At 54.6% G+C, this 57,671-nt stretch carries 46 protein-coding genes and 14 pseudogenes; 33 read left to right on the top strand and 27 right to left on the bottom strand.

Features of this window, described 5'->3' with window-relative positions; all coding sequences use genetic code 11:
- Nucleotides 1–170: 170 nt before the first annotated feature.
- The 15 genes and pseudogenes from tyrS (at nucleotide 171) to JCM13995_RS01025 (ending at nucleotide 10,534) form a co-directional block, all read left to right on the top strand.
- A pseudogene (gene tyrS / locus JCM13995_RS01095) lies at nucleotides 171–1,435 on the top strand (tyrosine--tRNA ligase).
- A 111-nt stretch (nucleotides 1,436–1,546) separates the two neighbouring features.
- Nucleotides 1,547–1,903, top strand: a complete 357-nt coding sequence (locus JCM13995_RS01090; RefSeq protein ID WP_054661644.1) for a hypothetical protein — start codon at nucleotides 1,547–1,549, stop codon at nucleotides 1,901–1,903.
- Nucleotides 1,904–2,046: 143 nt separating this feature from the next.
- Nucleotides 2,047–2,238, top strand: coding sequence for a hypothetical protein (locus tag JCM13995_RS01085; RefSeq protein WP_054661641.1), 192 nt, complete (start codon nucleotides 2,047–2,049; stop codon nucleotides 2,236–2,238).
- The gene (locus JCM13995_RS01080) at nucleotides 2,235–2,594 is read left to right on the top strand and encodes a coiled-coil domain-containing protein (protein ID WP_054661638.1); all 360 of its coding nucleotides are present in this window, start codon (nucleotides 2,235–2,237) and stop codon (nucleotides 2,592–2,594) included. Before JCM13995_RS01085 ends, JCM13995_RS01080 begins: the two co-directional genes overlap by 4 nt.
- Entirely contained in the window at nucleotides 2,575–3,267 is a 693-nt protein-coding gene (locus JCM13995_RS01075) for a C40 family peptidase (RefSeq protein WP_054661635.1), read from the top strand. The genes JCM13995_RS01080 and JCM13995_RS01075 overlap by 20 nt, the downstream gene beginning before the upstream one ends.
- Nucleotides 3,268–3,521: 254 nt before the next feature.
- Complete coding sequence (locus tag JCM13995_RS01070) at nucleotides 3,522–3,761, top strand: hypothetical protein (protein WP_054661633.1); 240 nt, start codon at nucleotides 3,522–3,524, stop codon at nucleotides 3,759–3,761.
- The gene (locus JCM13995_RS01065; RefSeq protein ID WP_082397656.1) at nucleotides 3,685–4,758 is read left to right on the top strand and encodes a C40 family peptidase; all 1,074 of its coding nucleotides are present in this window, start codon (nucleotides 3,685–3,687) and stop codon (nucleotides 4,756–4,758) included. Before JCM13995_RS01070 ends, JCM13995_RS01065 begins: the two co-directional genes overlap by 77 nt.
- 97 nt (nucleotides 4,759–4,855) lie before the next feature.
- Nucleotides 4,856–5,430, top strand: a pseudogene (locus JCM13995_RS01060) (guanylate kinase).
- 72 nt (nucleotides 5,431–5,502) lie between these two features.
- Nucleotides 5,503–5,934, top strand: coding sequence for a Fur family transcriptional regulator (locus JCM13995_RS01055; RefSeq protein WP_054661627.1), 432 nt, complete (start codon nucleotides 5,503–5,505; stop codon nucleotides 5,932–5,934).
- Nucleotides 5,935–6,066: 132 nt separating this feature from the next.
- Nucleotides 6,067–6,501 (top strand): hypothetical protein, encoded by a 435-nt coding sequence (locus JCM13995_RS13560; protein WP_082397655.1) that lies wholly within the window; start codon nucleotides 6,067–6,069, stop codon nucleotides 6,499–6,501.
- 12 nt (nucleotides 6,502–6,513) lie between these two features.
- A complete protein-coding gene (locus JCM13995_RS01045) occupies nucleotides 6,514–7,341 on the top strand; it encodes a DUF6681 family protein (protein ID WP_054661621.1) in 828 nt (275 codons plus the stop codon).
- 305 nt (nucleotides 7,342–7,646) lie between these two features.
- A pseudogene (locus JCM13995_RS01040) lies at nucleotides 7,647–8,382 on the top strand (amino acid ABC transporter ATP-binding protein).
- A gap of 11 nt (nucleotides 8,383–8,393) precedes the next feature.
- Nucleotides 8,394–9,221: a transporter substrate-binding domain-containing protein gene (locus JCM13995_RS01035; protein ID WP_054661618.1), complete on the top strand. Its 828-nt coding sequence runs from the start codon at nucleotides 8,394–8,396 to the stop codon at nucleotides 9,219–9,221.
- Nucleotides 9,218–9,863: pseudogene (locus JCM13995_RS01030) on the top strand (amino acid ABC transporter permease). The gene JCM13995_RS01035 and the pseudogene JCM13995_RS01030 overlap by 4 nt, the downstream one beginning before the upstream one ends.
- A 17-nt stretch (nucleotides 9,864–9,880) precedes the next feature.
- Complete coding sequence (locus JCM13995_RS01025; protein ID WP_054661615.1) at nucleotides 9,881–10,534, top strand: amino acid ABC transporter permease; 654 nt, start codon at nucleotides 9,881–9,883, stop codon at nucleotides 10,532–10,534.
- Nucleotides 10,535–10,835: 301 nt separating this feature from the next.
- Here JCM13995_RS01025 and JCM13995_RS01020 read toward each other — a convergent pair whose 3' ends face one another.
- A complete protein-coding gene (locus JCM13995_RS01020; protein ID WP_054661612.1) occupies nucleotides 10,836–11,198 on the bottom strand; it encodes a hypothetical protein in 363 nt (120 codons plus the stop codon).
- 342 nt (nucleotides 11,199–11,540) lie between these two features.
- On the opposite strand from JCM13995_RS01020, the gene JCM13995_RS14205 reads away from it, so the two are divergent.
- The 3 genes and pseudogenes from JCM13995_RS14205 (at nucleotide 11,541) to brnQ (ending at nucleotide 16,438) form a co-directional block, all read left to right on the top strand.
- Entirely contained in the window at nucleotides 11,541–12,365 is an 825-nt protein-coding gene (locus tag JCM13995_RS14205; protein WP_054661609.1) for a hypothetical protein, read from the top strand.
- Complete coding sequence (locus tag JCM13995_RS01010) at nucleotides 12,251–14,644, top strand: alpha-mannosidase (protein WP_082397654.1); 2,394 nt, start codon at nucleotides 12,251–12,253, stop codon at nucleotides 14,642–14,644. Before JCM13995_RS14205 ends, JCM13995_RS01010 begins: the two co-directional genes overlap by 115 nt.
- A gap of 400 nt (nucleotides 14,645–15,044) precedes the next feature.
- Nucleotides 15,045–16,438, top strand: a pseudogene (gene brnQ / locus JCM13995_RS01005) (branched-chain amino acid transport system II carrier protein).
- A 105-nt stretch (nucleotides 16,439–16,543) separates the two neighbouring features.
- Here the strand turns inward: brnQ and hflX are convergent.
- The 4 genes from hflX to JCM13995_RS00985 form a co-directional block, all read right to left on the bottom strand.
- Nucleotides 16,544–17,821, bottom strand: a complete 1,278-nt coding sequence (gene hflX, locus JCM13995_RS01000; RefSeq protein ID WP_054661603.1) for a GTPase HflX — start codon at nucleotides 17,819–17,821, stop codon at nucleotides 16,544–16,546.
- Between the two features lie 199 nt (nucleotides 17,822–18,020).
- Nucleotides 18,021–18,968, bottom strand: a complete 948-nt coding sequence (locus tag JCM13995_RS00995; protein WP_054661600.1) for a diacylglycerol/lipid kinase family protein — start codon at nucleotides 18,966–18,968, stop codon at nucleotides 18,021–18,023.
- A 529-nt stretch (nucleotides 18,969–19,497) separates the two neighbouring features.
- Nucleotides 19,498–21,093 (bottom strand): APC family permease, encoded by a 1,596-nt coding sequence (locus JCM13995_RS00990; RefSeq protein WP_054661597.1) that lies wholly within the window; start codon nucleotides 21,091–21,093, stop codon nucleotides 19,498–19,500.
- 334 nt (nucleotides 21,094–21,427) lie between these two features.
- On the bottom strand, nucleotides 21,428–23,020 hold the full coding sequence (locus tag JCM13995_RS00985) for an APC family permease (RefSeq protein ID WP_054661594.1): 1,593 nt from the start codon (nucleotides 23,018–23,020) through the stop codon (nucleotides 21,428–21,430).
- 368 nt (nucleotides 23,021–23,388) lie between these two features.
- Between JCM13995_RS00985 and JCM13995_RS00980 the strand changes: the two genes are divergently transcribed.
- The 3 genes from JCM13995_RS00980 (at nucleotide 23,389) to JCM13995_RS00970 (ending at nucleotide 26,697) form a co-directional block, all read left to right on the top strand.
- Nucleotides 23,389–24,147: an ABC transporter ATP-binding protein gene (locus JCM13995_RS00980; RefSeq protein WP_054661591.1), complete on the top strand. Its 759-nt coding sequence runs from the start codon at nucleotides 23,389–23,391 to the stop codon at nucleotides 24,145–24,147.
- A gap of 12 nt (nucleotides 24,148–24,159) precedes the next feature.
- A complete protein-coding gene (locus JCM13995_RS00975; RefSeq protein WP_054661588.1) occupies nucleotides 24,160–25,968 on the top strand; it encodes an FtsX-like permease family protein in 1,809 nt (602 codons plus the stop codon).
- A gap of 204 nt (nucleotides 25,969–26,172) precedes the next feature.
- The gene (locus JCM13995_RS00970; RefSeq protein WP_054661585.1) at nucleotides 26,173–26,697 is read left to right on the top strand and encodes a hypothetical protein; all 525 of its coding nucleotides are present in this window, start codon (nucleotides 26,173–26,175) and stop codon (nucleotides 26,695–26,697) included.
- A gap of 120 nt (nucleotides 26,698–26,817) precedes the next feature.
- On the opposite strand, the gene JCM13995_RS00965 is transcribed toward JCM13995_RS00970, so the two are convergent.
- The 8 genes and pseudogenes from JCM13995_RS00965 to JCM13995_RS00935 form a co-directional block, all read right to left on the bottom strand.
- Complete coding sequence (locus JCM13995_RS00965) at nucleotides 26,818–28,548, bottom strand: oleate hydratase (protein WP_225350620.1); 1,731 nt, start codon at nucleotides 28,546–28,548, stop codon at nucleotides 26,818–26,820.
- Nucleotides 28,549–28,603: 55 nt separating this feature from the next.
- Nucleotides 28,604–28,738 (bottom strand): hypothetical protein, encoded by a 135-nt coding sequence (locus tag JCM13995_RS16570; protein WP_263849526.1) that lies wholly within the window; start codon nucleotides 28,736–28,738, stop codon nucleotides 28,604–28,606.
- A 190-nt stretch (nucleotides 28,739–28,928) separates the two neighbouring features.
- Nucleotides 28,929–29,384 carry a TetR/AcrR family transcriptional regulator C-terminal domain-containing protein gene (locus JCM13995_RS00960; RefSeq protein ID WP_054661579.1) on the bottom strand — a complete coding sequence of 152 codons (456 nt, stop codon included), beginning with the start codon at nucleotides 29,382–29,384 and terminating at the stop codon, nucleotides 28,929–28,931.
- Nucleotide 29,385: 1 nt separating this feature from the next.
- Complete coding sequence (locus JCM13995_RS00955; RefSeq protein ID WP_054661577.1) at nucleotides 29,386–30,048, bottom strand: histidine phosphatase family protein; 663 nt, start codon at nucleotides 30,046–30,048, stop codon at nucleotides 29,386–29,388.
- A gap of 97 nt (nucleotides 30,049–30,145) precedes the next feature.
- Nucleotides 30,146–30,682 carry an aminoglycoside 6-adenylyltransferase gene (locus JCM13995_RS16565; RefSeq protein WP_162230891.1) on the bottom strand — a complete coding sequence of 179 codons (537 nt, stop codon included), beginning with the start codon at nucleotides 30,680–30,682 and terminating at the stop codon, nucleotides 30,146–30,148.
- A complete protein-coding gene (locus tag JCM13995_RS16560; RefSeq protein WP_082397652.1) occupies nucleotides 30,619–31,098 on the bottom strand; it encodes an aminoglycoside 6-adenylyltransferase in 480 nt (159 codons plus the stop codon). The genes JCM13995_RS16565 and JCM13995_RS16560 overlap by 64 nt, the downstream gene beginning before the upstream one ends.
- Before the next feature lie 85 nt (nucleotides 31,099–31,183).
- Nucleotides 31,184–32,089: a proline-specific peptidase family protein gene (locus JCM13995_RS00940; RefSeq protein ID WP_054661571.1), complete on the bottom strand. Its 906-nt coding sequence runs from the start codon at nucleotides 32,087–32,089 to the stop codon at nucleotides 31,184–31,186.
- Nucleotides 32,090–32,182: 93 nt separating this feature from the next.
- Nucleotides 32,183–34,006 (bottom strand): annotated as a pseudogene (locus tag JCM13995_RS00935) (monovalent cation:proton antiporter family protein).
- Between the two features lie 514 nt (nucleotides 34,007–34,520).
- Between JCM13995_RS00935 and trpB the strand changes: the two are divergent.
- The 6 genes and pseudogenes from trpB (at nucleotide 34,521) to JCM13995_RS00900 (ending at nucleotide 41,811) form a co-directional block, all read left to right on the top strand.
- Nucleotides 34,521–35,710, top strand: a pseudogene (gene trpB, locus JCM13995_RS00925) (tryptophan synthase subunit beta).
- On the top strand, nucleotides 35,703–36,428 hold the full coding sequence (gene trpA, locus JCM13995_RS00920; RefSeq protein ID WP_054661565.1) for a tryptophan synthase subunit alpha: 726 nt from the start codon (nucleotides 35,703–35,705) through the stop codon (nucleotides 36,426–36,428). The pseudogene trpB and the gene trpA overlap by 8 nt, the downstream one beginning before the upstream one ends.
- Nucleotides 36,429–36,649: 221 nt before the next feature.
- Nucleotides 36,650–38,938, top strand: coding sequence for an RNA polymerase recycling motor HelD (gene helD, locus JCM13995_RS00915; protein ID WP_054661562.1), 2,289 nt, complete (start codon nucleotides 36,650–36,652; stop codon nucleotides 38,936–38,938).
- Nucleotides 38,939–38,944: 6 nt separating this feature from the next.
- A complete protein-coding gene (locus JCM13995_RS00910; RefSeq protein ID WP_054661559.1) occupies nucleotides 38,945–39,412 on the top strand; it encodes an acyl-CoA thioesterase in 468 nt (155 codons plus the stop codon).
- A 203-nt stretch (nucleotides 39,413–39,615) separates the two neighbouring features.
- A complete protein-coding gene (locus JCM13995_RS00905) occupies nucleotides 39,616–40,467 on the top strand; it encodes an SDR family oxidoreductase (RefSeq protein WP_054661556.1) in 852 nt (283 codons plus the stop codon).
- Nucleotides 40,468–40,782: 315 nt separating this feature from the next.
- Nucleotides 40,783–41,811, top strand: a complete 1,029-nt coding sequence (locus tag JCM13995_RS00900) for a branched-chain amino acid aminotransferase (protein ID WP_082397651.1) — start codon at nucleotides 40,783–40,785, stop codon at nucleotides 41,809–41,811.
- A 70-nt stretch (nucleotides 41,812–41,881) separates the two neighbouring features.
- Here JCM13995_RS00900 and JCM13995_RS17320 read toward each other — a convergent pair whose 3' ends face one another.
- The 5 genes and pseudogenes from JCM13995_RS17320 to JCM13995_RS00880 all read right to left on the bottom strand — a co-directional run bounded on the left by JCM13995_RS17320 (nucleotide 41,882) and on the right by JCM13995_RS00880 (nucleotide 45,501).
- The gene (locus JCM13995_RS17320; RefSeq protein ID WP_305068810.1) at nucleotides 41,882–42,172 is read right to left on the bottom strand and encodes an NAD(P)-dependent oxidoreductase; all 291 of its coding nucleotides are present in this window, start codon (nucleotides 42,170–42,172) and stop codon (nucleotides 41,882–41,884) included.
- 14 nt (nucleotides 42,173–42,186) lie between these two features.
- A complete protein-coding gene (locus JCM13995_RS17315; protein WP_305068809.1) occupies nucleotides 42,187–42,750 on the bottom strand; it encodes an NAD(P)-dependent oxidoreductase in 564 nt (187 codons plus the stop codon).
- Nucleotides 42,751–43,065: 315 nt separating this feature from the next.
- A pseudogene (locus JCM13995_RS00890) lies at nucleotides 43,066–44,051 on the bottom strand (LacI family DNA-binding transcriptional regulator).
- Nucleotides 44,052–44,062: 11 nt separating this feature from the next.
- Complete coding sequence (locus tag JCM13995_RS00885) at nucleotides 44,063–44,416, bottom strand: GH32 C-terminal domain-containing protein (RefSeq protein WP_054661550.1); 354 nt, start codon at nucleotides 44,414–44,416, stop codon at nucleotides 44,063–44,065.
- Between the two features lie 11 nt (nucleotides 44,417–44,427).
- Entirely contained in the window at nucleotides 44,428–45,501 is a 1,074-nt protein-coding gene (locus tag JCM13995_RS00880) for a glycoside hydrolase family 32 protein (protein ID WP_054661547.1), read from the bottom strand.
- Nucleotides 45,502–45,658: 157 nt separating this feature from the next.
- On the opposite strand from JCM13995_RS00880, the pseudogene JCM13995_RS00875 reads away from it, so the two are divergent.
- From JCM13995_RS00875 to guaA, 4 genes and pseudogenes are all read left to right on the top strand, one after another.
- A pseudogene (locus JCM13995_RS00875) lies at nucleotides 45,659–47,610 on the top strand (sucrose-specific PTS transporter subunit IIBC).
- A gap of 155 nt (nucleotides 47,611–47,765) precedes the next feature.
- A complete protein-coding gene (locus JCM13995_RS00870; RefSeq protein WP_054661544.1) occupies nucleotides 47,766–48,308 on the top strand; it encodes an HIT family protein in 543 nt (180 codons plus the stop codon).
- Nucleotides 48,309–48,385: 77 nt separating this feature from the next.
- Nucleotides 48,386–49,312: a type I pantothenate kinase gene (coaA, locus tag JCM13995_RS00865; RefSeq protein WP_054661541.1), complete on the top strand. Its 927-nt coding sequence runs from the start codon at nucleotides 48,386–48,388 to the stop codon at nucleotides 49,310–49,312.
- A gap of 85 nt (nucleotides 49,313–49,397) precedes the next feature.
- Nucleotides 49,398–50,946: pseudogene (gene guaA / locus JCM13995_RS00860) on the top strand (glutamine-hydrolyzing GMP synthase).
- A gap of 64 nt (nucleotides 50,947–51,010) precedes the next feature.
- Here the strand turns inward: guaA and JCM13995_RS00855 are convergent.
- The 6 genes and pseudogenes from JCM13995_RS00855 to JCM13995_RS00840 all read right to left on the bottom strand — a co-directional run bounded on the left by JCM13995_RS00855 (nucleotide 51,011) and on the right by JCM13995_RS00840 (nucleotide 54,859).
- Entirely contained in the window at nucleotides 51,011–52,204 is a 1,194-nt protein-coding gene (locus JCM13995_RS00855; RefSeq protein ID WP_054661538.1) for a site-specific integrase, read from the bottom strand.
- Between the two features lie 128 nt (nucleotides 52,205–52,332).
- A pseudogene (locus tag JCM13995_RS16555) lies at nucleotides 52,333–52,437 on the bottom strand (DUF3173 family protein); the annotation flags it as partial.
- Between the two features lie 384 nt (nucleotides 52,438–52,821).
- Nucleotides 52,822–53,067 (bottom strand): annotated as a pseudogene (locus JCM13995_RS00850) (helix-turn-helix domain-containing protein); the annotation flags it as partial.
- An 18-nt stretch (nucleotides 53,068–53,085) separates the two neighbouring features.
- Nucleotides 53,086–53,484 carry an RNA polymerase sigma factor gene (locus JCM13995_RS00845; RefSeq protein WP_054661532.1) on the bottom strand — a complete coding sequence of 133 codons (399 nt, stop codon included), beginning with the start codon at nucleotides 53,482–53,484 and terminating at the stop codon, nucleotides 53,086–53,088.
- A 218-nt stretch (nucleotides 53,485–53,702) separates the two neighbouring features.
- Nucleotides 53,703–53,933: pseudogene (locus JCM13995_RS14810) on the bottom strand (FtsX-like permease family protein); the annotation flags it as partial.
- Between the two features lie 5 nt (nucleotides 53,934–53,938).
- Nucleotides 53,939–54,859 carry an IS30 family transposase gene (locus JCM13995_RS00840; protein WP_003574021.1) on the bottom strand — a complete coding sequence of 307 codons (921 nt, stop codon included), beginning with the start codon at nucleotides 54,857–54,859 and terminating at the stop codon, nucleotides 53,939–53,941.
- Nucleotides 54,860–55,161: 302 nt separating this feature from the next.
- On the opposite strand from JCM13995_RS00840, the pseudogene JCM13995_RS00835 reads away from it, so the two are divergent.
- A pseudogene (locus JCM13995_RS00835) lies at nucleotides 55,162–55,680 on the top strand (transposase); the annotation flags it as partial.
- On the opposite strand, the gene JCM13995_RS13540 reads toward JCM13995_RS00835, so the two are convergent.
- Together JCM13995_RS13540 and JCM13995_RS15345 are read right to left on the bottom strand one after the other, a co-directional pair.
- Complete coding sequence (locus JCM13995_RS13540) at nucleotides 55,676–55,981, bottom strand: IS66 family transposase (protein ID WP_082397649.1); 306 nt, start codon at nucleotides 55,979–55,981, stop codon at nucleotides 55,676–55,678. The pseudogene JCM13995_RS00835 and the gene JCM13995_RS13540 sit on opposite strands and share 5 nt — an antisense overlap.
- Nucleotides 55,982–56,571: 590 nt before the next feature.
- Nucleotides 56,572–56,868, bottom strand: a complete 297-nt coding sequence (locus JCM13995_RS15345; protein WP_225350614.1) for a hypothetical protein — start codon at nucleotides 56,866–56,868, stop codon at nucleotides 56,572–56,574.
- A gap of 220 nt (nucleotides 56,869–57,088) precedes the next feature.
- Between JCM13995_RS15345 and JCM13995_RS15340 the strand changes: the two genes are divergently transcribed.
- Entirely contained in the window at nucleotides 57,089–57,163 is a 75-nt protein-coding gene (locus JCM13995_RS15340) for a hypothetical protein (protein ID WP_263849528.1), read from the top strand.
- A gap of 50 nt (nucleotides 57,164–57,213) precedes the next feature.
- Here JCM13995_RS15340 and JCM13995_RS00825 read toward each other — a convergent pair.
- Nucleotides 57,214–57,671, bottom strand: a 458-nt coding sequence (locus JCM13995_RS00825; protein ID WP_156314268.1) for a transposase, incomplete at its 5' end; no start/stop codon positions are given.

Genomic DNA, 57,671 nt, shown 5'->3' with positions numbered 1-57,671 from the left:
CAGCTTCGCAGTGCGGCTCACGAGTGATGGCGTTATTCATCAAGAGTGATGGCTTTAGCCATAACGTGGGTGGTACCGCGGAATTTTTCCGTCCCTGTTTGCAGATGCAAGCGGGGGCTTTTTTTTCGGTCGTGACTTTAATTTCCTGTTCAGAGTTTTTAAGGAGGAACATGATGACAGAGAATATCTTAGACGAGCTGGCGTGGCGCGGAGCTTTGAATCAGATCACCGATGAGGATGGATTGCGCAAGCTCACAACGGAAAAGCACGTTGGTATCTACGTGGGGACGGACCCGACCGGCGATTCGCTGCACGTCGGTCACCTGATCCCGTTCATGATGCTCAAGCGGTTCCAGCTGATGGGACACAAACCGGTGATCGTCATCGGCGGCGGCACCGGATCAATTGGCGACCCGTCCGGCCGCAACTCTGAGCGGGTGCTGCAGACGATGGCCACCATCGATGAGAACAAGAAAAAGCTGACCGCGCAAATGGAGCGCCTGTTTGGCACCGATAATTTTCGCATCGTCGACAACTACTCTTGGCTCAGCAAACTCAGCCTGCTGGACTTTCTGCGTGACTACGGGAAGCTGTTCCCGGTCAACCAGATGCTGAACAAGGAAGTTGTCGCCAGCCGGCTGGAAAATGGGATCTCCTACACCGAGTTCACTTACCAGATCCTGCAGTCGATCGACTTTTGAAGCTGTACCAAACCGAGGACGTGCAGGTACAGCTGGGCGGCGCCGATCAGTGGGGCAACATTACCGCTGGCATCGACCTGATCCATAAGGTCGAAGGCCCGGATGCCAAGGTGTACGGGCTCACGAACCCGTTGATGCTCAAAGCTGATGGCACCAAGTTTGGCAAATCCGCCGGCGGTGCCGTTTGGCTCGACCCGGAGAAGACTTCACCGTACGAGTTCTACCAGTTCTGGTTCAACCAGGACGACAAGGACGTGGAGAAGTTTCTGAAGTTCTTTACCTTCTTATCTAAAGACGAGATCCAGCAGCTGGTCGAAGCGACCCAGACGCACCCGGAGAAGCGGGAAGCGCAGCGCCGGCTAGCCCAAGAGGTCACCAAGTTTGTTCACGGGCAAAAAGCCGTCGACCAGGCCGAAGCCATTTCTGCCGCGCTGTTCTCTGGCGATGTCCAGGACCTGACTGCCGAAGAAATTGAGCAGGGCTTCAAGCAATTTCCAAGTAAAACGGCGCCACGGACTGCTGAAAACATTGTGACCTGGCTGGTCGATACGACTGGTATCGAGTCGTCGCGGCGCCAGGCGCGCGAGGATGTCCAAAATGGGGCCATCACTATTAACGGGACCAAGCAGCGCGACTTGGACTTCACGGTCGATCCGAGCGCTCACTTTGCTGGTGAATTTACGATCGTGCGCCGCGGGAAAAAGAAGTACTTCCTGGTGCGCATTCAGAAGTAGCCGGGGACTCAATCGATAGAAGCAAAGGTGGCCAATGTGCCGCCTTTTTCGTCGCCGAAAGGGAGCGCGCGCCGGTCAGGATGCTATACTGAATAAAAAGGGGGAAACGGCATGGCTTATTCGGTGATCGGCGCCACTTACCAACATCAATCGCTGTCAGTCTTTTATTCAGGCCAGGACAGCTTGCAACCGCTCAATTTTAAAGCGGCGTGCAAGGAGGCCTTGCGCCTGCTGAATGCAGAGCTTGCCGCCTGTCCGCTTCCGGATATTCACGAGTTGGCGGAGCAAGTCCTGAATTTTGCCATGGCCCAGTCGCCAAAGTTGCATCAGCTGGAAGAGGCGACTGGAGACTCGCTTTCAGTGAGCTGGTTTGCCGATGACCACTTTGTCATCGCAGTGATGGACCGCACCGAGGCGTTTCAGCTGCACATCGAGGTCGTACCGGTCCATCAGCCTGCAGAGCAATAACTCATTTTGGCTTCGGCGTGGTTGCCGAAGCTTTTTTTAATGGCCGTGTTCAAACTGACTTACTTTGTTAACGACTATGTAACGCCTCTGTAATCTGTGACTGCTATGGTCAAGCTAGTTAATTTCGGAGGAGTGTGTCGAGAATGAAGTTTGGGAGAGTCGTTGTTTCTTTGGGGGTTGCAGCACTGATCGGTGTGAGTGGGGTGTCGCTGAACGTGGTGTCTGCTGCTTCTTCAACGGATAATGCGAGTCAGTCATCCACAAGCTTGATTCAAAAACTGCAAGCCGCGCAAAACAAGGTCATGAAGCGTCCAATGACGCGTCCAACCTGGTGACGCAGATCGATGAGACGCAGACAGCCATTGACGCCACGCAAACTAAGATCACGGCTTACCAAAGCCAGATCAAAAAGGCTGACGCCGAGGTCAAGAGCCGGCGCGCAGTGCTGAGAAAGCAACTGATTTCCCTGCAAAAGCAGGTCGGCAATTCAGTGACTGGCAATATTTACTTTGACTTTATGCTGAACGCCAAGGACTTTTCAGATTTAATTTCGCGCGGGTTCACGGTGAACAAGCTGAACCAAGCCTCCCAGGAAGCCTTGCAGGCGGTCCAGGATGCCGAGGCCAAGGCGAAGACCTTGAGTCAGGAACTAACCGCGAAAAAAAGCGCAGTTGGTTGCCAGCAAGGCTAAACTGACCGCTTCTAAGGCCCAATTTGACGCGGCGGCCAAGCAGGCCACTGCCGATGCGGCTTCGTTGCAGAAGCAGGTCGATGCGAATAAGGCTAAATTGACTGCGCTTGCGACTTCTAATAACAAAGCCACTGCGGCAACTGCGAAGGCGCTAGTTGACTCAGCCGCACCGCAGGCCAAGAGCGTTTCTGCGGCCACCAAGAGCCAGGTTTCTAAGACAACTGGGTCAGCAAGTGTCGCAGTGCAGGTCGCGCACCGGACGCGCGCGGTTGCTGCGCCTTCCACGACTGGTTCACGCTCAGTTGCGCCATCACTTCACGGTGGGTCACTGGTAGCAAACGCACTGGCCATGCAAGGTGTGCCTTACGTTTACGGCGGCAAGACTGCTGCAGGGGTTGACTGCTCCGGGCTGGTTTATGTTGCCGGCCGCGCCGCAGGAATTCCTGCTTTCAGCACCTATCACACATCGCAGGCACTGAGCTCAATGGGTAAGATGGTTTCGCTGTCCAGCTTGCAGCCAGGCGACTTGCTTTTCTGGGGTGGCGTTGGCTCAGCTTATCACGTGGCCATTTATGTTGGTGGTGGCACCTATGTCCACGCGCCGAAGCCAGGCGATCATGTTCACACGGCCAGCATTAATGGCTGGCGGCCAAACTTCGCTCGCCGGATCTAATGCAGTGATAGAATCGGAAAAGCCCGCAAATAAATTGTGGGCTTTTTTTTGGTGGCTAGAATCTGAATATTTCCTGTTGCCTTTTCAGGCCAAATGTGGGTGTACACGGCTCCAAATTGGGGGAATGTGTCGTTTGTCACACTGCAGCCAAATCGCGCCATGACGGACTTTAATTGTTAACGCTGCTGTAACACGGCTGTAACGTTCGGTTGGTACATTAGACTACAGTTAATTCATTGAGGAGTGAATGTTTAATGAAATTTTCCAAAACCTTATCAGTTATCGCGGTGGCTGCACTGCTTAGTGCCGGCACCTTAAGTACCGGAACGATTGTTTCTGCTGATTCCGTCAGCGACGCCAAGAGTGCCGTTTCCAAGAACCAGTCGGCGACCGCAGCGCTTGTGGCTAAGTTGCAGGATGCCCAGGTCAACGTCAGCAAGATCAACAACCAGATTTCCGACAAAGTCGTCTCGATTCAAAAAAACGCAGGATAGCATCGATGCTGCCCAGGCGAAGATCGCGGATTATGACGGCCAGATTGCCAAGGCCACTGCCGAAGTCAACAGCCGCAAAGCGGTCCTGAAGAAGCAGTTGGTCTCCCTACAAAAGCAGGTCGGTGATTCTGTCACCGGTAACGTTTACTTGGACTTCATGCTGAACGCTAAAGATCTGTCTGATTTGATCTCTCGCGGCTTCACCGTCAACAAACTGAACCAGGCCAGTCAGGAAGCTCTGACGGCGGTTCAGGAGGCAAAAGCCAAGGTTGCGTCACTGAAGGCTGATCAGGAAGCCAAGAAGCAGCAGTTGGTCACCAGCAAAGCAACCTTGGTTGCCGATAAGGCTAAGCTTGACACCATGAAGACCAGCGCGACGAAGCAGGCCAATGACCTCTCCGCTCAGGTCGAGGCCAACAAAGCTAAGCTGACTGATCTGCAGAACACAGTTTCCAAGGCGACGGCTGACGCTGCTGCGGCACTGGTTGCGCAGGCCAACGCGGCGAAGGCTGCTAAGGCGGCACCGGCTCAGGCAACAACAAAGACGCAGAGCAAGACGCAGACTGCAAGCGTCGTTCAAACTAGCCATCACACTGCACCGGCCGCAACCGCGACCATTGCCTCGGCAACGCCGGCCGCTCATTACGGCAGTAACATGTCCGGCTTTGTTGCGGCGGCACTGGCGCAGCGCGGCAAGCCGTACGTCTGGGGCGCTGCTGGTCCTTCATCCTTCGACTGCTCCGGGCTTGTCGTTTACGCCGCTAAGCTTTCTGGTCTTGGCAGCTTGCCTCACCAGGCTTCGCAGCTTCAGCAGCTTGGTTCTTCTGTCTCGCTGTCCAACCTCCAACCAGGCGACCTGCTGTTCTGGGGCGCGCCAGCATACCACGTGGCCATCTACATCGGTGGCGGCACCTTCGTTCACGCGCCAAACGCTGGCCAAACCGTGACGACGCAGAGTGTTGGTTCATGGACGCCAACTAACGCACGGCGGATCTAAAGCGTTAAACATTCACTCACTGAAGTCGGCAAGTTGCCGGCTTTTTTGATTGGGTTTTTTAGGGTAAAATAGGCGTAACTATGAAGGAGGGTCATCGATGCAGCACAAGCTGATTGTGATCACCGGCGCGACGGGGACCGGCAAGACAACCGTTTCTTCCTATTTGAAAAGGCACTACGGGGTGAATCGGGTGATGACGCACACCACCAGGCCGCAGCGGCCGGGCGAGATTGACGGCGTGGATTACTATTTCGAGACGCCGGCCAGTTTTGCCGCCAAGCACTACATCGAGCATGTGACATACGCGGGCTACGAGTACGGCAGTTCCTTTGAGTCCCTCAACCAGGCCTGGGCGCAGGCGGACTTTGTGTCGATCGTGCTGGACACGAAAGGGGCGCTGACTTACGCCCGGCAGCTGGGAGATAAAATCGCGGTGCTGTACCTGACCATTGAGGACCCCAGCATTCTCAGGCAGCGCTGCTTGATCGCGGCGATCCCCAGGCAATGATTGAAAAGCGGCTGGCCTCGCCCGAGTATAAACGTGATCTGCGGCTGCCTGCAGGGTTAGCGGCGGTGGCGACGGAGATTAAAAATGATGACTGGGCGCTGGCCTGTCGCCAGATTGACGTGTTCATGGCGCAGCTTATCGATACGGCGGTGACCCCGGGTTAATTGCCGGTCGGCAGCAGTTGTGATAAGCTAGCTTTAATCGTAATCAATCCGATTTAGAAAGCGGAGGTCGTCATGTCTCAGGCAGCGATTGCAATTGAAAAAATGAAGCAAAGCGGCATGCGTGTCACTAAGCAGCGCCGCGCCCTGGTCGCTTACCTTGACCAAAGTGGCAGGTTTGTGCCGGTTACCCAGCTGGATCAGTACATGCGTGGGGAGTATCCGGGACTTTCTCACGACACGATTTATCGCAACGTGAAGGAATTTGAACGACTCGGGATTTTGGAAAGTGACGTGGAAAACGAGCAAGCCATTGTCAAACTGCAGTGTGACTTCCAGCACCCGCACCACCACCACTTCATCTGTACCAACTGTCACCGGGTCCAGGAGGTCAAGATGTGTCCTCTGGCGTACTTTGAGGACCAGTTGCCGGGGGCCAAAATTGCCAGCCACAATTTTGAACTTTACGGGTTGTGTGCGGATTGCGCCAAGAAGCTCAACAAGTGAGAATCCCGCGTTCAGGCGGGATTTTTTTAGTGCGCAAAATGGGACGATTCTGCGCTTTTCAGGTTTCTTTAGGGTCAGGCGCGGAAGTTTACGTTAGAATCAAGGTAGCAAGTTTGAAAAGGAGGACCAGCAATGGCCTATCGCACACCACCGCTGCTGTCACCGGCAGCAATCGTTTCGCTGATCGTCTTGATCAGCGGTTACAATTGGATCAATAACACCGTGAATCCGAGTAGTACGCCGAAGTCGCCGGCGGCCCAGAGCTCATTGGTGTCGAGCATGAAGGCCAAGGACAGCAGCACCGATTCGTCTAGCAGCAGCGCGGCGCCGGCTTCCAGCAGCAAACCAGCGGCTTCTTCTAGCAAGCCGGAAGCTTCCAGCAGCACGGCGTCTTCTTCTAGCCAGCCGCAGACGGAAGGCGCGGACAAGGCGACGTCATCCAGCGCGGTTAGCAGTTCGACCACCAGCAGTAAGCCGGCGGCAAGCAGCAGTAGCAGCAGTAGTGCCAGCTCGCAACCGGCGACCACGACGGATGGCAAGACTGAGACCAATGACACGAATGAATAAGGAGGTGAGCGCATGCTGACGGCGCTGGACGTGCTCAACCGGTTACTCGGTTATTTTAATATTCAGGATAAGGCGAAGGGTAAGGCCTTCACCGTAGTGGCGGGCGCAGCCAACTTTTACATTCTGTACTTGGCCATTACCTGCCTGCGCTACCCCGGTTACCGCTTAAAAGGGGTGCTGTTTCTGTTGCTGTTTGTGGTGCTCTTGTATTTTGTCGTGCTGAATGTGGTGTACTACTACACTGACAAAACAGTGCCATTTGATATTTCGCCCAGGGTCGAGAAACTGCTGGGCGGCAATCCCGAACGGATGAAGGAAGCTGAATCAGCGCTGACTCGGCAGAGTCAGTCCGGCGCCGCCAGCGGGCTGTTCGCGGACCAGCAGCTGCTGCCGACGACCGTGATCAGTTCCGATGCCCAGCAGCAGGCCCTAAAAGCACTGGTGGATGAGCTCGTCCAAACCGGCGCCTTGAGTCTGAATTATCAGGGGCTGGATGAGCGGGCGGTTCAGCGCGTGGCGCAGAAGACGCACCAGCCCGTGGCTGCGATGGGCGGCCCGTTTGACCTGCCGTACTTCCGCCTCAGCCAAGAGCGGGGTCATTTAACGGTTTATGGCGGCGTCAACGCGCTGAAGCCCGTGGCGTTGGGTGAAATCACTCAGGTCGGCCTCATGCCGGTGAAGCAAGCGGAAAAGGACTACCAGTTAGCCGCGGCGCATGTCTTTCTGCAAGGCGGTGAGTCGAAGCGGCCGGGCCGCGCCGGCTTGTTGACCGAGCACGCGCCGTATTCGATCAGCGTCCAAGTTGCATACACGCCGCGGCCTGAAGTGACGACCAGGTAGAAAGCAGTTGCGTCGCGCCTGAATATTGGTAGAATTATTTAATACATATGATAATTCTGTCAGACGGAGCGGCGTTTTTGTTTACTTTGGTTTGTTCTCAAATTACTAACAGTCGTCCACCTATCATGGCTCAAATCGGCATGATAGGTGAGCCGCTCAATATACTGATAGAGCATTATCAGCGGTACAACCGTGTCACGACACTTAGTCTGCAATTCATTTTTCTTGCAAACGGTTGCGCTGACGCGGTATTCTAGACGCAAGCACTGTGCGGTAAATTCTGTTTGCGTAAAGGGGGAATCACGATGTCAATGATCGAATTTCACGACGTCGAGAAGTACTACGGAAAGTTTCACGCGCTAAAGAATATCAACCTGACGATCGACCGTGGTGAAGTCGTCACGATTATTGGGCCTCAGGGTCGGGGAAAAGTACGCTGCTGCGGACAATCAATGGTCTTGAACGCATCACGTCGGGACAGCTGATTGTCAATGACTTCGACCTGGCAGACAAGAAGACCGACATGAACCGCATTCGTAAGAACGTCGGCATGGTGTTCCAGCACTTCAATCTCTACGCGAATAAGACCGTGCTGGAGAATATCACGTTAGGCCCCACTTTGGTGCTCAAGCAGGATAAGGAGAAGGCCAAGAAGGAGGCCATGGACCTGCTGGATATGGTCGGCTTGGCGGATCAGGCGCCCAAGTTGCCGGCCGCCTTTCCGGGGGTCAGAAGCAGCGGGTCGCCATCGCCCGGTCTTTGGCGATGAATCCCCGCGCGATCTTGTTTGACGAGCCCACCTCTGCCCTAGATCCCGAAATGATCGGCGACGTCCTGGATGTCATGCAGAAAATTGCCAAGCAAGGGATGACCATGGTCGTGGTCACCCACGAAATGGGCTTTGCCAAGCGCGTCGGCGACCGGATCGTCTTTATGGCAGACGGCCGCATTTTGGAGGATTCGTCGGATGTGACTGGTTTCTTTGATCACCCTAAGGAACCGCGCGCTCAGGAATTCATCAGTAAGATCTTGAACCACTAGGAGGGGAGATTATGGCTAAAAGAATTCGCCGCCTCGGCCTTTTGCTTGCTGCGCTCGCCATGCTCCTGGTGGTGAGCGGCTGCGGCAAGTCCGTTGCGGATAGCGATGCCTTGGCCCGCGCGAAGCGGACGGATAAAATCGTTTGGGGCGTTAAGGCCGACACCCGGCTGTTTGGACTGATGAACACGAAAACCGGTCAGATTCAAGGCTTCGAGGTCGACATGGCCAAGGCGCTGACCAAGCAGATTCTCGGCAAGAGCGGCAAGGCGGAGCTGACTCAGGTCACCTCGGACACCCGCGTGCCAATGTTGAAAGCCGGCAATGTTGACGCGGTGATCGGCACGATGTCGATCACGCCGGAGCGCCAGAAACAGCTCAATTTTTCCCACAGCTACTTTTCTGCTGGTCAGTCGCTGCTGGTGCCCAAGGGCAGCAAGATCAAGTCGGTCAAAGACCTGAAAAAGGGCACCACAGTGATTGGCGTGCAAGGGTCAAACTCGGTGGACAACGTTAAAAAAGCGGCACCGGATGCGCGCGTCTTGCAGCTGACCGATTACTCGCAGGCGTTCACGGCGCTGAAGTCCCACCAAGGTGCCGCGCTGACCACAGATAACGGCATCTTGTACGGGATGTCGCAGCAGGACCCGAATTACGTCGTCGTGGGCGGTACCTTCACCAAGGAGCCGTACGGGATCGCGATGAACAAAGGACAAACCAACATGACCCGCGCGATGAACAAGGCGCTGGCGACGCTGCAGAAAAACGGAACATACGAGCGCCTGCTCAAGAAGTGGTTCAGCGATGTGCCGGGCTTTGACATCAAGGAGGTGCAGCCATGATTGAGATTCTGACCCATAACTTTGGCACCCTGATCTCAGGGTTGGGTTACACGCTGTTGTCCTCGATCATTGCGCTGATTGCCAGCTTGATCATCGGCACCGTGTTTGCACTGCTTGAGATCTCCCACAAAAAAATGGGTGCGGTTCATCGGCAAAGCATACGTGGAGTTTATCCGCAACATTCCACTGCTGGTCATCACCATGGCGTTTTACGTCATCGTCCCGCAGTTCGTTGTGCAAATGGACGGCTTCACCGCCGGGACCATTGGGCTCACGATTTACACTTCCGCCTTCATTGCTGAGACGGTGCGCGCCGGGATCCAGGCGGTGCCGACTGGGCAAATGGAAGGGGCCCGCAGCAACGGGCTCAGTTACACGCAGGCCATGGTCCACATCGTGTTTCCCCAGGCGATCAAGATCGTCGTACCCTCGCTAGGGAACCAGTTCATCAATCTGGTCAAGAACTCCAGTATTCTGGCCTTCGTGGCGGGCTTTGACCTGATGTACCAAGGCAAGATCATCGCGGCCACCACGTTCAACACCTTTGACACCTACCTGGTAGTCGGGGTCTTGTACCTGGTGATCACCATGCCGATGTCGTACGCGATGCGGTACCTTGAAAAACACTGGTCACGGGCCTAGGAAGGGGATGAACGCTCATGCAAAACTTTATTAATGCGTATTCGGCGGTCAACCTTTCCTACTTACTGCGAGGCCTGTGGGTCACCGTGGAAGTCTCCGTGGTGTCGATTTTCTTCAGCTTTATCATCGGGACTTTGCTAGGCGTTGCCCGTTACGTCAAAATCAAGTACTTCAGCGCGATTGTTGGTTTCATCATTGACTTGATCCGGAACCTGCCGCTGCTGCTGATCCTGTTCTTCACGTACTTCGCGCTGCCAAATATTGGGATTCGGTTGTCGGTCATTCCAGCTTCGATCATCGCGATGACGGTGTTTGAGTCCGCCATGCTGGCTGAGATCATTCGTTCCGGGATCGGCGCCGTGCCTGTCGGTCAAATGGAAGCGGCCCGCAGCAATGGCATGACCTACACGCAGGCGATGACGCAGATCATTTTGCCCCAAGCTTTCAAGAAAATGATCCCGCCGATCGTGTCGCAGTTTATTTCGCTGGTCAAGGACACGAGTTTGGCAACCATCATCCTGCTGCCGGAGCTGACGCAGCACGCCCAGATCATTTACGGCCAGAACGTCAATTACACGATTCCGATGTTTGTGGCGCTGGCGCTGCTTTACTTTGTCGTCAATTACGCGTTGTCGGTGGCCTCGCATGTGATCGACCACAAGCTGAATTAACCAAAAAGAGGCTGAGCAACAAAGCGGTTTTAGCCCAAAACGCAGGCGTCCCTGCATCACGATTCGCACTACGAATCGCGATGCAGGGGCGTTTGTGTGTCTGGGCGTTGCTATGTGGAACGCGACTAGGTTGATTATGTCTGAGCCTGTTTTTCACCTGAGGCAGGAGAGTGTCGGGCCTTCAAGAGCCGCTTTGTTTGCCTCCTTTTGGGTGCGTTGAAAGCAGTGATACCTGGCAAGAAGCCGCCCGCTGGGATCGGCAAAACCGGTAGTGTGAGGGGGTGGCCCTCGCAGCAGCCGGCTAATTAAGGGCGTCGATTGCTGTCCCTAATTCGTTCAACAACTCGACCCATGACTTCTGGCCTTGATACTTGATGTCCATGCTGGCCACAAACTGCGTCAGGATGGCCTGCGTTTCCGGGGAATAATGACCCCGCGTGACGCTCAAGGCTTCATTAATGCGCAGGGCTTCCCATGCCATGTAAGTTTGGCTGTGCCATTGGTGGCCGTCATACACCAAAGCAAAGGTGTCGGGTGAAACCAAAGCAGTCAAATCGGCGGTGGGGGATAATCCAATACTGCTCAAGTCGACTGGACCGGTCGTTGGGTCCTGATTCGTTAACTTTTGCGCGGGTTGATTATAAATAATTATGGTCTTTGTCATGATGCGGATCACTCCTTAAATAGTGAGATTTTTTTAACCACTGGGAAATTGCGGCAACGACAATCTAAAATATTAATATATTTGAATCCGTTTCCAGCATATCGAGTCGGCCACGAATGTCAACCGCTTCCGGAAAAATACTCTCAACTACGGGCGCCCGCCTTGACCGTAGTTAGCCTAGTTGCTTCAGGCGAGCTGGCGGTCGCATGAGTCGGTCGGGAGGGCCCTCGGCGGCCATCGGCACGATTGCTTTGATTTGGAACAAATTAAAATAAAATGTCAATGTTTTCACCTAAATTTGGATGCGCTATACTTGCACCAATGTGAGCAAGGAGGCAAACAATGACAGAGGAATTTAATCAACGCAAGGCCAATCAGCAAGTCAGATTGTTGCATCAGGCGATTTACGCCGGGTTTACCGACATTGAGGGCATGTCGATCTGGCACGAAACGCGGGCGGATCACCGGGACGTGCCACCGGCAGACGCCGACTGGCAGCCCGTCAAGATCGGCGACAAGTGGTCGGGCCGGGACGATTACTACTGGCTGCGCTTTAAGGTGCAAGTGCACGCGAGCGAGGCCAGCCAAACCGTGTTGCGGCTGGATCTGGGCCGGACCGGCGAAGGCAATAACTCGGGATTTGAATCGCTGCTATTTTTGAACGGTAAGGCGCGTCAGGCGGTTGATTCCAATCACGAAGAGGTCTTTCTCGGCCCTGAGTACGACGGCCAGACTGTCGATATTCAGATCATGATGTGGACGGGGCTTGAAGGCGGCGGGCCCAAAAAGAGCCAGCACTACGTCTTCACCACTGCTCAGCGTGGGCCGGAGCGCCGGACCGTGCGTAAGGCCTACCGTTACCTGAGCAACATCGTGAACTTGATCCCTGAGCTCAGCGAGGACAATCCGCTGCGTTACAGCTACATTCGGTTGGTCAAGCACGCCTTTAAAGGCTTTTTCTGGGCGACGGCCACACCTGCAGAAACGGAAAAGAACGCCGAGCATGCGCTGGCTTTGATCGATGACTTCATCGCCAAGCACCAAACCAGAAGTTGGACTTTGCTGTTGACGCCATTGGTCAAACCCACATTGATGTGGCCTGGCTGTGGCGCTACCGGCACACGCGTGAAAAGGCGCGCCGCTCGTTTGCGACGGCGCTGCGCCTGATGGACCGGTACCCTGATTTCAAATTCTTCTACTCGACACCGCAGGTCCACAAATTTGTTGAGGAAGACGACCCGGAGATGTTCAAGCAGATCCAGGCGCGCGCAGCTGAGGGCCGCTGGGAACCAGACGGTGGCACCTGGCTGGAGCCGGACACCAATCTGCCAAGCGGCGAAGCCTTAGTACGTCAGTTCCTGTACGGGACGCGCTACTTTGAGGAAAAGTTCCACCACAAGCAAACCGTGATGTGGTTGCCGGATGTATTCGGCTACTCCTATGCCCTGCCGCAAATCATGCGGGGGTTTGGCATTCAACGGTTTGTGACCATTAAAATCTCCTGGAACGACACGAACCGGATGCCGCATGACCTGTTCATGTGGACCGGGCTGGATGGCAGCCGCGTGCTGACACAATTTTTGACGACGGTTGAACGTACTGAGGATTACTCGCAGTCCAAGGTCTGGAACTACACTTACAACGGTGAAATCTCGCCGCATGTGGTGATGGGGTCCTATCACGAGTACAAGGACAAGGACAAGTCGAACGTGCTGCTAATGCCTTATGGCTTCGGCGATGGCGGCGGCGGCCCGACCAAGGAAATGATCGAAAACCTGCACGTGATCGACAAACTGCCTGGCCTGCCTCACGCAAAGAACAAGACCGTGGCTGACTTCTTTAGCGACCTGGAGCAGTCAGTCAAGGACAACGAGGAGACCTACCCGGAGTGGAACGGGGAGTTGTACCTGGAGTTCCATCGTGGGACTTACACCTCGCAGGCGAAGACTAAGCGCAACAATCGCAAGCTTGAACTGGCCCTGCGTCGTGCCGAAATTTTGGCCACTACGGCCTTAGTTGAAAAAGGCACGCCTTATCCGAAGAAGGCGTTCGACCGGGCGTGGGAGATTCTGCTGCGCAACCAGTTCCACGACGTGCTGCCGGGTTCTGCCATTGGCGAGGCCTATGAGGACGTCGACAAGCTGTACGCCGAGGCCTTTGACCTCGTGGCCAAAATTATCGCCGACCGCACGACAGAAACCACTGGCATCGAACTGAGCAACCCGCTGCTGGGTGCAACAACGCAGGCCTTTGTCCCCGAAAAGCGTCAGGGTGAGTTCAAGACGGCTGACGGCACTGCGGTTGAAGCCAAGCGCCAAGGCGCCGGTTACTTGCTGCCAGACGTGACCGTTCCGGCCTTCGGAACGACGGCGCTGACCTTTACGCCAACGGGCGAAGCGCCAGCCGCAATGCAAAGTAATGCCAATCAAATCGAAACCCCGCACTACCTGGTCAAGTGGAACGCGGCAGGCCAGCTGACTTCCGTGTTTGACAAGGATAACGACCGGGAAGCCATCAAAACTGGCGGCCTGGGCAATGTCCTCACCGTTTACGAAGATCGGCCGACCTCATTTTCCAACTGGAACATCGACGCGGATTACCCGGAGAAGTCGCGCGTACTTTCGGCGGAGTCGATCACGACCTACCAGGAAGACGCTGGCTACCGCGTGGTCTTCAAGTACCAGTTTGATCAGTCGACGGTGACGCAGACCTTGATTTTGGCTAATGAGTCGCGGCGGCTGGACTTCAAGACGACGGCCGACTGGCACCAGCACGAGCTGCTGCTGCGCACCAGCTTTGACCTGAATGTCCTGACCGACCAAGCCACCTACGACATTCAGTTCGGCAACATCCAGCGGTCCGTGGCCCGTAACACGTCCTGGGAGCAAGCTAAGTTTGAGGTCGTGGGGCACCAGTGGGCCGACATGTCCCAGCGCAACTTTGGCGTGGCGCTGCTCAATGATTGCAAGTACGGGTATGCGGCGACCGACCGCGGTTTGTCGCTTTCGCTGATCAAGTGTGGGGTGTACCCGGACACCGATGCCGATCAGGGGCTGCACGAGTTTACCTATAGTCTTTTGCCGCACCGCGGTGACTTCATTGAGGGCCAAGTGGCCGAAGAGGCAGCTAAGCTCAACGATCCGGTGGTCGTGCGCCAACACGCCGCCAGTGGGTTGAAGCCGCTGTTCACCTTTGCCAATGCAGACGCAGTTCAGGTCGACGCCATCAAGGCCAGCGAAGACGGCAATGCAGTGATCCTGCGGGTGCACAACAACACACCGGGGGACACCCGGTTTACGGTCAAGCCAACCTTCGACTTTGCCAGTGCCGAGCAAGTGCAACTGGATGAATCGCCGGTGGCGGCGCTGACTGCTGGTGAGGATGAGACCTTCTCGCTGATCCTAAAGCCTTTTGAAATTAAGACAGTGGCCTTTAAGCGCAACTAGTCCAAACGGAATCTCATCTTTTTCTCACATTAGGGCTTGACACTTATCGGATTCTAATCTAATATGACTAGCAACAAAGACGAAGAGTAGCAGAGTAACTGAGGACGCCATGTCAGTGAGCCGCGGCAAGTGAGAAGTGGTGATGGTCAGTCAGCGAAAGTAGGCTATGAGTTGGTGCGGCGACTGCGGAAGTGGCACCTGGGATTGCGCCCATTACAGCAATGGCATATCGCCGAGTGATCGGCCGTACGCTTAGAGGTCTAGTTGGTGACGACTAGGCGAATTAAGGTGGTAACACGCGCAAGCGCCTTAGCAATTTTTATTGCTAGGGGCGCTTTTCCTGTCTTCAGGGCGGCCTTTAGCCTGCGACTTTTCGTCAATCTTTATTGGAGGCTTGATTATGGAAAAACGCGACACAAAGCTGACCAAGCGTCAGTACATCACCTTGGGATCGATGCTGTTCGGCCTGTTCTTTGGGGCCGGCAACCTGATTTTCCCGATTCATTTGGGTCAGCTGGCAGGGGGCAACTGGGTCCCGGCAACGGTTGGTTTTCTGCTGTCGGCGGTGCTTTTACCGTTGCTCGCTATTTTGGCCATTTCGATGACTGAGTCTGATTTGATGTTTCATTTGGCCCGGCCGGTTGGCCACGGCTTTGCACTCTTTTTCCTGATTGCGACCCATGCCAGCCTGGGCCTTTTGATCGCCACCCCGCGCACCGCGACGGTCGCGTTTGAAATGGCAGTTCAGCCGTTTATTGCCCAAGCGGATATCCGGTGGTGGCTGCTCGGCTTTTCGGCGCTGTACTTTGCCGCGGCGTACTTCTTTTCCCGCAAGCCGTCTAAAATGACCGATTACGTGGGCAAAATTCTGAACCCACTGCTGCTCCTGCTGCTTTCCAGTGCCTTCATCGCCGCCTTTGTCATCAAAGGGGACGGCGGTACACTGCTCCACGCGACACACGCCACCGCGGCCGGCAGCAACCTCACCAATGGCTTCCTGCAAGGGTACAACACCATGGACGCACTGGCCGGCCTGGGGTTTGGCGTCACCATCGTTACGGCGCTTGGTTTCTTCGGCGTGAACCAGCCGCTGCAACGTTCCAAGGACGTTGCGAAGGTCGGCGTGCTGGCGATGGGGCTGGAAGCCATTATTTACGCACTGCTGATCGCGCTGGGCGTGTTGTCGCTGAACTTCACGAAGCTGTCGGCCAACGGCGGTCCGGCATTCACCTCGATCATGACCCACTACACCGGCTTGATTGGCACCGGCCTGCTCGCGGCGATGACGCTGCTGGCATGCCTGACCTCCGCCATCGGGCTGGTCACCTCGCTGTCGCAGGACCTGGGTCACCGCTTTCCGAAGGTTGGGTTCAAGCGGTTCTTGCCACTGACCTGCACAGGTTCGTTTATCATTGCCAACTTCGGCTGAATGACATCATCACGCTCTCCACGCCGGTGCTGATGCTGCTTTATCCGCTGGCGATCGTGTTGATTCCGCTGGGCATTTTGCACCCGTTCATCGGTAAAAACCCGATCATTTACAAGACGACGGTCTTCATGACCCTGATCCCGGCCATTCTTGACGCTTTGCATTCACTTTACACGGCCTTTCCAGCGCTTTCGCTGCTCAAAGGAATCGATGCGTTCGCCAGCACCTACATTCCGTTGTTCAACATTTCGATGGACTTTGTGCCGTTCATGCTGATCGGCCTGATCGGCGGTACGCTGATTGCAAAGCTGTCCGGTCGCCCTCTGCGCGATCAGGCGTATGAGGCGTTCGGCAGCGAAGATTAGGCCTTGCTTCTTCCCAAAAGCACAAAGCGGCCAGTGGGGCTTCTGCCCTCACTGGCCGTTTTGCGCTAAAAAACTGACCCGTCAAAGCGAGTCAGCAATGTGAAGTTAGTCTTCTTCAACCAGGTACTGACGCAGCTTGCCAGCCTGGATCGGGTTGACGGTGGTTTTGACCTTCGTGCCAGTTTCCACGTACTCGGTATTGATCACACCGGTTTCGCGGTTGATAAAGTCGACCAGCTGACCTTTGTCGAACGGAATCAGGTAGGTGTGCACGGCGGAATCTGAAAAGACGCGCGCCGTGATCATCTGCACCAGCTTGTCGAGCGATGCCGGATCCTTGGCTGAGTAAATCAGCGTGTTGCCGTTTTCCTCGGGGAAGCGGGTGCCAGGGCGCAGATCAGCCTTGTTGTAAGCTTCGATCATCGGGATATTCTCGATACCGATGCTCTTCAAGGTGTCGGAAGTGACCTTCATCATTTCCGGATAGTGCTCGTCGTGGTAGTCGACCACTTGGATCAGCAGGTCGGCGTTTGCCGCTTCGGCCAAGGTGGCCTTGAAAGAATCGATTAGGTTATGCGGCAGCTTGGACACAAAGCCGACGGTGTCCGACAGCAGAAACTTGCGGTTGTCCTTCAGGCTGATCTGGCGCACCGAGGTGTCCAGGGTCGCAAACAGCATGTCCTTTTCAAAGACCTGTTTGTCAGCGCCACGGTCGGTGTAGCGGTCCAGCAGTCCGTTCATCGTCGTGGATTTGCCGGCGTTGGTGTAGCCGACTAAGGCGACGACAGGCAACTTGTTTTCTTTACGCTGGGCGCGGCGCACTTCTTCGCCGACGTCGGCGTCCTTGAGTTCGCGGCGCAGGCGAGCGATGCGTTTGTTCAGCACCCGTTTGTCCATTTCCAGCTTGGTTTCACCGGCCCCGCGGTTGGCTAAACCACCAGCGCCACCGCCGCCTTGCTGGTCGAGTTTGTTCGCCGATGGGTGCAGCCGCGGCAGCGCATACTGCAGTTGGGCAATTTCGACTTGCGCCTGGGCCGTTTTGCTGGCCGCACGGGAGGCGAAAATGTCGAGGATCAGCTGGGTGCGGTCGACGACGTGCAGCTTCATTTCCTTTTCGAGGTTGCGCAGCTGCGATGGGGTTAGCTCGTCGTTGATCACGACAGTCGTGGCGTCGTTGGCGCGGGCCAGTTCGGCGACCTCATCGACCTTGCCAGACCCAAAGTAGGTCGCACCGGTTGGCCGGTCCAAGTTCTGCCGGGACTCGCCGACCACGTCGTAGTGGCGGGCCAGGGCAAGTTCTTTCAGTTCCTGCATCGAGTAGTCGAAGTTCTCTTGCATCCGGGAGATCCCGGCGATAATCACTTTTTCAGGTATTTCTTGCATAAATCCTCCATTGGGCGCTGTTTGCTGCAGCTCATAAAAAAAGGGAAGCCACTAAGCTTCCCAGACGGGGTGAACCGACTTGCAAGCAGCGCAAAAACAATTAGTCATTGGTCGGCGTTGCTTTCTTTAAGCGCATCGCAAGTCGGCTCCTTTCCTTATAGATGTCTTCAGTTTAGCACGATTAGTCAGTTCCAGCCAATCACGGCTTCGGAGTCGTGGCGGTTGCTTGGGCCAGCTTACCGAGTTTTTCACCAAGCGGCTCCACCGGCTTGGTCAGGACCTGAACCTTGCCTGAGATCACCTGCATGTGCAGTGGCAGACCGACGCTGGGGTCTCCGTCGATACGACTTTTGAGCTTCGGGTTGGCGGGTTCGGTTTCAATCATAAGGCGGTCTGCCGCGAAGTACGTCATGCCGGGCAGTTTGGCAAAATTACCGGTCAGGAAATACGGGAGCATCAGCAAAAAGCCGCTGAGTGACGGCTTCGGCGCCACAAACACGTGGAACAAACCATCGTCGGGCTTGGCCTGCGGCGCAAAGTTGCGAAAGCCGCCGACCGAGTTGGTCATGGTGACGAGCAGAAAGCTGGTGTTCTGTTCCCACGTTGTATTTTTGCCGGTAATCTTCAAGTGCCAGTGCTGATTACGGCTGAGCGAGTTCAGGCCGCGGGTCAGGTAGACAATGGGGCCAAAGCGCTGCTTGTCCTTTTGCGAGACGGACACCGCGGCATTCGCCAGCACGCCGAGGGTCAATGTTGAAATCATGACGCGGTCGTTGACGATACCGATGTCCAAGTCGTGCGGGGTGCCTTCCAGCAGGTTGACCAGCGCGAGGTCCGGCATCAGCGGAATGCGCAGGACCTTGGCCAGGTTGTTGACGGTGCCCTGAGGAATGATACCAAGACGCGGCGGGTTGCGGCGCTTGACTAAGCCGCCGGCAACCTGATTGATGGTGCCATCGCCGCCGATTGCGACGACGACATCGCTTTGCGCATGATATGCCAAGTCGGTGGCGTCACCTGGCGCTTTGGTCGGCTGCAGTGTGGCCGCGTGGCCGGCCGCCTTGATCCGGTTGGCCATGTGTTCGGCAACTGCCGAGCCGCCTTTGCGGCCAGCTTCTGGGTTGTAAATCAGCGTGTAAGATGTCATGGGCACATCCCTCCAATAGCTCCAGTGTAACACGCAGATTGGCGAGGCGTTTGAGATGCAAAGCGGCCGTTTGGCAGTGCATACTGGTGAAAAGAGGTGATTGGATGCTGAATGCCACATTGATCGTCGCCGGTACCTTGACCCTTGGGGCTTTAACCCTAGCCGTCTTCGTGCGCCATGAAACAAACGTCCCAGTCCCCGTGCCAATCAGACAGGGGCATTAAATTTTGCTGAAGGTCGTGATGTTCATGAAGCGGCCACCGTTTGCCCGCCGAATCCAAACCACTGGCAGTTAGACTGGCATGATTCAAACCAAGGCTAGTGCTGTTTATGAATCCATTCCTGTCATGCTGGTTGCTTCCGTTTCTGTCGGCTTCACCGGGCTGATTGTCCGGCGGCGGACTTGGGCTGTGGCACGCAAACGCTGATCCTTTAGAAAAAATGACCCCGCCGGCGTTTAGTTGCCAGTGGGGTCATTTTGCTACTCAGATGTTTCATCAAGACGCTTGCATTTTGATTTTAATCTCGATTAATTCTCTTCAGTGACGATGCCGTGACGGCCGTTGCGGGTCGCTGACAAGGTGACGGCAACCATGATGACGTCAATGACGAGGATGACGCCCCACTTAAGCACGTTCGGTGCGCTTGCCAAAATGCTGGTGGCCAAGCCGTAGCTGACTAAGGCAATCAGTGCAACGTCTGTCACAATGGTGATCAGGTTCCAGGTCGCCGGTTTAAACGCGTTGCCGCTTTGCTGCCGTTTCGCGATCCACGGCATCATGAAGCCGAGCACGACCATGCCGATTGGGACGATGATGTTCATCGCCAGCTGCAACGCGAAGGTATCAGCGGTGGCGTCGGTTGGGAAGAAGCCAAGCAGCGCGAGCAGCGCCGTGATGCCGAGCATCCAAGCACCGACGAAAATCGCCACGTGGCGGTTTTTCAGGTACGTGTAACTCGGCTTCGGGAAGCGTTCCGGGTGAATCCGGACCATGAGGTAGGCCCAGAACAGGAAGCAGGTGGAAGCCGGGGAGACGATACCGTTCAGGTTGAGCAGCCAGTTGAAGATGTCGTTGATCTTGGGCAGCAGGCCGCCCAGCGCCATGATCAAGGCGCAGAGGATGGTGGTCATCCAGTAGCCGTTGATTGGGAGGCCGTCGCTGTTCTTTTTCGTGAGCTGTCGCGGCATGAAGCGCTTCGCGACATCGGACAGAAACACGCGAGTTGACGCGTCCAGGATGACGGCCAGCTGGGCGAGCATGTAAATGCCTTGCACGCCGGCGAACAGGTACATCAGACTCTTGCCCAGGCCGAACTGCTCGCCGATGCGCAGAAAGGCGTAGTAGGAGCCGTTCATCTTCAGGTCATTCGGCAGCTTGTGGGCATTGAAGTACACGCCCAGGGAGAATGTGCCGAGCAGGGTCAGAAACATGGTCATGATGGCAATCATTTTCAAGGCCTTGGGGAAATCCTTGGCCGGGTGCTTCATGTCCGCGGTGTACGGCGCGGCGAGTTCCGAGCCGTTCATCGCGAAGACGAACAGGCCGAATGTGGACAGGAAGCCCAGCGAGAAGAAGTCCTTCGGCAAAAAGGCCTTGAAGTTGAACGGGTGGGTGGCGATCGGGTTGCCTTTGGCCAGACCGACAAAGGTCATCACCACAAACAGTACGGTCATGATGAACATGGCGCCGCCGCCAATGGTCGACATGACTTCCAGCGACTTGTTCTTAAACAGGTGCTGAATCCAGATGAAGACCACGAAAATCGCGGCGGTGGTGATGCCGAACCAGGCGTTGCCGAGGTGGGCCTGAATGTTGCCGTTACCGGTGATGATCCAGCCCAGCGAGATGACCACTGAGTTGGCCACGTCCACGACGTAAGGCAGGCCGGTGATCCAGTAGAACCAGGCGGCGTAGTAGCCGACCGTGTCGCCGTTGGTCTCACGCATCCATGAGGTGATGCCGCCGCCGCGTTCCGCGAAGGTCGAGCCCATGTGCGCCACAATCAGGTTATAGGGCAGCACGTACAGAAACGTCATCAGCACCCATGAGGTGACGGCGACGAGTCCTTGATTCTGAAAGTTATAAATGATGTCGTCGAAGCCGATGACCGTAACGAAATCCATTAGGCCAACAATGACCCATGGAATGTATTCTTTTTTTGTCTTTAGTATCCATTTTATCCTCCGAGTGTGACAGTGTGCGGTCAGCGCTCAAAGGCCCGGGGCTTTATTTCTACGCATAGGGCTCCTCCAAGTCAGACAATTTTGTCTTACCCATTTTACCCTATATTAGTTTTCAGTAAACACCCAAAATTACGTGTGTGGTTTATCGGGCTTCCGAGTGTCCGCTAATGGCTCAGACTGCTGAAAAATGGTCTGGTCATACTTGAAGTCAACGCAAAAAGAGCACGCTGTCGATTGGCGGCGTGCCCTTGAGGGGTTGCATGAATGTGCAGGTTTAGGCGGCGGAAACGCCTTTGCGCCCGTTGCGCGTGATCAAAAGGACCAAGCCGACTGCCACAAGGTCGGCGACGATGACCAACCCCAGCTTAGGCAGGGTCGCAAGTCCGGCAAACAGCCGCACGTCGATGCCATAGCTGACCGCGCCCACGGCCCCAATGGCGAGCAGGATGGTGATGATCTGCCAGCCGCGCACGCCGAACGCAGTGCCGCGGTCTTGTTGCCGCTTAGTGAGCCAGGGCATCATGAAGCCGAGGATGATCATGCCGGCCGGCACTGCAAAGTTCAACGTTAGCATGGTCGCAAAGGTTTTGGGATCAGAGTCGGTCGGGAAAAAGCCCATGACCGCTAGGATGAATGTGACACTGAACATCCACAGGCCGACCAAGAAGGCGAGCTTGTCAGATTTGATGTAGGTGTACTCCGGCGTTTTAAACCGGTCGGAGTGCCGCCGCAGCATCATGAACGCCCAGAACAGGAAGCAAGTCGCAAACGGTGACACGATGCCGTTCAGATCCAGCAGCCAGTTGAAGATGTCGTTGATCTTCGGCAGCAGGCCGCCCAGGGCCATAATGACGCCGCAAATCGCGGTGGTCAGCCAGTAGCCGTTGATCGGCAGGCCGTCACTGTTCTTCTTAGTCAACTGCTTGGGCAGGAAGCGCTTGTTCACGTCGGCCAGGAAGATTCGGGTCGAGCCGTCCAGCAGAATGGCCAGTTGCGCCAGGTCGTACAGCAGCTGCGTGACTGTGAAGGTGTAGAGCAGTGTGTTGCCCAGACCGAACTGGTGGCCAATCAGCTGAAACGCGTAGTAGTTCCCGTTCATTTTGAGGTCGTTTGGCAGGTGGTGAGCATTAAAGTAAACGCCCAGACTGAAGGTGCCAAACAGGGTCAGGAACATGGTCATGATGGCGATCATTTTCAGGGACTTGGGAAAATCGCGGCTCGGGTGTTTCATGTTGCCCGTGTAAGGGGCTGCCATTTCCGAACCGTTCATCGCGAAGACGAACAGGCCGAACGTGGAAAGAAAGCGGAAGGACCAGAAGTGCTTGGGCATGAACGCCTGCAGGTTGAACGGGTGCGTGGCAATCGGCCGGCCCTGTTTCAGGCCGACGAACGTCATGATGACAAACATCACCGTCATCCCGAACATCGCGATGCCGCCGATGGTGGACATGACCTCCAGCGACTTGTTCTTGAACAGGTGCTCGAGCCAGATGAAGACGACGAACACGAAGGCGGACAGAATTCCGAACCACGCGTTCCCCATGTGGGACTGGATGTTGCCGTCGCCGTTGAGGATCCAGCCGGCGGAAATGATGACTGAATTGGCCACATCCACGACGTAAGGCAGTTCCGTGATCCAGTAGAACCAGCCGGCAAAGTAGCCGACCGTGTCGCCATTGGTCCGGCGCATCCAGGACGTGATGCCGCCGCCTTCGTCAGAGAAGGTCGACCCCATGTGCGCGACGATTAGGTTGTACGGGATGACGTAAAAGAACGTCATCAGCACCCAAGTGAAAAGGGCGACCAGCCCCTGATTACGGAAATTATAAATAATATCGTCAAAGCCAATAACGGTGACGAAGTCCATCAGCGCAATGATGAACCACGGAATGTAATGATTTTTTTTCGTCTAATTCATTATTCATATGATTACTCCTCAGTTGTCAGTAACGTTCGACAAGCTGAGGGCCGGGGGCTTTGTTGCGAGCCATGACCACTCTCCTCACGTGCACTGTGCGGTACTGGCGCATAGTTTACTTATGACACTATTGATTAATTCTAGCCGACTTTTCAGAAAATTCTAGGCCATTTCAGAAAATATGTTGAGAAATGGTTAAGCAACTTACAGAGTTGTTAGCGTTCGGCCGTAAAACGTAAGGTCACAGCAAGGCGTTTTACGTTACGATATTGGCATGGACAAATTAGGGGGCACTCGCCCCAAATGGAGGAATCAACATGGCAGAGCAACCAGTCGTCAGCGTTAAGGATGTCACCAAAACTTATGGTAAGCGCGGCGAAAAGCAGTACCAGGCCTTGAAAGGCATCACGTTTGATGTACAGCCCGGTGAATTTGTCGGCATCATGGGGGCCAGCGGCTCTGGGAAAACCACGCTGCTGAACATTTTAAGCACGCTGGACCGGCCAACCTCCGGCAGCGTCGCGATCAACGGCCAGGACGTCACCGCGCTGCGAGGTAACCAGCTGTCCGATTTTCGGGCCAAGCGGGTCGGGTTCATTTTTCAGGATTTCAACCTGCTTGAGAACCTGACGGCGCGCGAAAACATCGCCCTGCCGATGGCGCTGCAGAACGTCAAAAGTGCGCAGCAGCAGGCAGCCGTGACCCGAATCGCCCAGACTTTGGGCATCGATGCTGTGCTCGACCACTACCCAACAGAGCTGTCCGGCGGTCAAAAGCAGCGCGTCGCGGCCGCTCGCGCCTTGGTGCAGCAGCCGGCGATCCTGTTTGGCGACGAGCCGACCGGGGCCTTGGACTCCCAGTCCGCCCGGGAGCTGCTGAACACGATGGCGCAGCTGAACGAGCAGCAGCACGTCTCAATTTTGTTGGTCACCCACGATCCGTTTTCGGCAAGTTACGCCAAGCGCATCCTGTTCATTAAGGATGGCCAGATCGGCCAGGAGCTGGTGCACGGCGAAAAGACGCAAGAGCAGTTCTACCAAGAGATTTTGACGACCCTGGGCACATTCCAGCAGTAAGGAGGCGGGAAGATGTTACGCAAATTAGCTCTCGGCGGGATTCGTTCCCGCTTTCGCGATTACGCGGTCCTGTTCTCCGGACTGGTGATCGGCAGCGCCGTGTTCTACATGTTTCTCAGCCTCGCGACCAACAAGGCGTTTCTGACCGCCAACACCATGGTGGGGATGACCTCGTTCATTTTTGGCTTTGGTGAGATTCTGCTCGTGATCATCACGACGGTGTACATCGTCTACGCCAACAGTTTTCTGATGAGCATGCGCCAGCGCGATTACGCCATGTTCATGATGCTGGGCGCCAAGAGTCGCAAAATTGCCCAGCTGATCTTCATTGAAACCGTGACGGTTGGCGTGCTGGCTGCCGTGGCCGGAATTCTGGTCGGCATGGGCCTGACCGGCGTGGCCGGGCACGTGCTGATGGCTCAGCTGCACGCGCCGGCAACGCACTTTTCGGTCGTTTGGCCACCGGCGATTCTGTGGACGTTTGTCTTTTTCCTACTCATGTTTGTGGTCGGGGCGCTGATCAATGCGCACAATCTGCTCAAAACGCCGCTGCTAGACCTCTTGCACGCGGCGACGACGCCGAACCGGCTCAAGACGAAGAAGTGGGTGCTTGGAGTTCAGGCGGTCTTGGCGGTGGTGCTGCTGGCGATTGGCTATTGGGCGATGAGTCAGCTGGCCAAGCTGGTACTGGCGGGCATTGCCATCGCACTCGTCGCGATTGTGCTGGGTTCGTACTTTCTGTTCAATTCTCTGCTGGTTTGGCTAATTGGACTGCTGAAAAAAAACAAGCGCTTTGCGGCCAAGGGACTGCACACCTTCACGCTGAGTCAGCTGAGCTTTCGCATTCGTGACTACACGCGGATCCTGGCAGTGGTATCAATCCTCTTTGCGCTGGCGCTTGGGGCCATTACCGTGGGGCTGGGATTCGAGCATGACATTCCGGACCTGGCTTCCAAGCAGAATGGCTACGATGCCGTGGTGGTGGATCCCAACGCGGCCACGCTGGCCAAGGCCAAGCGGCTGACCGGGGTCAAGGCACAGGTCAACTACCACCTCAAACAGGACAAAAAGCACATCTACTTTAATGCCGCCGAGCTGGATCAGCACCCACTGCTGTTTGCACAGTACGGTCGCGGCCCAGTGCAATACACCAAAGTTACCGGCGCGAACTTTGCCAAGGAGGCCGGTGATTACGAGAGTCAGTTTGATCAGTTTATGACCAAGCAAGTCGCAGGCAAGCAGCCTGCTGTCCTGAGCGCCTCGGCGTTTGCCAAGCTGGACAGTCCGGTCGCCACGGCACACACCTGGCGATTGGATGATTTCACGGCCAATTATGATCAGTTGGCGGCGCTGAACAAGGCGATTATTGCGCAGTACGGTAAGCAAAGCAGCGCCGTTTACGGCCAGAAATTTACTTATTACGACATGATCAACGGGGCCTTCTCGGGCATGGCGTTCATGGGCTTCTTCCTTGGCATTGCGTTCCTGGCGATGCTCGCGTCGACGCTGATGTTCAAGATCCTCAGCGGTGCGTCTTACGATCAAAGCCGGTACTTGATGCTGCAAAAGATTGGGGTGCGGCCAGGCCTGCTGCGCAAATCCGTGCGGCAGGAAATCGGGGCGCTGTTCTTGTTCCCCGGCCTGCTTGGTGTGATCCACGTGCTGTTTGGATTGAAGATGTTCGTTGGGCTGCTGCAGGAACCATACGCGCACCTGGCCCTGCCATTTGGACTGTTCATCTTACTGTACGCCATCTACTATATTCTGACGGTGTGGCTATATGAACGCATCGTCATCCAAAAAGATATCGCCACGGACTGAGGCAGCTTAGGGCTCGTTCGGACGGTCAGCTAGCTTTAGAAAGGCGACTGTTTAGCCGCCTTTTTTTTGATGGGGAGAAAGTGGCCAAAAGCCCCGTTCTGGTGCGGCCTGAGCCGAATGCTTGACATTGCCAGAGGCAAGCAGTATGCTAGCTCTCGTTTTCAAATTACGGCGGCTCGCATACGGCGAGTCAGGGGGGCTATCATGATTTCGCAAGACATGGCGTTCGCGCCAATTGATGATATTGGTGCGATCACATATCCAAGTTTGGCTGGGCTTTCCTGCCCGCACTGCGGGGCCGACCATTTTGTGCCGGTTCGCCTGGCGCACCGCAAGCTGCGGATGGATATGGTGATGGAAGACGATTCGGTGCAGCCAGTCGTCTTTAAACCCATCGAGGTGCAGTGCCTGGTTTGCGGCCGGCGGTTTGATGCCCAGCCGCACGACGCGAGCGCTGAAGAGCGGCTCACTGTGCCACACACCCTGACCATCACCCGCGAGAAGAATCGGCTAGGTGGGACGGTGTACGTGATGCTCAACGGCTTTGCCCAGTGCCTGCCGATCGAAAACGGCGAAACCTTGCAGCTTGAGATCAACACAAAGGATGTCTACATCTTTGTGGCCGGCAACACCAAGCGGTTTGACCGGCAAAACGCCTTCCACCTCAGTCTGACCGACTTGGCGCCAGACCCTGAGATCAGCTTCAAGTTCCATCCTCAATTTCTGTAATCAAGCGCGGCGGTTCTCGTGATGAGGACCGCTTTTTTCGTGGTGCAAAACCCCACAAAAAACCGGCCGTCACAATGACGACCGGTAATTGGGCCAGTTGGTTCCCCCAAACCAGCGGGGTTATTCGAACATCTTCTTGGTGGCCCGCAGCAGGGTGGGGATGTCCTTGTCGTACCGCGGCGTTTTGACCAAATGACTCATCGGGATGCCGGCGAAGTGGTAAGCGGCGATTTCTCCGGAACGGACGGCACTTTGTTCAGTGAAGACCATCTGGTACGGCTGCTCGGCGAACTCACCGGTGAACGCGAGGTTGGTTGAGTGGGCCGGAATAACCAGCGGCCGGTCAGCCTTGGCGCGGTTGTTGAATAACGCCGAGGCATACGGCATGTATACGGGAATGCAGTTAATTACCGAATCCATGATTGCCTGCTCGTGTTCTTTGATGTTGATTGGGCCTGGATCGACCATTGAGAGTTGGCCGAGCAGCTCCTTGAGCATTTCCTCACCGGTCATTTCGATGTACGGCTTCTGCACGAACTCGCCGGTGCGGCGCGGGTACAGGAAGTAGCCCCAAATGACGCTTTCGTTTGGCTTTTGCGTGGTGAAGTGCGGCTGGTGGTGCACCACAATGGACATGTTGACATCGGGCTGGCCGAGAGGCGTGATCGGCGCCGTGCTCAGAAATGAATTCAGGGCGTTGCCTGGGACCTGCGTGGTGATGCGCGTGATCTCGTTAAGCAGCAGGTGGTCATTGGTGGTCAGGGTGAAGCTGACCCACTCGGAGGCATCGCGGTCGGCGAAGAACTTATCCGGATTGCCCAAGTTGTAGAAGCGGCTTGCGGCCTTTTTCCAGAGGCTGGCGGCGATGCCGTAGTCCATGTTCTCGCGGGCCGGGGTGTGGTAGTCGCCAATGGTGGCCGAGTCAGTGATGGAGCCGTTGGTGAAAATCACCGCCGTGTCCTCATCAACATCGACATGTTCAACGTCGCCTGTGTTAGCATCAGTGACTTCAAGGCCGGTGACGGTGATCTCGTCCTGCATCTTGGAGTCCTTGAACGTCCAGTCAGAGACGATTTTGTCGAGCACAATGTTGACGCCTTGGCCCTGCAGGTACTTGATCAGCGGCATCATGATACTTTCGTACTGATTGTAGCGCGTGCGGTTGACGCCGACGAGGTGCTCGATCTGCGTGAACTCATACAGCATCATGTGCATGTAACGCCGCAGCTCCTGCGCGCTGCTCTGCGTGCGGAAGGCAAACGTGGTCTCCCACATGTACCAGAAGTTGGTGGTGAACATGTGTGGGTCGTCTTGGAAGTAGTCGGCAATGGTGACGTTGTCGAGCTGCTCCTCGTCCTTGTCCGGCATCATGACCAGCTTGGTCAGCAGCATCCGGTCCTGGTTGTTGAGGCCGAGGTGCGAGGCGTTGATGATGCCTTCACCGCGCCGCAACAGCCTGGCCTTGTCGAAGGTGCGGTGCTTGCTGTCAAAATCGCGCGTGTCTTCGGCTGCGGTCATGCCGGGTTCGGTGACGGACTGCACGCGGCTCAGCAGATCCATCAGATCCACATAGGTGCGGTAGTTCAGCATGCGGCCGCCGCGGGCGATATAGCCCTTGGTGTTGTCCAGCGGGTGCTCCTTGTTCCAGTATTCTGCGGCCTGGTCAGTGGCGGCGCTGCCGTCGTTGGAGCCGTGGTCGTCCAGACTGTAGAAGGTGATGGCGTCGCCGTTCCATTTGCCTTCTTGAATCAGGTACACCGCCGCGGCCATATTGGCCAGGCCGGCACCAATCATAACTGCTTTATGTTTGATCATGTGAAAACTTCCTTTCGTTTGAGCTGCGTCGGACAGGTGATTTTAGTGGGCCGGCTAGCCACGCTTGCGTTGCCTGCCCGAAGCGCGACTATCACCGGCGCTGCGATTCAAAAATCGCGTAATCTTTCGCATCGTCATGGAACCAGTCCAGCTTCTTCAAGGTGTATGCGGTCGCACCGGCAAGAACGCCGGCAACCAGGCCAAACAGTAGTGTTTTCTTTTTCATCAGATGGACCACCTTTCTGTTTACGCTTACAGTGTATGGGGAAAAGCAGCGCAAAAAAAATAGGCAACCCGGGGGATTGCCCAAAAATCTCAATGTAATGTATTCGCGTTGTGGATCGCGTTTTGGACCGCGCCGGTCAGCATGATGTCGCAGCGATGGACGATGGCCTGTTTGGGCTCCGCCAGCCCTTTCATGAGCACTGAATGATTTGTGCCACAATGGCCAGCCCGTAAAAGTTGCAGATATCATCCGTCAGCGGTTTGGGCAGGTTGGAATCGGCGTCCACCACGACTCGGTGGACCAGGGATTCGGCGACGGTCGCGAGCAGCTGCTCCAGCAGATCGCGGCCGACCGAGTTGAACGAGGCCACACAGAAAGAACGGTTGTCGTCGATGTAATCCAGCAGCATGCGCAGCGCTTTTTGCCACTCGGTGATCTGCGCGTATTTTGCCATCTGGACAATGATTTCCTGCTCGTAGATCCAGGCCAACAGGGAATAAATATCCTCGAAGTGGTAGTAAAACGTGTTGCGCGTTACCCCGGCCTTCTTCGTCAGCGCACTGATCGTGATGTGCTCCAGCGCCGTAGTGGCCATCATCTCGCGCAGGGTGCGAGCAAGGCGGCGCTTGGTTGTGTCAGTGGCCATCTTAGACCAGCTTGAGCTCGTTGTAGCCGAGCACCTTGATGCCTTCGTCGGTGAGTGCAATGCGCGAGATGGAACCGTTGCGCGGCGAATCGGTGACCACCCAGCCGTCCGCTTTGCCAAATTTGTCGATGATGCTGCGGATGGTTGTCCCATGGGTGACCAGAAGGACATTGTCACCGTTTTGGTTCTGGTCGCGCAGCAGCTTGAAGCCTTTTTGCAGCCGGTTCCAGTAAGTCAGCGCGTCCTCGGCGTCGTGGAAGGGATCAGCCTCGTGCATAAAGTCCTTTGTCGCGTCGACGCCGAATTTCTCAATCAGTTCCTTGAAGGTGGGGACACCGTGAGGCATGCCGACCGCGTACCAGGTCTTAGGCGAGTCCTCGCCTTCGAAGTAACCGTAGAACTGCTCGCGAAACAGTGGGGTTTCGGTGAGTTCAACGTTGCTGTTGAAATTCTGGTCGAGGATGAAGCCGGCCGTGCGCCGAGCGCGCATGGTGTCGCTGCAGTAAGCGTGCGTGAACGTGACGTGGCGCAAGGCCGCGCCGGCACGCTTGCCATCCGCGATGCCTTTTTCCGTCAGTGGCGAGTCCGACCAGCCTTGCATCTTGTTGAATTTATTGAACCAGGTCTGGCCGTGCCGGACCAGGTAAACGGTAACTGTTTTCATGGCGCACCTCCGTCATATTTACCTCAAGTTTACCACAGCACAAGCTTCCGCCGAGGCCAAAAAGGGGGGGCGGCTGGCGGCCGTCCCTTGGATCGAACTATCTCTGCTGCTCGCCTTCGTAATACGCGGCACGCTTGGCGGCGTGGCGCTTAGCAATTTCTTCCTTCTGCTTGGCCGCCGCGGCTTCTTGGGCTTTTTTTTCGGCGTTCAGCGGTGCGGTCAGGTCGAAGAACCAGCTGGTGACCTGAGCGTCGGCGGGGCCGATCCAGGCCGGTCGCAGCAGAGTCTGGTCGTCGTTAAACTCGTCCACCACGCTTTCGACGATGACTACACAGTTTTTCAGGCTGGCCAGAGTCGCCGCGCGGCTGCTTTGGTCGTATGTGGCAGCGAGTTGATTTTGCTCATAGGATGCCAGCTTGGACCAGACATTCTTGAAGTTAACGCCTGGGTCAAAGTGGCCATCTTGTGCCAGCGTTTCCCGGTAGGCGTAAAGCTTGAGCACCTGCGGCCGCAGGTGGGCGTTGAACTGCTCATTGGCGTAAAGCAGGTTGTTGCGCGAAAGGCCCTTGATCACATTGCCGGCGATCCAGAAGATTTCATTGAGGGTCGCTTCGTAGTCCGCCTGCGTCGGCACCGTGAGAAAATGGCTGGATGCATCAGTGCACGTGGGCTGACGCGGCCTTGACCCTGCCGCCAAATGATCGTGTTCAAGTGGTCGGCGGCCAGGTACGCGGCTTCGTCAGCTGCCGGCGCGATTTTCCAATCGATCCGACGCGTCCCTTGGTAGCGGGTCAGCCAGGATTCCCAAGCGCCAGTGCCAGGACCGAACAGGTGCGTGTCGTGCAGGTGCTGCACCAGCCGAGGCTCGCCCAGCGCCTTGACCCAGGCCTCGGCGTCCACTTGAGCAGGATCGCTGGCGAACAGCGTGACGTCCAAATCGGTCCACTTGTCAGGGGCCTGGGCCGGATCATTGCCGGACCCTTCTGTGCCGATGGCGACGATATTCGGGTCCTTTTCCGCGCGGTCAATAATTGTATCGATGTCTGCCATATTGTGCCTCCGTTAAACTTTGCCATCATTATAGCGCTTTGCTGCGACGAAAAAAAAGCCAGCCGCAAAGGGCTGGCAATATGACTTAGTCGTTAAAGTTGCCGGATTCGACATCCTTGATGAACTGCTTCAGGTGCGCGAAGTAAACCGGCGCGTTGTCTATCATGTGGTGATGGCCGCCATCCGGCGTGGTGACAAGGCGCGCGTGCGGAATGTCTTCAGCCATGCGCTGAGCCGAGCGAAGCGGCATGGTTTCGTGCTCGCCGAAGGTCAACAGAGTTGGCACCTTAATGTTGTGGATCTGGTCGCGAATGTCCCAGTCCTTCAGCTTGCCGGTAACCACGAATTCGTTGTCGCCTTGGAAGGCGTTGTACACTGGGGTGCCAGTGGTGTCAATCAAGTGCGAAATGGCAGGCGGCTGCTTGCGGTCAACGTAGCTGCGGTTCAAGACGTCGACGTACTTCTGGTACTGGGCATCCTTCCAGTTGCCTTCCGCTTCGATCTTCTTCATGTACTTGACGGCCTTGGGCGGTAGGCACTCTTCGCGCACATAGTTGACGTGCTCGACGTATTCATCGATGTTGTCGATCATGGACGAAATGATGGCGCCCTTGAGGTGCTCGCCGTACTTCAGCGCATATAGCTGGGTCAAGGCGCCGCCCCAACTCTGGCCGATCAGGTAAAAATGATCCAGGCCAAGCTTTTGGCGCACTTCCTCGACTTCGCCCAGGAAGTAGTCGGTCGTGAGGTACTTTTTCGCGATTTCCGGATCCGAGTAGTCCGGTTGATCGGAGTACCAGCTGCCAAGCTGGTCGTACATGTGAACCTGAACGCCGAGGTCCTTGAGTTCCTCGCCAAAATTTTCCCAGTATTCATGGTTGCCACCAGGGCCGCCGTGCAGGCAGAGCAGGTGAATGTCGCCTTCACCCTGAGTGTTGGTCCAAAGGTGGTAGCCGTTATCAAGCGTAATAATCGTGGTTCCTTGCTTCATCGTGGTCACCGCATTTCCTTAGATTAATCTCATTCTATCACTTTCGGCCAGCGCATGGTGGCTGGTCAACAAGCGTTTTGACGCCAAGTCAGGCTAGTTGACCTTTTCGAATTCGGCCCGCATCTGGCCGATTTGCGCCTTGTCGCCGGAGAAAATAATGTGATCGCCCAGATGCAGCTGGGTGTCGCCGTGCGGGGCGATAAAGTGGTCCCCGCGGAAGATCTGGCTGATGGTGATGTCGTTGACGTATGGCAGGTTCTTGACCTCCAAGCCGGCAAAGCGCCGGTTGTTGACAACAATTTCGAAAATCCCGGCCGTGGTATCCTGCAGGATCTTCAGGGTCGATGGGGTTTCAATCAGGCTGCGCAGCATCGCGATGTTGGTCTCAAACGTGTTGTAGACTTCGACGCCTTGGGCCGCGAGTTCGTCATAGCGCGCATCGGTGGCGTTTTTGGCGTCAAAACGGGCGATGATACGTGGGACCTTGGCGGCCAGCGCGAGTTCCGCGACCGCAAAATTTTTGTCCTCATCAAAATGCGCGAGAACGATGATATCGGCGTCAAACACCTCAGCAGCTTGCAGTGTCGGTGCGGTCACGTCGCTCAACAGCGTGACCGGCGCCTCGGAGTTATAAGTCTTGAACTTGACGGGGTCATCTGTGTAAAGCTGCACGTCATACAAGCCTTTGGAGAGCTGCTGAACGATTGGCACCGTCATGAGATTAGCACCGATGATGTGGACACGCGTCTTTTTGATGTCATCTTTTTCCGCAACGTAGAAGGTATTAAACAGGATCGGACTGACGATACAGGTGATGACAGCGGCCAGCGTGAAAGCGGCGCTTTGGGTACTGCTGATGATGCCGAGGCTTTTGCCCACCGACAGTGCCGGAATGACCAACGTGATCGTGGTCGAGGTCAGAAGTGTGCCGGCAAGCGCGTTGTGCTTGCGAAAACGGGTCAATAGCAGCGGCAGGAGCAGCGCCTTGGCGGCGAAAAAGCCGACCAGCAGCACTGGGATCAGCGCCAGGCTTGCAGGGTCTTTGAACATCGCGCGCAGGTTCATGTTGGCGCCGGTCATGATGAAGAAAATGGGGATGAAGAAGCCGTAGCCGATGCTGGTCAGTTTGTCTTCGGTTTCCTCGCGCGGCCGCAGCAGCTTCATGACCATGCCGGCGAGAAAGGCGCCCAGGATGTTCTCGGCGCCGACGGACTCGGCGATGGTGACCAGTGTCACGATCAGAAAAAAAAGGCGAGGCGAATGTCCAGCTGCGTGGTGCTTTTATCAATTTCCGCAAACCATTGGTAAGGCTTGCGGAACCGCAGCAGCAGGAAGATGGCCGCCAAGAAAATTAGCAGGAGCAGCCAGACGCTGCGCGAAGACGTTCCGTTGATGTTCTGGTAAACCGTCAGGGCAATCAGCGGCAGGACTTCGCCCAGCGCCGCCAGCAGTAACATGGTTTGGCCAAAGGGCTTGCTCAGGAGCTCCTTTTCCTTCAGTGCGGCGATGACGACGCCTAGCGCGACGGTGGCAAAGATAATGGCCGCGAACACGATGTGCGAATATAGCCAATCAGGTCGAGCACCCAGGCGACAAGCAGCGCCATGACGACAATGCTGCCGTAACTCAAAAAGGCGAGCGGTGCGACGCGATTTTACCGTCGCGGTGCTTTTGGGGTTTGAACAGCGAAAAATCGATCTCCATCCCGGATAGGAAAATCAGGACAATGACGCCTAGGGTGCGCAGCTCTTCAAGCACGTCATTGCTGATGACCCAGCCCAGCAGGCTCTTGCCCAAAATGATGCCGACGATGATTTCGGCGACCGCGGTGGGAAGACTGTGAATGTTGAACTTGGCCATCAGAAGCGGTGTGAGCAGCGCCGCAAACAGGACGACGAGTAATGAAATACTTTGCATGGCGGACCTCCAGCAACCCGAATTTGTGACCATTTTACCGCAAGTGAGGGGCGTTTGCGTCCCGCCTACCAGCCGGGCTTCGGTTAATTAAAAAAAATTATGTGAAAGCGGTTGACGTTTCATGAGCGAGGCCTTAGACTCGCAGTAACAAAATAATTCGTCCTAAACCGTTGAAGTGGAGATCAAGATTGTCGTGCACGCACAGAGAGCGACCGCAGCTGAGAGTGTCGTCGAACGCAGGCAGTTAAATGGACCACTGAGGGACAGACCAAAAGCCAGAGCGTAGGTGCCGCAATTCCGTTGCGGCACCGGGGCTTGAAGGCAAGTCAGTCTGTACGTGAGGTATACGTCAGTTACCGGAAGGGTGTTGGCCCTTCGTCAAGGGGCGCGCTGTTTGTGCAGCGCGCAATTAAGGTGGCACCGCGGAGTCAATCCGTCCTTAATCAGTCATGTCGGCTGGTTTGGGGCGGATTTTTTGTTGGCAAATATTTTCCAACAAAAAGGAGAGATTCACATGGCACAACAAGACATACATTTTGGGCAGTACGGCGGTCAGTTCGTCCCTGAGGCGCTGATGCCGGAGCTGCTGAAGCTGAACGAGGCGTTTCAGGCCTGCAAAACGGATGAGAACTTCCAAAAGGAGTTTCACCGGCTGCTGAACGATTACGCCGGTCGGCCCAGCCTGCTGTATTATGCGCGGCGCATGACTGAAGACATCGGTGGGGCCAAGATTTACCTGAAGCGCGAGGACTTAAACCACACCGGCGCCCACAAGATCAATAACGTCATCGGGCAGGCCCTTTTGGCCAAACAACTGGGCAAGACGCGGCTGATTGCTGAAACTGGCGCGGGCCAGCACGGCGTGGCCACGGCCACCATTGCTGCCCTGTTCGGCATGAAGTGTGAGATTTTCATGGGCAAAGAAGATACCGAGCGACAAAAGCTGAACGTGTTTCGGATGGAGCTGCTCGGCGCCAAAGTGGTGCCTGTCACTGATGGTCAAGGCCTGCTGAAGGATGCCGTCAACGCCGCGCTGGCTGACTGGTCGCAGCACACCCAGGACACCTTCTACGTGATTGGCTCGGCGGTTGGCCCGGCGCCATACCCGGCCATGGTCCACGAATTTCAAAGCGTGATCTCGACCGAGTCCAAAGAGCAGATTCTTAAGGCGGAAGGCCGCCTGCCAGATGCCATTGTGGCCTGCTGCGGCGGGGGGTCCAATGCAATCGGCAGTTTTGCCGCCTATCTGGACGACCCCGAGGTCAAGCTGTACGGCGCCGAGGCCAGCGGCCAGGGCCTGGCTTCCGGTAAAACCGCCGCCACGCTGGAGCTCGGTTCCGACGGGATCTTCCACGGCATGGCTTCCAAGTTCCTGCAGGATAAGGACGGTCAAATCGCGAAGGTCTACTCGATCTCAGCTGGCCTTGACTATCCGGGCATCGGGCCTGAGCACGCTGCGCTGCAGGCGAGCGGTCGCGCCACTTACGTTGGCATTACCGACGAGGAGGCGGTGCAGGCGTTTGAGTACATCGCGCAAAAGGAAGGTATTATCGCGGCCATCGAAAGCTCACACGCAGTGGCTTACACTCGTAAGCTGGCTAAGACCATGAGCCAGACCAAATCATTATTTGCACGTTGTCGGGCCGCGGCGACAAAGACGTTGCCCAGGTCGCAGATTATCGGGGGGTCAATCTCAATGACTAACATGACAGAAATTTTCAAGCAAAAAGCAGTGATCCCGTTTCAAGTCATCGGTGATCCTGACGTGAAAACCACCGTCGCGAATGTCGTCGCTGAAGCGGCAGCCGGGGCACCACTGATCGAATTGGCGCTGCCGTTTTCCGACCCGGTCGCAGATGGGCCAGCAGTCAAGGCTGCCAATTTGCGCGCCCTAGATGGTGGAATCAGCATCCCCGAAGCGTTTGACGCCATTGCTGCGATTCGGGCGCAAACGGCTGTTCCAATCGTGCTGGTGACCTATACCAACATTGCCTTTGTGTATGGGTTTGAGGCCTTTGCCAACAAGGCAGCGGGGCTCAACGTTGCCGGGGTGATTGTACCCGACATGCCGCACGAAGAGGCACACCTGTTTGCGCCGTTTCTCGCCAAGGCGGGGGTCGACTTCATCACAATCGTCGGCCCGGCCAGTCCGGACCGCACTGCCACCGTGGTCGAGCCGGCCGTTGGCTTTTTGACCCTGTTTCCTGCACTGCCTGAACCACTGCTGGGCCAAGAACTGGGGGCGGTCCACGCGGCGTCTGCCCTGCCCATTGTGATCAATACCGCTAGTGATGATCCGGATACCATCAAGACCCTGGCGCAAAAGGTCGCCGGGGTGCAGCTGACAGAGGCGTTCGTTGGCTTGACCGAGCCGGCCGAGGTGACGGCACGCACCATTAAGTATTTGAACGCTGTCAAGTAGCAGCGCTGATCCAGCCATGACCGCCTCTAACACTAGACGTTCATCTTCACCAATCATCAAATAAGGAAGTCGACGCGTCAGTCGGCTTCCTTTTTTTTATTGGCGTTAACTCAGTAAAAATCTGCTTGGGGCCAGGGGGGTGAGGGGCTGTTTTCATTGCAGTGGCGCCGTGCGAGTGGTATGATTGTTCAACGATTATTTTACCTTAAGGGGGCCCTTGCGTGGCAGATCAGAAACAGCTCGAACAGGCGCATCTTGATCACACAATGAAGGAATTGGCAGCGGCGGACACCAGGCTGAGTGCGGAGGTTGCACGGACAAAGGCCGAGGAAACCAACCTGAACAAGAACTTCTTTGCCGATACCAAGATCAACCTGACGAACGATGCCGAGACCATCGAAACTGCGGCCAGCATTCAACAGCAGCAGCAGATGCTCGATGAACGCAGCAATGCCTGGAAGCAGTCGACCCTGCAGCTGGCGACAGTGCGGCGGCTCAAGAAGAGCCCGTACTTTGCGCGAATCGATTTTCAAGAGGGCCAGGAGAAGCCCGAGACCATATACATCGGCCTGGGCTCCTTCACGAACGCCGCGGGTAAGTTTGAAATTTACGACTGGCGCGCGCCGATTTCATCTATCTATTACGATGGTGGGTTGGGTCACGTTACTTACCAGACGCCGGACGGGCCGCAAACCGTGGACGTTTCCTTGAAGCGCCAGTTCGTGATCGCGGATGGCAAGATCCAAACCATGTTTGACACCACGGAAACCATCGGCGACCAGATGCTGCTGGAGGTCCTGAACGAAAAGTCGGACACCCAGATGAAGAGCATTGTCACCACCATTCAGCGCGAGCAGAACCAGATCATCCGCGACACCACGGCAGATCTGCTGTTCGTGCAAGGGGCGGCCGGTTCTGGGAAAACATCCGCAGTATTGCAGCGTGTGGCTTACCTGCTGTACCGGTATCGTGGCAACCTGTCATCCAGCCAAGTGATAATGTTTTCGCCGAACCAGTTGTTCTCCGACTACATCGGCAATGTGCTGCCGGAGCTGGGTGAGCAGAACATGGTACAGTTCACGTTTTATCAGTACGTGACGCGCCGTGTGCCGAACATTGAGGTCCAGGACCTGTTTTCGCAGTTTGAGGCGAAGCTGACGCCGAGCCAGAAGAAAATTGAGACGCTCAAGGCGAGCCTGGCCTTTTTTCAGGCGACCAGCAAGTACACGGCGTCCCTTGAACAATCTGGTATGCGTTTCCGCGACATCCGGTTCCGCGACAAGGTCTTCATTTCCCGTAAGCGGATCGAGGACATTTTCTATTCCTACAACGAAAACTACCACTTGGGTAACCGACTGGACGCGACTAAAAACCGGCTGATTTCCATGCTGAACCGCAAAGTCAAAAGTGAAATGAAGGCGGACTGGGTCCAAGACACGGTCCAGAACCTGTCGCAGGAACAGCTGCGCGACCTGCAGCAAGACGGCCCGCAGGAGTTCAAGGACAGCGACGCCGAGTACAGCTTCTTCGCGCGCAAAATCGTCATTCAGGCCTTTGGCGAGATTCAGCAGGCCATTGTGCGCAACCACTTTCTGAATGTGCGCGGCCAGTACGTGAACTTCCTGCGTGAGCTGCCACACTACCTGGACCTCAGTCAGTTTGACCTGACCGAAAGCGAATGGGCGGCCGAGGTCGACCACTTCGTCACCGAGTTCAAGGCGCGACGGCTGGCAATCGCAGACGCCACCCCATACATCTACTTGTACGATTTGATGACCGGCCGGCACGGCGAGCGGGAGATGCGCTATGTCTTCATCGACGAGATCCAGGACTACACACCGTATCAGCTGGCGTACCTGCAGCGGAGCTTCCCGAAGGCCAAGTTCACGCTACTCGGTGATTTGAACCAGGCCATTTTCACCAAGGAGAACTCGCACTCGCTGATCGCCGACGTGTCCAAGCTGTTCGACCCGGAGAAAACGCGCGTGGTCCAGCTGACCCGCTCGTACCGTTCGACCAAGCAGGTCACCGAGTTCACCAAGGCCATTTTGAAGTCTGGTCAGAAAATCGAAGCCTTCGATCGTCAGGGACCGTTGCCCGTGGTGTACGTGCGCCAGGACGAGGCGGCGCTGATCAACGCGTTGCAGGACCAGATCAAGATCGATAACGCCGCCAAGCAGACGACGGCCATCATCGCCAAGACCCTTGAAGAGGCCGAAAAGCTGCATCATACGTTGCTCGACCAAGGGGTCCAAACGACCTTGATCCGTTCCGAAAATCAGCGGCTTGCCGCCGGTGTCATCATTGTCCCGTCATACTTGGCCAAAGGGCTCGAGTTTGATGCGGTCGTGCTGTGGCAGGCGAATGCGGCGATGTTCCACCACGAAGACGAGCGGGAGCTGCTGTACACGATCGCCAGCCGCGCGATGCACCGCCTGACGATTTTTGCCAGTCCGGCATTGTCACCACTGCTTGCCGACGTGCCGATGGATCTTTACGAAACGAAGTGATCCTGCATGAAAATGTCTGAAACGATTTCTACCACGACCCACCGGATCTTTGAGGGCCAGATGAACGAGCACGGCAGTCTCTTTGGCGGTCAAACGCTGGAGTGGCTGGACGAAACTGCCAGCATCTCCGCGCACCGCTTTGCGCGCAGCCACATGGTCACGGGCTCGCTGGACCGGATGGTGTACGTGAGCCCTGTGCAGATTGGTCACGCGTTGACCTACGAAAGTTTTGTCACCGGGTATGGTCACCGGTCGATCGAAGTGTTCACGCGCATGGTGGGTGAGGACTTGGACACTGGCGAGCAGTACCTGGCCGCGTGGAGCCTGATGACTTTTGTCGTGGAAAAAGGGAGCCAGCTGCCGACCCTTGAGGCGGATACGCCGCTGGGGCAGCAGCTTCAGGCGGGTTACGCAGCGCGGACCGCTGCCAATAAAGCCGCCCGAGCGGCGATGCCCGAGATCCCGATTGACTAATTTTGATGGCACCAACAACGGTTTTGGCCATAGCAACGTGTTCCTCATTTTGAGGGCACGTTTTTTTTGTTTTCGTTGGCTTCAATACGACACGATGACACGTTCACAACCCATTTTGACGGATGAGAACGGGTGTGCTAAGACGTATGTGAGCGCTATCACAACCTTTAAAAGCGCAATTTAAAGTCAGGGGGATTTTCGCTATGATATTAGTCACAGGTGCTGCGGGCAATGCCGGTTCCGTAATGGTTAAGGGACTAGTTGACCGCGGGTTTGATGTTGTTGCAACAGATATTAATCCTAAGGTGAAGGACTTGCCAGGAATCAAGAAGGCCATGGTCGGCGATCTCGGCGATTTGGCTTTCCAAAAGGAGTTGATCGCTAACGCGGACCAAATCGTCTACATTCCACCCATTTACAATGCGCAGGATGATCAGGTCGCAAACTCATTCATTGATTTGGCAGCGAAGGCGAAAGTCAAACAGTTCGTGCTGATTTCCGTGATTCACTCGATTTTGAGCACACTGCTTCAGCACACGACTAAGCGGAAGATCGAGGAGCACCTACTGTACACGGCGATGAGCACCGGCATGCCATACACGATTCTCAAGCCGACGCACTACATGTACAATTTCCCGCCGCAACTGGTCATGAAGACGAACGAGTACGACATGTTTTTCCCAGTTGACAAGAAGCTGGTGGCTTGGGTCGATCCGGCTGATGTCGCGGAAGTGCTGGCCAAGGTGGTTGGCGATCCCGAGAAGTACAACAAGGCCGACTACGAACTGGTTGGCACCGGGCTGATCTCCAACCAGGAGTGCGTTGACATGTTCAACGAGGTCACTGGCAAGGACGCCAAGGCCGTTTACGTCCCAATCGAAAAGTTCCTCGATATGATGCACATTAACGACATCGTTTCACGTAATGGCCTGACTCACCTGGCCGACACCTACACGAACTGGGGCCTGGATGGCAATACCAGCGTGCTGGAGTGGCTGCTCGGCCGCAAGCCGACGACCTTCAAGCAGTACTTGAAGCGGGAATTAGATCTGTAAGGTTACTACTCGCTAAAGCGGTCTTTTTCAAAGGCCGCGGGTTAAATCACTAGCCAACTCGTTGGCTAATCATCAAAAGCTTCGGAATGTGGGAATGACCACAGGCCGAGGCTTTTTTTATTGGGTGAATACACTCTTTATTCTGCGGCAGAGACTGATGCTTAACCACAAGGTGAGCGGGTGTTGATTAAGCCTTAGAACGCTGATAAATTTTCATTCCTGTTAGGTTAGCTGACAAGAGGCCTTGAGCTGATCCAGCATATCGTTTAAGATGCACAGGGAGAATGCATGACGAGAAAACAGGAGGGTGTCGAATTGGCTGTGGATATCGACTGGAATGGTCTAGGCTTTAACTACATGGAATTGCCTTACCGCTACGAGGCGCACTATCAAGATGGCGCGTGGGATCAGGGCGGCCTGGTGCAGGGTAATGAGCTGACACTGAACGTGGGTAGCCCGGCGCTGCATTACGGCCAGTCCGCTTTTGAAGGAATGAAGGCCTACCGCACCAAAAGCGGGGAGATTCAGCTGTTTCGGCCGGACCTAAACGCGCAGCGGCTCCACGATTCTGCCGAAAAGCTGCTGATGCCGCCGCTGAGTCAGACGCAATTCCTGGATGCTGCCAAGCAAGTCGTCGCTGCCAATGCGGATTACGTGCCGCCGTACGGCACCGGCGCCACGCTGTACCTGCGGCCACTGCTGCTTGGGGTGGGCCCAAACATCGGGGTCGCGCCGGCCAAGGAGTACTTATTCACGATCTTCGCCATGCCGGTGGGCGCTTACTACAAGGGCGGGATGGTCCCAACTAAGTTTATGGTCGCCAACCACGCCGATCGCGCTGCCCATTACGGCACCGGCCAAAGCAAGGTCGGCGGCAACTATGCCGCTAGCTTGCAGGCGGGCAAGTACGCGCACGAACACGGCTACGGTGATGCCATTTACCTCGACCCAATCGAACACAAGTACATCGAAGAGGTCGGAAGTGCCAATTTCTTTGGCATTACCAAGGATGAGAAGAAGTTTCTGACCCCGAAGTCGCCGTCGATTTTGCCAAGTATCACACGGCGGTCACTGCTGGCGCTGGCGCGTGATCGGTTCGGGCTCGATGCCGAGGAGACGCGCATTTCCATTGACAGCTTGGATCAATTCGGCGAGGCCGGGGCGTGCGGAACGGCCGCGGTGATCACCCCGATTGCCAGCATCACCTACAACGGTCAAGTTCACCAGTTCGGCGATGGTGGCATCGGGCCAATGACCCACAAGCTTTACGATGAATTGACCGGGATTCAGTTCGGCGACCGAGAAGCGCCGGCCGGCTGGACCGTGCCGGTTTCGCTGGATTAGCAGTGAAAAAAAGACGCACCAACGCCGCAGCAACGTTAACGCTGCCAAGCGTGATGCGTCTTTTTGATTGCTACTGAGCCTTGCGCATGCCGGCTGCCGGGTAGACTTCGCAGTCGCTGGTTTGCTGTTCGGCGAGGTCGTGCAGGGCCTGCATTGCGGTGTCGCACATATTACGGACCGCAGTTTCCGTGTAGTAGGCGATGTGCGGCGACAGGATGACGTTGGGCATTGCGAGCAGCGCCTGCCACTGCGGGTCGGTAAAGCGGCCGTGTTCAGCCAGGGCCAGCAGGTCCTCGGTTTCGTGCTCAAAAGTGTCGATGCCGACGCCGCCAAGTTGGCCGGTGCGCAAGGCGGCAAGCATTGCGCTGGTGTCGATCAGGTTCGCCGGCCGGTGTTGATCAGCAGCGCGCCAGGCTTCATCGTGGCAATGGCCGCTTCGTCGATCAGGTGGGTGTTTTCAGGGGTGCCGGGAATGTGAAGGGTCACAATGTCGCTTTCGTGGAGCAACTGCTGAAAGGTGACCGGTTCAAAAATCAGGTGGGGGTCGCTTGGCGGGTGCGGGTCAAAGGCCAAGACCTTTGCGCCAATGCCGTTTAAAATGGCGATCAAGGTGCGACCGATGCGGCCGGTCCCGATGACGCCGACCTTGGTGTGACGCAGCTCGCGGCCAATGTGCGTCGTCGCGGTTTGGTAGTGATTTTGGTGCAAATCGCGTTGCACGAGTCCGGTTTGGCGCAGCAAGTAAAGCATGTCCGTCAACGCAAATTCCGCGATGGCGTTGGGGGAGTATGCGGGGACATTGGTCACGTGAATGCAATAGTGCTGCGCGGCGCCAAAGTCGACATTATCGACCCGGTGTTTCGCAGTGCTAACGCGTTGATGCCCAGTTTGCGCATGGTCTTGAAAACGGCGGCTTCGTAAGGCACCGTTTGGAAACAACTGATACCTGCGCTGCCTGCCGCTTTGGCCACTGTGTCAGGCGTCAGCAGCGCAGACGTTTGCACGAGGTCGTCGCCATGCTGCCGTGCCCATCGTTCGAGGTGCTGGCGCTCGTCCGGCCGCACCCCGAAGGCGGTAATTTTCATGAGGAATGACTTCCTTCCGGGTTGGGATAGAAACCTCAGTTTATCAGGTTCAAGCCAGAAAATGGAAGCGGCAACACTTGGCCTTTGACAATTCTTTGAATTATTTTGCATCAGGGTAAAAAAACTGCCGCCACGCCTGTGAAGTGACCCAGTCGCGCGGGCAGCTTGATTAATCCCCAAGCAGCGTCGTGCCGGCATGCAACTCGGCCGGCAGGACATATTGCGATTCGAGAGTGGCATTCTTATCTTCGATGCGGGTCGTCAGTAAGTCGATCATCAGCTTACTGAGGGCGGAGATCGGCTGAACAATCGTGGCGAGCCCGGGGTGGGTCGTTCTGACTGCCGCCGTCCCATCGTAGCCAATGAGTTTGAGTTGACCGGGGATGGCCACTTTTTGGTTCTGGCGATTTCCTCAATCATCAAGGCGGTGAGATCATCGGTGGCAAACACCGCCTCCGGTCGTTGCGTCTGAATCAATTGCTGAAGTCGCACCCACTTGAGTTGCGCTGACATGCTGAAGGGTAACTCCAGGACGTGCGGTGTTAGAGCACTTTGGCGCATGACCGCCTGATAACCGCGCAGCCGTTCATTGGTCGGGCTAAGTGGTCGATTAGCGCCAGTCACGATCCAGATGTTTCGAGCGCCGGTTTTGACCAGTGCATTGGTCGCCAGGCGGCCCCCCTCGAAGTTGTCCGAGGAGACGATTGGAATCGTGGTGCCGAGGTGGCGGTCAAATGCAATGACTGGGGCAGCAATTGCCTCGTATTCTTTGATGGTCAGGTTGTGGGTGCCAGAGATGATCCCATCGACTTGGTTTGCGAGTAGCATTCGAACATAAGCGGCCTCTTTCTCCGCGTTGTTTGCGGAGTTACAGAGAATCACCCGGTACCCCTGATCAAACAGCTGATTCTCCAGGCATTGAACTAAGTCGCCGAAGAACGGGTTGCTAACGCCAGGAAAAATCAGGCCGATCAGCTTGGTGCGCTTACCTTGCAGCGAGCGGGCCAGCGAATTTGGCTGGTAATTTAGTTCTTTCATCGCGCTCTGGACTTTGGTTCGCGTTTTGGCAGAAATTGCCCCGTAATTATTGATCACGCGCGATACCGTCGTAATCGACACGCCGGCCAGTGCCGCGACATCCGCTAATTTTGCCATTGGCTGCTCCTTTAACTCATATTATTCAGACGACGACCAGTGGCGGCCGTCACTAAGCCAGTATCTGCGGTCATGCGCCATGGTGCGCTGACCTGAGGAAAAATCCGACCAGAGGCGAAGTGCTGGCCATTCGCCACCGACAGCTCAAAACTAGAATGATCCAGCCACAATTGGAGCCGCTGAGGCCCGGCAGCGAGCGGCACCGTTCGCTTTGTACCGTACTGCAAGGCGAAAGGCACGCCGGTTTCAGTCCGGTCAATGGTCAGCGCCTGGGCTGCCGAATCGATGGTTAAGCTCAGGCTCTCTTGCGCGTTGCCAAGCCGGATCTGACCGCTGCGGTGCGCGGCAGTGGTCAGCGTGATCACTTCCTGCAGGTTTAGTTTATCATGCAGCGGCGCGAACGGGGGCCCAAGCAGCGGCTCATCGATTGGTACCTGGTGAAGGCGGCCATTTCGAATCCCCAATCGGCGCGCGAGACTATAGCATCCCTGCCAGCCTCCTGGTCGCTGGGATAGGAGAGGTCGGGCAGGCCCATCCAGGCAATCATTAAAGCCTCCCCGTTCGGTCTATTTACCACATGGCCGGCGTAGGCATCAAAACCTTCATCCAGCAAGCGCAGGGGACTAGGAACAATCAAAGCCGCGTTTTGCCAGTCAATGCCGGCGGCCACCACCACCGTGTTGGGATAAACATTCTGGTACGCGCAGTCGCGTTGCGCCATGCCTTGAGGACAAAACAGCAATGCGACTTGGCCGTCAACGAAAGCGAGATTGGGACACTCGATCATTTCTCCCAGTGTGGTCCGGCCAAAATCAAGGGGGCCGATGAGCTGCCAGGGGCCGGTGGGGGCAGCAGCCGTATACAAAAGAATCTGTCCTTGCTTATCTGCACGTTGAGCGCCAATCAACGCGTAGTAGGTGCCATTGTGTTCAATGAGCTGAGGATCGCGAAAATGCGAGGTGTAGCCGGCTGGCGGCTCTGCGATCAATGGCTCAGCCAGCTCGGTGATGTGCCCGGACCGCTCCATCCAAGCGCCAAGCTGCGTGGTGCGGCGGCCGCCGTCCGCGGTTCTCACGTTACCGGTGTACATCATGAATAACCGGTCTTTGACTGGTAGCGCCGAGCCTGAGTAGACGCCATTAGTCGTGTAAGGGGAGTGGGGGTGAAGCGCGGTCCCCTGATCTTGCCAGTGCGCGAGATCGTTGCTGGTCAAGTGGCCCCAAGATTTGAGCCCATGCACTGGCCCAAATGGGAATTGCTGTTTAAACAGGTGCCACTGATTGGCGAAGTAGGCAAAACCGTTGGGATCGTTGATCAAGCCACTTCTCGGTTGAATGTGGTAGCCTAAGCGCCACCGTGAACGCTGCTGCTGGGCCTCAAGGGTGGCCAAGTAGGCTGGTGAGTAATTTTGATAAGGGGTGGAGCGCAGGTCAGAGTTCCCTTCAAGCACGTGATCACCTCCTGATTGACAAACGTTTACATGACTATTTTAGCATGATTTACGCATGCTATTGCAAGAAATGCTAAACGTTTGACAATTCGTTTTGGAGGCGATTACACTTAACCTATGCTCAACCAGTAAGCAAAAAAGAAATGGGGGAATTATCATGGATCATCGTCAAGCGGCCAAGGATATTCTGGCTGAGATCGGCGAACATAATATTGTGGCAGCTGCCCATTGTGCCACCCGGCTGCGGTTAGTCGTGAAAGACGAAAGTAAAATCGATCAGCAGGCCTTGGACGCCAATCCGGCAGTGAAAGGCACGTTCCGGGTGAACGGTCAGTATCAAATCATTATTGGCCCTGGGGACGTCGACAAAGTGTACGCTGAACTGATCAAGTTGACCGGTCTCAAGGAGGCCACAACCGACGATTTGAAGGCTGTTGCCGCCAATGGCAAAAAGGCCAATCCGTTGATGGCGTTAGTCAAAGTCCTGTCTGATATTTTTGTTCCGCTGATTCCGGCTTTAGTCGCTGGCGGGCTGCTCATGGCCGTCAACAATGTGCTGACGTCACCGGGGCTGTTCAGTGCTAAGTCATTGGTCGATATGTATCCCGGTATCAGTGGCATTGCCGGCATGATCAACACCTTCGCCTCTGCGCCGTTTGCGTTTCTGCCAATTCTTCTCGGCTTCTCCGCCGCTCGGCGCTTTGGGGGCAACGCTTTCCTGGGCGCGACCATGGGGATGATCATGGTGATGCCGTCGCTGGTTAACGGCTATGATGTGGCCAACGCGCTGGCCACCGGGAAGATGACTTACTGGAACATTTTTGGCTGGAACATTGCGAGGCTGGTTATCAGGGTCAGGTGCTGCCGGTGTTAGTGGCCGTCCTGATCTTGGCAGTGGTGGAAAAATGGCTGCACGGCAAGATGCCGGCAACTTTGGATTTCATCTTCACGCCGATGATCAGTATTATCTTCACGGCGTTCATCACGTTCGCGTTTGTCGGGCCAGTGCTGCGCCTGGTTGGCGACGGCCTCACCAACGGCTTGGTGGCGCTGTATGATGCGTCCGGGTTCATTGGATCAACGGTGTTCGGCCTAGTGTATTCCCCAATTGTGATCACCGGGCTCCATCAGAGCTTCCCGGCCATTGAGACCCAGCTGCTGGCGGACATTGCCAAAACGGGCGGGGACTTTTTCTTCCCCATTGCCTCGATGGCCAACGCAGCGCAAGGGGCTGCCTGTCTGGCCATCTTCTTCCTGACCAAGGACAAGAAGGAAAAAGGGCTCGCGTCATCCTCCGGCGTTTCTGCACTGTTGGGCATTACGGAACCGGCGATTTTCGGGGTCAACCTGAAGAAGCGCTACCCGTTCTTCATTGCGCTGATCGGCAGTGCGGTGGGTTGCTTTATCGTTGGGCTGTTCGGTATTCGCTCCAGTGCGTTAGGGGCGGCCGGCGTGATCGGGTTCATCTCCTTCCCTGTTGAGTACTACGGGCCGTTCTTCTTGGCCATTGCGCTGAGCATTGCGGTGGCGTTCACTGGTACGTACGTTTACGGTCGAAGGTTAGCAGTAGGACAGTCGGATGAGCCAGTGCAAGCCCCAACGGATCCCGCCGCTCCAGCTGTCAGCGACGGAATGATCATGGCCCCAGTGTCTGGCCTGCCGGTGAGTCTGAAGGCCGTGAAGGACCAAGTCTTCGCCACAGAAATGATGGGCAAGGGCGCGGCCATTACGCCCACCGACAATATGATTTATGCGCCTGTCACCGGGACCATTACCGTCGCCGATTCGACGATGCACGCCTATGGGATCAAGGCAGATGACGGTGCGGAGGTCCTTATCCATCTGGGGATCGACACCGTTAAACTCAATGGTCAGTATTTTAGCAGTCGGGTCATGCCCGGCCAGCGGGTTCAGGTCGGCGATGTGCTGGGAACTGCGGACTTTGCTGCAATCAAAGCGGCGGGGTACGATGCCACCGTGATGGTCGTCGTCACCAACACACCAGCGTTTGGCGAGGTGGCCCCGATTGAGTCCGCACAGGTTGAGCACGATCAGCCGCTGGTGACACTGACTCAATCCCCAGGTAAGCAGCCAGCTGCCGCGCTGTGAGTCCAAGCCATTAACTAAGCCACGCGCAACTTCGGTCCTTCTGGAGTCGCGCGTGGCTTTTGCGTGTGAACGTGCGCATGCGATGGATACAGTTGGTATTCGCCAAAGGGAAGGGCTAAAGTGAAGGCAAACAGATTGTTCCACGGAGGTTTGCGATGCCAAAAGATTGTCTGATTTGCCAGAGAATTGCCGCCATTCGCCAGAATGAGAACCCATACTTAGTGCGAGAGCTTGCCACCGGCTATGTGGTGCTGGCGGACAGCCAGTACTTTGAGGGCTACACGTTGTTTTTAGCCAAGGGCCACGTCACGGAACTGCATGAGTTGGCCCCCAAGACCAAGTTGGTGTTTCTCGAGGAGATGAGCTTGGTGGCAGAGGCCTGCAGTCAGGCATTTCATGCCGACAAGATGAACATCGAGCTGCTTGGCAACGGGGATGCCCATGTGCACTGGCACCTTTTTCCGCGTCATGCCGGGGACACGGCCAAGCCCGGTCCAGTGTGGTGGACCCCGATGGAACAACTTTACGGTGATGACGTGGCAGCCGACCCAGTGTGGCTTGGCAAACTGAAAGCCGCACTGAACCAGGCACTTGACGCGGTTCTGCTTACACGTGTCGGTGAGCTTGGTGCAGTGCACGACTTGACGCTGAGCGACACCGCCCGGAGCGGTCAGGCCGGCCAACAGCCGACGGACTGAGGCTTTTTCACTTGTAAGGCCCACAAGCCGTCGCGAAAGCGCTAAACTAGACAGTAAATCAGTATCAAGGAGTCGTTATGGAATCAGAAATGAATTACTACAAGTTCAGCCGTGCGGAATGGGCGAACTTTCACGCGCACAACTTTGCCTCGGTTACCGATGAAGAGTTGGCGCAGTTGCGTTCGCTGAACGATGTCATCAGCATGGACGACGTGAAGACGATTTACTCGCCGTTGCGGCACCTGATTCACATTCGGTACAAGGATTACCAAGACGACGAGCGCACGCTGGCCCAGTTTCTAAGTCTGTCCTACCACAGCCATCCGTTCATCATTGGCATTTGCGGCTCGGTGGCCGTGGGCAAAAGCACAACGGCGCGGCTGCTGCAGCTGCTGCTTTCGCGCGCGTATCCGGATAGACGCATTCAGATGATCACCACTGACGGTTTTCTCTACTCGAACGCCGAACTGGAAAAGCGTGGTATTCTGGACCGCAAAGGGTTTCCGGAAAGTTACGACATGGACCTGCTGATCCATTTTCTCAACAACGTTAAGAATAACAACGGGATCGTGCGGGCGCCGAAGTACAGTCATCAGATCTATGACATCGTGCCGGGTGAGGAAGAGGTCATCGACCACCCGGACATCCTGATTGTTGAAGGCATCAACGTCTTGCAGCTGCCGAGCCAGCAGCCGATTTACATCAGCGACTACTTTGACTTTTCGATTTATGTCGATGCCGACCCCAAAAACATTGAGCAGTGGTACTTGGAGCGGTTCGGCATGCTGCTGGACACGGCGTTCACCGATCCGACCAACTACTATTACCAGTATGCGATCGGCAACCGCGACGATGCGTTTAAAATGGCCAAAGAGGTTTGGCGCGACGTCAACCTCAAGAACCTGAACGAGTACATTCTGCCGACCAAAAATCGGGCGGACGTGATTCTCCACAAAACCGCGAATCATTTGATCGATCAGGTCGCGCTGCGCAAGTTCAATTGATGAGGTTCTTCTCATTGAAAATTGACCAGCGCGCGAATTTTCCGTATAGTAGTAACAATTCAAAAACAAGGGAGTGTGGGCACACTTGGCAAACCAGGGCCAGGATTATGACAAGATCATCGTCCTTGATTATGGGAGTCAGTACAATCAGCTGATCACGCGGCGCATCCGCGAGTTCGGGGTCTATTCCGAACTCAAACCGCATACCATCACCGCGGCGGAAGTCCGCAAAATTGCGCCAAAAGGCATCATTTTCTCCGGCGGGCCAAACTCGGTCTACGACGACGGCGCACTGGGCGTGGACAACGAGATTTTTGAACTCGGCATTCCGATCCTTGGCGTCTGCTACGGCATGCAGCTGATGGCGCAACGTCTCGGTGGCGACGTCGAACCGGCTGACAACCGCGAATACGGCAAGGTCGATATTACCGTGACGGACAAAACCGCCAAGCTTTTCCAAGATTTACCGGACAAGCAGACGGTGTGGATGAGTCACGGCGACTTAGTGCAAAAGGCGCCGGCCGGATTCCGCGTGACTGCGACCTCACACAACTGCCCAATTTCTGCGATGGACGACGATGCGCGCAAGTTTTACGGCATCCAGTTCCACGCCGAAGTTCAAAACACCAAGTACGGCCATGAGATCCTGCACCATTTTGCCTTTGACGTTTGCGGTGCCAAGGCCAACTGGAACATGGGTGACTTCATCGATGATCAAATCGCGTCGATTCGCGCCGAAGTCGGGGATAAGCAAGTCCTGCTCGGCCTGTCCGGCGGCGTCGACAGCTCAGTGGTGGCCGCGTTGCTGCACAAGGCCATCGGCGAACAGCTGACCTGCATTTTTGTGGATCACGGCCTGCTGCGCAAGAACGAAGCCGACCAGGTGATGGAAAGCCTCAATGGTCGTCTCGGTGTGAAAATCATCAAGGTCAACGCGCTGATCGCTTCTTGGGTGACCTCAAAGGGGTCACCGATCCCGAGCAAAAGCGTAAGATTATCGGTCGCGACTTCATCGAGGTCTTCAACGACGAAGCGCGCAAGCTGCACGGCATCGAGTACCTGGCCCAGGGAACACTGTACACTGACGTGGTCGAGTCCGGCACTGACACGGCGCAGACCATCAAGTCTCACCACAACGTCGGCGGCCTGCCAAAGGATCTGAAGTTCAAGCTGATCGAGCCGCTGAACAAGCTGTTTAAGGATGAGGCCCGCGAGTTGGGCGAACGCCTCGGCTTGCCGCATGACTTGGTCTGGCGTCAGCCGTTCCCAGGCCCAGGGTTAGGTATCCGTGTTCTCGGCGAAGTCACCAAGGACAAGCTGGAAATCGTTCGCGAATCCGACTGGGTCCTGCGCGATGAAATCGCCAAGCCGGCCTGCAAGAGAAAATCTGGCAGTACTTCACCGTCCTGCCTGGTTTCCGTTCTGTCGGCGTGATGGGAGATGGCCGGACGTACGACTACACCATTGCCATTCGTGCCATCACCTCAATTGATGGTATGACGGCAGACTTTGCGCGCATCGACTGGGACGTGTTGCAAAAGATCTCGGCCCGTATCGTCAACGAGGTCGCTCACGTTAATCGCGTGGTCTACGACATCACCTCGAAGCCGCCGGCAACCGTCGAGTGGGAATAGACAGAATCGGCTTATAAATGCCGGTATATCAACGTTTTGATGACTGCCTAACCCGTTCGTGCAACTATCGTGCAACTTCTGGTGCAAGTCCAGCGGTAACACCGTTGTTTTGAACCTGCGCCACGTCTGATTTAGCGGTCGAAATTTCGACTAGACCATTCAGCCGTTTGGCGGCCTCAAAGTTCATATTCGGATATAAGTGCCCGTAAGTTCCGAGCGTCGTCTGAATATCTTCGTGGCCGAGGCGTTCTTTAATCACCAGTGGGTTCTCACCCAGACTGATCAATAACGAAGCATGTGAATGCCGTAAAGCATGAACGCGGATGCGATGAACTCCTGCCAGAGCTGCATGCCGTTTAATGATTCGCATGACCAGATCGCGGCGAGTAGGAACGCCGTTGAACGATAGAACAAAATCAGTTTTACACTCAAGCGCTTGTGTTTTCTTCCAATCGGAGAGAAGCTCAAGCGTTTTTGCGTCCAGTGGAATCGTGCGATTGCTGGCTTTGGTCTTCGGTGTGGAGAAGGAGTAGTTCGTGTAGCTGCGTAACCACAGCGTCTTGTTGATCCGAACTGTGCCTTCCTCAAAGTCGATGTCGTCCCACTGCAGGGCGGTTGCTTCACCGATGCGCATGCCAGTCATAAACAGAAACCACAGGGTGAAGAAGCAGAAGTGCTGGTAGAAGTCTTCGATATAGAAGGTCTTGATGACCGCCTCGAATTCTTCCTTCGTCCAGAAATCCACTTGGTTTTTCACTTTCTTAACGTTGCCGACAGTCTTAGTGGGGTTCTCGTTCATGAAGCCAAGCACAATAGCTCGTTGGAAGACGCGTGATAGCATGCATTGGACTAAGCGGGTGTAGCTTTTACTTACTTGACAGGTCATTTGGTTCTGCCATTTCTGTATGTCCACCGGCTTGATCTTGTCCATGTACATGTGCTCAAACATCTTGAAGTGCTTCAAACTGGAACGCCGACTGTCGTAGGTCTGTGGCTTCACTTGATTCTTGTACCACGGAAGAAAGAATTCTTCCCAGAATTGTTTGAATTGAATGTGTTGTTGGTCACGTTCCGCGACAACTTCCTCTACACTGCCACCGACCATTTCCTTGTAGGCTTTGCGTGCATCACGACGTGTCGTGAAGCCACCAACCTGCTTCTGGATCTTCTCGCCTGTTTTAGGGTCAACACCGAGGTAGGCGCGGAAGTAGAAAGTACCATTCTTGCGTGTTTTGATTGGGTCTGTTGTTGTAGCCATGTTTTATTTCTCCTTTGGTGCTTCGGAGTGCATGGTTTTGGCGAGTTCCGCAACGTGCGAGTGCTAATTTGGAGACCCAGTATTTCTTCAACAGCAGTTACCGGTACGCGTCCGAGCTTCGGGCTTTTGTAGTAGGGAACACCTTTACGTACCATCAGCAGCTTAGCGCGTCTAATAATGTCCTGTGCGCGTGAGGCACCATACCCAAGAGCAACCAGTTCGTGTTTCGTCATCGTGATCACGTGAACCATATTCTTCTCCTTTCCGGGGAGCACGGATCGTACCGATGCTCCAGTCTACCATCCAAAAGTTACTTGCAACAATACCTGGTGCAAAAAAACAATACGTGTTTCGTCATCATTCAGCCCGGTTCCAACCGGCTATCGAGGATCTTAAATAGAGCCTCTCTCCCTTGTTTCGTCAGGGTGACGTGCAAGTATCCGGCTCACTGGGTTAGTCGCTCGCTCGTGAGAGGTCGTGGCGTTTTGGGGCCTTCGTTGCTGAATGATGGTATTCAGTTGTCAAAGAACGTTGGCGGGAAAATAAAAACCCGCTTCGTATATACAGACAATGAAAGCGGGTCGAAATGAAAGAAATGGCAAAAAAAAGATTATGTTTTTTTTCTGACCGGTTTTTTTTGAAGATATTGCAAGGTGTTTCTCAACATCGAAACACTTTGCAATGTAGATCAGTTTGATTTGAAGCTCTTGCCTCAAATCCGGATCAATATGCCGTTGCCCGTATCTGGCCTCGTAGTCAATATCACGACCAAATAATTCAAGCAAGAGCGTAATAGCGTCGTTGTCCTCCTCCTGAACTGCTAAAATAACCGGTACTAGGTTATCGATCTCTGAGTAATGCATCGAATACCTCCGCATCCATTACAGATTTGTGTATGCTACCCGAATTCGTTCTAGTGCACGCTGACGCCGATAATTTACTCCTTGACTTGTTTTGCCACTACGGTTGCCAATTTCGACGTCGTTGAGTTCGCCATAATAATATTGATACAAGACCGTTTTATCCGTTGAAGAAAGTGTGGAAACTGCTCTTGATAACTTCTCACTTTCGATGAAATCTTCAAGATGCTCGATTTCCTCATTGGTCAACCTGAATTCATCGAGATGATAGGGATCTTCGATTTCTTCCAGTAGCCAGGCCTCCAGTGGTGTTTCCTTGATTCGCCGAAGAGAGGCCTTATACCGATTGATTCGTTCATTTTTGAGGGCTTGTTGTACATAGCGAATAAACATTCGTGTCACTTCTTGCTCACTACTCATTGGGTTATCCTCCTCGTTTGATTTATTGGGCTACATAATTCCAGACAATTTTTTTCGGTCGCTTATGAAAGCGATTCCCAAATATTTCTTTGACGAATTACCTGATGGAGAATTGCTGCACGAAAAAAGAATCGACCGGTAGCAGTGAATGCATACAGGTCGATTCTTGATCGATAGCTTATGAGATAAGTGTTTTGAGCTGTCCGTGGGAGAGATCCTTATCGAGAGGATGGTTGTCGTTCGGAAACAACCCGGTAGTAGATATTTCCGGTCAGTTTGTAGACAAGAACGTATACTAGCGCCAGAATGGCCAATGTGATCAGCGAGACATTGAGGAAGAAGTGCCAGTTTGTGAGACCGAAGACGTGTAGTAGACGCTGAACAAAGGGTAATGCAACGCCTACGTGGATGATCGCAACTAGCAGGGGCAAATACCTAGATTGCAATAATAAAGTTACCACCTAGAAAGAGGCTTGCTCACTGCTTGAACTGGGGTTTGCCAACGGAGACATTTTCTAGGTTTGTTATTGATAAGCGCTGTGGCTTGTTGAATATCGGTCTCTGAAACCTGATCAAACTGTGTTCCCTTCGGGAAATAGTAGCGAAGTTCTCGATTGAACCGTTCATTTGTGCCCCGTTCATTCGGGTGATAGGCGTGGCAAAAGTAAACCGGTATCCGATAGCGCTTTGTAAGCGCCTGATCGCAGGAAAACTCTTTACCGTGATCAACCGTCACTGATCGAACCGGACCCGGAAAGTCCACCATCAGTCTTGCAAATCCCTTAAGAACAGCATTTTGTGATAAGTTTTCAAGCTTAGTTGTCGCCATTAAACGTGTCACCCGATCGACAATGGTCAAAACAGCAGCCTTTGACCCGCGACCACCGCGAACTGTATCCATCTCTAAATGTCCTTTTTCGGTTCGCCGATTAGCTGACTCACTGCGAATCTCAATTGAGGTGCCTACTGCTTGGTTATAGCGCGACCGAAGGTCTTGTCTTCTTTTATGACGTTTACCGTGATCAAAGAGTTGGCTTGGCTGAAAATCGACTTGTCTTTGATAAATCCAGTGGTAAATCGTGTGTGGCGCACAGTGAACGGCATAACCGACCATTTCAGGGGACCAACCTAGGTTTAGCTTCTCAGTTACCATCCGCTTCAACTTAGGCGTTAAAATCGAGTGCCGACCACAACGATGCCGACAAGTATCGGCATGATCCTGAGCTATAATGGCGCAGTAATCACCTTCAGGGCAACGGTGAAGCTCATGCCTAATAGAAATACGAGAGCGGCCTAAGGTCGCGGCGATGTATTGAATCGTGTGGTGTTGCATCAGTTCTATCTGAGATCGTTCAATTAAGGTTATAATGGCCATGGGACCTGTCCTTCTCTCTAGATGGTATGTTATGCAAACACCATTTTAGCAAGAACGGACAGGTCTTTTTTTCACATTTTCTGGGTGGTAACTTTAATTATGCAATCTAGGATAGAACACCGTCAATAATTGGCTGTTAATTGTTCGGCGAACTTCTCGTCTAGATAGTGACTGTCTAAAAATCTAAGTAGTCAAGCATGTCAACCAATAAGTTCATTATTTCGTTATACTGAATCCATATAAATTCACCGATCTGACGTGTTTTCCTTGCACTTCTTAAAAAAATTCTCGAAGGCTATCTTATGGCATATCGTCACAGTCCACTTCAACTCTCATTTGCATCATTTGGTGCCGCTTTGAGCACACCGCTTAGCTCGGACAACGAATGGGTTCAATTGGCGGACATCATGCCGTGGAAAGCTCTTGATGAGGCATACCAATTAGAGTTCACCAAGAATACCGGCCGGGCAGCGAAGCCTTTTCGCTTACTATACGGCGCTAGTTTGATCCCGCAGCGGATGGGCTTGACTGACCGTGGTGTCGTTGCGGCAATTTGCGATACGCCAGCGCTCCAATACTTCGTGGGTCTTTCTGAGTACAAAGCCGTCGCACCATTCAGCTATTCAAGTTTGACACATTTTCGCAAGCGAAGCGCCGATATCTCGGCGCTGATTACCGACATCATCAACGATACTGTGCGCGCTAAGATTGAAGCGCTGGTGCCATTTAAGGTCGACACCGTGATCACCGATGCGACGGCAGTTCCTATCAAGATTAAATATCCTCAAGACACTGTGCTACTCAATCAAGCCAGACTTAACCGGCCGGATTGGCTGAATCACACCAGACCCAAAATTGATCAATCAACGGCTTGAGCTCCGCCTGCCGATGTCGCAGGCGTTCCTCTGCAGTTAGGTTCTTCCATTGCTCCTCGAGCTTGAACATCTTGTTCAGTAGCTCCAAGGGTATCGTTGAACGAAACTGTTCCTTGACCTTTACGGCATCATCATAAAACTTTCGCCGCACATGTGCCCAGCACCCCACTCTCGTGACGCAATCACCCAAACTGTTATAGGCTGAATAACCATCGCACTGAAGTACACCAGTGAATCCGGTATAAATGTGCTGGGCAAACTTAACAGACCACGTATCACCATACCCTAGTGGCCTTGCTTATAAGAGAATTGCTATACAAATTTGTTCAATTTTCATTCATGAAAATTAGTAAAAATATACCCCAAGAGCTTATATATCTCCCAATCTTAAATTATTAATATCTTGAGATTTGTGTACTTTAACATACTTTGTTAAGTCATGAATAGGAATAAGCAGCTCATTTGCATCTATAGAATCATCTAAAGCCAATCCCACTCTATATTCTCGTTGATCCTCGAAATAAGCGGGTTTAACTAAGTAGAGAAAATGTAATATACTTTGTAACGAGGTATCAGTTATTGAGGATCGACTGATCATTTTTGTATCATTGTTGATGAAGATCCCGTTGATCTTTGATATATTATTTTCCTCGTATAGCTCAGCTTTTTTTGTAATCCTCGTCATTTAGATAATTCACAACTTTTGCAAATAGTCCGGATCCTTTCAGGCTATTGTCTTTCAAGTAATCTCCAACTTGTTTACATAACTCATTCAGTAATTTTGGACTGTTTTTTGCGCTAATGGTTATAAACGGCCTATTAACTTTATTACCATTTTTATCTAAATTTCCCTTTTTTTAATTTTTCTACGATGTTAGGATCCAAAAAGCCATCTTTAAAATCCTTATCGCTTAGCATTGTAAAGCAGGAAACAAAACAGCAATGCCTTAGCAAACTCCAATTTTTAGCTTTTCCCTCTGAATCATCAAATTTTAGATTAGGGGGCACAGTACCAGTAACCATCTTTTCAGCTTTTCTATAGCATAGAACGTCTTTTAAATAGAGATCAGTTTGTAGATAGTTGTTTGCAATAACATCATTAGGTACAAACTGCAATAAAGCAGGTGCAACCATTTTAAACGTCCCCTTTAAATTATTTCTACGTCAAATAAATATTAACACTCCGCCTAGATTGTTGTTACTACTGGTTTATCTGTATAATGGATTGAGTAGAGAAGTTAAGGCGGCGGCTATTTCCAATCGGAGGTGGTGCTTATGGTGTTAAACCTTTAAAGCCCATAAATCCTAACGAAAGGAGTAGCCTAAGTGTCCCGTGTCGGACGCTTTACAATTAATGTTGGCTTTCGGTACTTTTATCGTACCCCAGTTATTTTTTTGCTTTATCGCCCTTACTTTTAGTCAAATATAGAACATAAAAATAAGCTTCCATAATTGTACGACTAATTAGTAGCTGTTGAACTAGGCCGCCATATCTTCGAGCCCTGTAGTAAATTTGTACCGTATTTGGTAGGTCACGTCTTCAAATTCTGCCAAAATCAAAATTGGTATCGCAAATACCCGCATCAGGGCCAACACATTGCTCAAGACAACAGCTTCATCAATCTTTACAACTAGTGATTCCGCAGTTCGACTGTTCACCAAATCAAGCCCCACTGAGCCTTTCATAAAGGCAAACCGGCACTCAATGGCGCCACGACGATTCTCGGCGTCGGTATCTTTGCGACGTTGGTTCGCATCGATATGTTTTGGGTGGCGACCCAGTTTGGGACCATAGATCTTGATACCTAGGTCCTTGCACAATTTCAAGTTCGCCCGATTACGATATAGCGTGTCTGCGAGTACTTCATCTGGGTAATCACCGTGTCGGTCGTAGTAGTGATCTAATGTTGCTGCGAAATCTTGGCCTTCGAAAAGGG

Source organism: Lacticaseibacillus camelliae DSM 22697 = JCM 13995 (genome assembly GCF_001311195.1).
In the GTDB taxonomy this organism is placed as follows: Bacteria; Bacillota; Bacilli; order Lactobacillales; family Lactobacillaceae; genus Lacticaseibacillus; species Lacticaseibacillus camelliae.
The sequence above is the reverse complement of the archived record's forward strand: the minus strand, read 5'-3'. Positions and strand labels throughout refer to the sequence as shown.

Coding starts and splice junctions, on each gene's coding strand:
- JCM13995_RS01090 (WP_054661644.1), top strand. CDS start 1,547: ATGGCTTATTCGGTGATCGGCGCCACTTACCAACATCAATCGCTGTCA.
- JCM13995_RS01085 (WP_054661641.1), top strand. CDS start 2,047: ATGAAGTTTGGGAGAGTCGTTGTTTCTTTGGGGGTTGCAGCACTGATC.
- JCM13995_RS01070 (WP_054661633.1), top strand. CDS start 3,522: ATGAAATTTTCCAAAACCTTATCAGTTATCGCGGTGGCTGCACTGCTT.
- JCM13995_RS01065 (WP_082397656.1), top strand. CDS start 3,685: ATGCCCAGGTCAACGTCAGCAAGATCAACAACCAGATTTCCGACAAAG.
- JCM13995_RS01055 (WP_054661627.1), top strand. CDS start 5,503: ATGTCTCAGGCAGCGATTGCAATTGAAAAAATGAAGCAAAGCGGCATG.
- JCM13995_RS13560 (WP_082397655.1), top strand. CDS start 6,067: ATGGCCTATCGCACACCACCGCTGCTGTCACCGGCAGCAATCGTTTCG.
- JCM13995_RS01045 (WP_054661621.1), top strand. CDS start 6,514: ATGCTGACGGCGCTGGACGTGCTCAACCGGTTACTCGGTTATTTTAAT.
- JCM13995_RS01035 (WP_054661618.1), top strand. CDS start 8,394: ATGGCTAAAAGAATTCGCCGCCTCGGCCTTTTGCTTGCTGCGCTCGCC.
- JCM13995_RS01025 (WP_054661615.1), top strand. CDS start 9,881: ATGCAAAACTTTATTAATGCGTATTCGGCGGTCAACCTTTCCTACTTA.
- JCM13995_RS01020 (WP_054661612.1), bottom strand. CDS start 11,198: ATGACAAAGACCATAATTATTTATAATCAACCCGCGCAAAAGTTAACG.
- JCM13995_RS14205 (WP_054661609.1), top strand. CDS start 11,541: ATGACAGAGGAATTTAATCAACGCAAGGCCAATCAGCAAGTCAGATTG.
- hflX (WP_054661603.1), bottom strand. CDS start 17,821: ATGCAAGAAATACCTGAAAAAGTGATTATCGCCGGGATCTCCCGGATG.
- JCM13995_RS00995 (WP_054661600.1), bottom strand. CDS start 18,968: ATGACATCTTACACGCTGATTTACAACCCAGAAGCTGGCCGCAAAGGC.
- JCM13995_RS00990 (WP_054661597.1), bottom strand. CDS start 21,093: ATGGATTTCGTTACGGTCATCGGCTTCGACGACATCATTTATAACTTT.
- JCM13995_RS00985 (WP_054661594.1), bottom strand. CDS start 23,020: ATGGACTTCGTCACCGTTATTGGCTTTGACGATATTATTTATAATTTC.
- JCM13995_RS00980 (WP_054661591.1), top strand. CDS start 23,389: ATGGCAGAGCAACCAGTCGTCAGCGTTAAGGATGTCACCAAAACTTAT.
- JCM13995_RS00975 (WP_054661588.1), top strand. CDS start 24,160: ATGTTACGCAAATTAGCTCTCGGCGGGATTCGTTCCCGCTTTCGCGAT.
- JCM13995_RS00970 (WP_054661585.1), top strand. CDS start 26,173: ATGATTTCGCAAGACATGGCGTTCGCGCCAATTGATGATATTGGTGCG.
- JCM13995_RS16570 (WP_263849526.1), bottom strand. CDS start 28,738: ATGAAAAAGAAAACACTACTGTTTGGCCTGGTTGCCGGCGTTCTTGCC.
- JCM13995_RS00960 (WP_054661579.1), bottom strand. CDS start 29,384: ATGGCCACTGACACAACCAAGCGCCGCCTTGCTCGCACCCTGCGCGAG.
- JCM13995_RS00955 (WP_054661577.1), bottom strand. CDS start 30,048: ATGAAAACAGTTACCGTTTACCTGGTCCGGCACGGCCAGACCTGGTTC.
- JCM13995_RS16560 (WP_082397652.1), bottom strand. CDS start 31,098: ATGGCAGACATCGATACAATTATTGACCGCGCGGAAAAGGACCCGAAT.
- JCM13995_RS00940 (WP_054661571.1), bottom strand. CDS start 32,089: ATGAAGCAAGGAACCACGATTATTACGCTTGATAACGGCTACCACCTT.
- trpA (WP_054661565.1), top strand. CDS start 35,703: ATGACTAACATGACAGAAATTTTCAAGCAAAAAGCAGTGATCCCGTTT.
- JCM13995_RS00910 (WP_054661559.1), top strand. CDS start 38,945: ATGAAAATGTCTGAAACGATTTCTACCACGACCCACCGGATCTTTGAG.
- JCM13995_RS00905 (WP_054661556.1), top strand. CDS start 39,616: ATGATATTAGTCACAGGTGCTGCGGGCAATGCCGGTTCCGTAATGGTT.
- JCM13995_RS17320 (WP_305068810.1), bottom strand. CDS start 42,172: ATGCTTGCCGCCTTGCGCACCGGCCAACTTGGCGGCGTCGGCATCGAC.
- JCM13995_RS00870 (WP_054661544.1), top strand. CDS start 47,766: ATGCCAAAAGATTGTCTGATTTGCCAGAGAATTGCCGCCATTCGCCAG.
- coaA (WP_054661541.1), top strand. CDS start 48,386: ATGGAATCAGAAATGAATTACTACAAGTTCAGCCGTGCGGAATGGGCG.
- JCM13995_RS00855 (WP_054661538.1), bottom strand. CDS start 52,204: ATGGCTACAACAACAGACCCAATCAAAACACGCAAGAATGGTACTTTC.
- JCM13995_RS00845 (WP_054661532.1), bottom strand. CDS start 53,484: ATGAGTAGTGAGCAAGAAGTGACACGAATGTTTATTCGCTATGTACAA.
- JCM13995_RS00840 (WP_003574021.1), bottom strand. CDS start 54,859: ATGGCCATTATAACCTTAATTGAACGATCTCAGATAGAACTGATGCAA.
- JCM13995_RS15345 (WP_225350614.1), bottom strand. CDS start 56,868: ATGGTTGCACCTGCTTTATTGCAGTTTGTACCTAATGATGTTATTGCA.